At 72.2% G+C, this 54643-nt stretch carries 59 protein-coding genes, 1 pseudogene and 1 riboswitch (1 of these 61 cut by a window edge); of the genes and pseudogenes, 30 read left to right on the plus strand and 30 right to left on the minus strand.

What is annotated here, in order from left to right; translation table 11 throughout:
- Window positions 1–59 precede the first annotated feature (59 nt).
- Both ACLQ26_RS16150 and ACLQ26_RS16155 read right to left on the minus strand, forming a co-directional pair.
- Window positions 60–338, minus strand: coding sequence for a hypothetical protein (locus ACLQ26_RS16150; protein ID WP_425745192.1), 279 nt, complete (start codon window positions 336–338; stop codon window positions 60–62).
- A gap of 316 nt (window positions 339–654) precedes the next feature.
- Complete coding sequence (locus tag ACLQ26_RS16155) at window positions 655–918, minus strand: flavin reductase (RefSeq protein WP_425745193.1); 264 nt, start codon at window positions 916–918, stop codon at window positions 655–657.
- A 198-nt stretch (window positions 919–1116) separates the two neighbouring features.
- Here ACLQ26_RS16155 and ACLQ26_RS16160 point away from each other — a divergent pair, with 198 nt between their 5' ends.
- Both ACLQ26_RS16160 and ACLQ26_RS16165 read left to right on the plus strand, forming a co-directional pair.
- Window positions 1117–1887: a Scr1 family TA system antitoxin-like transcriptional regulator gene (locus tag ACLQ26_RS16160; protein WP_425745194.1), complete on the plus strand. Its 771-nt coding sequence runs from the start codon at window positions 1117–1119 to the stop codon at window positions 1885–1887.
- Entirely contained in the window at window positions 1878–2069 is a 192-nt protein-coding gene (locus tag ACLQ26_RS16165) for a DUF397 domain-containing protein (RefSeq protein ID WP_425745195.1), read from the plus strand. Before ACLQ26_RS16160 ends, ACLQ26_RS16165 begins: the two co-directional genes overlap by 10 nt.
- A 41-nt stretch (window positions 2070–2110) precedes the next feature.
- Here ACLQ26_RS16165 and ACLQ26_RS16170 read toward each other — a convergent pair whose 3' ends face one another.
- Window positions 2111–3343, minus strand: a complete 1233-nt coding sequence (locus ACLQ26_RS16170; protein WP_425745196.1) for an MFS transporter — start codon at window positions 3341–3343, stop codon at window positions 2111–2113.
- A 70-nt stretch (window positions 3344–3413) separates the two neighbouring features.
- Here ACLQ26_RS16170 and ACLQ26_RS16175 point away from each other — a divergent pair, with 70 nt between their 5' ends.
- From ACLQ26_RS16175 to ACLQ26_RS16190, 4 genes are all read left to right on the plus strand, one after another.
- Entirely contained in the window at window positions 3414–3920 is a 507-nt protein-coding gene (locus ACLQ26_RS16175; protein WP_393292478.1) for a MarR family winged helix-turn-helix transcriptional regulator, read from the plus strand.
- A 149-nt stretch (window positions 3921–4069) separates the two neighbouring features.
- Entirely contained in the window at window positions 4070–5242 is a 1173-nt protein-coding gene (locus tag ACLQ26_RS16180) for an epoxide hydrolase family protein (RefSeq protein WP_425745197.1), read from the plus strand.
- Window positions 5243–5301: 59 nt separating this feature from the next.
- Window positions 5302–5844: a DUF2087 domain-containing protein gene (locus ACLQ26_RS16185; protein WP_425745198.1), complete on the plus strand. Its 543-nt coding sequence runs from the start codon at window positions 5302–5304 to the stop codon at window positions 5842–5844.
- 10 nt (window positions 5845–5854) lie between these two features.
- Window positions 5855–6349 carry a GNAT family N-acetyltransferase gene (locus ACLQ26_RS16190; RefSeq protein WP_425745199.1) on the plus strand — a complete coding sequence of 165 codons (495 nt, stop codon included), beginning with the start codon at window positions 5855–5857 and terminating at the stop codon, window positions 6347–6349.
- Window positions 6350–6396: 47 nt separating this feature from the next.
- On the opposite strand, the pseudogene ACLQ26_RS16195 reads toward ACLQ26_RS16190, so the two are convergent.
- Window positions 6397–7396 (minus strand): annotated as a pseudogene (locus ACLQ26_RS16195) (helix-turn-helix transcriptional regulator).
- Window positions 7397–7491: 95 nt separating this feature from the next.
- Here ACLQ26_RS16195 and ACLQ26_RS16200 point away from each other — a divergent pair.
- Both ACLQ26_RS16200 and ACLQ26_RS16205 read left to right on the plus strand, forming a co-directional pair.
- Window positions 7492–8490 carry a tyrosine-type recombinase/integrase gene (locus ACLQ26_RS16200; protein WP_363685895.1) on the plus strand — a complete coding sequence of 333 codons (999 nt, stop codon included), beginning with the start codon at window positions 7492–7494 and terminating at the stop codon, window positions 8488–8490.
- A gap of 29 nt (window positions 8491–8519) precedes the next feature.
- The gene (locus ACLQ26_RS16205) at window positions 8520–9365 is read left to right on the plus strand and encodes an LLM class flavin-dependent oxidoreductase (protein WP_425745200.1); all 846 of its coding nucleotides are present in this window, start codon (window positions 8520–8522) and stop codon (window positions 9363–9365) included.
- 15 nt (window positions 9366–9380) lie between these two features.
- Here ACLQ26_RS16205 and ACLQ26_RS16210 read toward each other — a convergent pair whose 3' ends face one another.
- The gene (locus tag ACLQ26_RS16210) at window positions 9381–9752 is read right to left on the minus strand and encodes a VOC family protein (RefSeq protein ID WP_425745201.1); all 372 of its coding nucleotides are present in this window, start codon (window positions 9750–9752) and stop codon (window positions 9381–9383) included.
- 77 nt (window positions 9753–9829) lie between these two features.
- Entirely contained in the window at window positions 9830–11533 is a 1704-nt protein-coding gene (locus tag ACLQ26_RS16215; protein WP_425745202.1) for an acyl-CoA dehydrogenase family protein, read from the minus strand.
- Window positions 11534–11658: 125 nt separating this feature from the next.
- Here ACLQ26_RS16215 and ACLQ26_RS16220 point away from each other — a divergent pair, with 125 nt between their 5' ends.
- The 3 genes from ACLQ26_RS16220 to ACLQ26_RS16230 are packed head-to-tail and all read left to right on the plus strand — an operon-like array spanning window position 11659 to window position 14508.
- Window positions 11659–12117, plus strand: a complete 459-nt coding sequence (locus ACLQ26_RS16220; RefSeq protein ID WP_425745203.1) for a hypothetical protein — start codon at window positions 11659–11661, stop codon at window positions 12115–12117.
- Window positions 12104–13297, plus strand: coding sequence for a low temperature requirement protein A (locus ACLQ26_RS16225; protein WP_425745204.1), 1194 nt, complete (start codon window positions 12104–12106; stop codon window positions 13295–13297). Before ACLQ26_RS16220 ends, ACLQ26_RS16225 begins: the two co-directional genes overlap by 14 nt.
- Window positions 13294–14508 (plus strand): low temperature requirement protein A, encoded by a 1215-nt coding sequence (locus ACLQ26_RS16230; protein WP_425745205.1) that lies wholly within the window; start codon window positions 13294–13296, stop codon window positions 14506–14508. The genes ACLQ26_RS16225 and ACLQ26_RS16230 overlap by 4 nt, the downstream gene beginning before the upstream one ends.
- On the opposite strand, the gene ACLQ26_RS16235 is transcribed toward ACLQ26_RS16230, so the two are convergent.
- From ACLQ26_RS16235 to ACLQ26_RS16250, 4 genes are all read right to left on the minus strand, one after another.
- On the minus strand, window positions 14475–15191 hold the full coding sequence (locus ACLQ26_RS16235) for a thymidine kinase (RefSeq protein ID WP_425745206.1): 717 nt from the start codon (window positions 15189–15191) through the stop codon (window positions 14475–14477). The genes ACLQ26_RS16230 and ACLQ26_RS16235 overlap by 34 nt on opposite strands.
- A gap of 56 nt (window positions 15192–15247) precedes the next feature.
- Window positions 15248–16639, minus strand: a complete 1392-nt coding sequence (locus ACLQ26_RS16240) for an MFS transporter (protein WP_425745207.1) — start codon at window positions 16637–16639, stop codon at window positions 15248–15250.
- Window positions 16640–16659: 20 nt separating this feature from the next.
- On the minus strand, window positions 16660–17427 hold the full coding sequence (locus ACLQ26_RS16245) for a glycerophosphodiester phosphodiesterase (RefSeq protein ID WP_425745208.1): 768 nt from the start codon (window positions 17425–17427) through the stop codon (window positions 16660–16662).
- Window positions 17428–17507: 80 nt separating this feature from the next.
- Window positions 17508–18005 (minus strand): MarR family winged helix-turn-helix transcriptional regulator, encoded by a 498-nt coding sequence (locus ACLQ26_RS16250; RefSeq protein WP_425745209.1) that lies wholly within the window; start codon window positions 18003–18005, stop codon window positions 17508–17510.
- Between the two features lie 35 nt (window positions 18006–18040).
- Here ACLQ26_RS16250 and ACLQ26_RS16255 point away from each other — a divergent pair, with 35 nt between their 5' ends.
- On the plus strand, window positions 18041–18940 hold the full coding sequence (locus ACLQ26_RS16255) for an alpha/beta hydrolase (RefSeq protein ID WP_425745210.1): 900 nt from the start codon (window positions 18041–18043) through the stop codon (window positions 18938–18940).
- 36 nt (window positions 18941–18976) lie between these two features.
- Here ACLQ26_RS16255 and ACLQ26_RS16260 read toward each other — a convergent pair whose 3' ends face one another.
- The 4 genes from ACLQ26_RS16260 to ACLQ26_RS16275 form a co-directional block, all read right to left on the minus strand.
- Window positions 18977–20179, minus strand: a complete 1203-nt coding sequence (locus ACLQ26_RS16260; protein WP_425745211.1) for a serine hydrolase domain-containing protein — start codon at window positions 20177–20179, stop codon at window positions 18977–18979.
- A 133-nt stretch (window positions 20180–20312) separates the two neighbouring features.
- A complete protein-coding gene (locus ACLQ26_RS16265; RefSeq protein ID WP_393293201.1) occupies window positions 20313–20957 on the minus strand; it encodes a response regulator transcription factor in 645 nt (214 codons plus the stop codon).
- 2 nt (window positions 20958–20959) lie between these two features.
- Window positions 20960–22381, minus strand: coding sequence for a sensor domain-containing protein (locus ACLQ26_RS16270; RefSeq protein WP_425745212.1), 1422 nt, complete (start codon window positions 22379–22381; stop codon window positions 20960–20962).
- Between the two features lie 171 nt (window positions 22382–22552).
- A complete protein-coding gene (locus ACLQ26_RS16275; protein ID WP_425745213.1) occupies window positions 22553–23395 on the minus strand; it encodes an SDR family NAD(P)-dependent oxidoreductase in 843 nt (280 codons plus the stop codon).
- 348 nt (window positions 23396–23743) lie between these two features.
- On the opposite strand from ACLQ26_RS16275, the gene ACLQ26_RS16280 reads away from it, so the two are divergent.
- Window positions 23744–24580 (plus strand): nitroreductase/quinone reductase family protein, encoded by an 837-nt coding sequence (locus ACLQ26_RS16280; protein ID WP_425745214.1) that lies wholly within the window; start codon window positions 23744–23746, stop codon window positions 24578–24580.
- 28 nt (window positions 24581–24608) lie between these two features.
- Here ACLQ26_RS16280 and ACLQ26_RS16285 read toward each other — a convergent pair whose 3' ends face one another.
- The gene (locus ACLQ26_RS16285; protein ID WP_425745215.1) at window positions 24609–25382 is read right to left on the minus strand and encodes a lysophospholipid acyltransferase family protein; all 774 of its coding nucleotides are present in this window, start codon (window positions 25380–25382) and stop codon (window positions 24609–24611) included.
- Window positions 25383–25534: 152 nt separating this feature from the next.
- Here ACLQ26_RS16285 and ACLQ26_RS16290 point away from each other — a divergent pair, with 152 nt between their 5' ends.
- The 4 genes from ACLQ26_RS16290 to ACLQ26_RS16305 all read left to right on the plus strand — a co-directional run bounded on the left by ACLQ26_RS16290 (window position 25535) and on the right by ACLQ26_RS16305 (window position 30146).
- Window positions 25535–26950, plus strand: a complete 1416-nt coding sequence (locus tag ACLQ26_RS16290; protein ID WP_425745216.1) for a cytochrome ubiquinol oxidase subunit I — start codon at window positions 25535–25537, stop codon at window positions 26948–26950.
- Between the two features lie 14 nt (window positions 26951–26964).
- Window positions 26965–27963 carry a cytochrome d ubiquinol oxidase subunit II gene (cydB, locus tag ACLQ26_RS16295; protein WP_425745217.1) on the plus strand — a complete coding sequence of 333 codons (999 nt, stop codon included), beginning with the start codon at window positions 26965–26967 and terminating at the stop codon, window positions 27961–27963.
- Window positions 27964–28007: 44 nt separating this feature from the next.
- Entirely contained in the window at window positions 28008–28838 is an 831-nt protein-coding gene (locus ACLQ26_RS16300) for an arginase family protein (RefSeq protein ID WP_425745218.1), read from the plus strand.
- A 117-nt stretch (window positions 28839–28955) separates the two neighbouring features.
- Window positions 28956–30146: a GNAT family N-acetyltransferase gene (locus ACLQ26_RS16305; protein ID WP_425745219.1), complete on the plus strand. Its 1191-nt coding sequence runs from the start codon at window positions 28956–28958 to the stop codon at window positions 30144–30146.
- 33 nt (window positions 30147–30179) lie between these two features.
- Here the strand turns inward: ACLQ26_RS16305 and ACLQ26_RS16310 are convergent, their stop codons facing one another.
- Window positions 30180–30614, minus strand: coding sequence for a hypothetical protein (locus tag ACLQ26_RS16310; protein WP_425745220.1), 435 nt, complete (start codon window positions 30612–30614; stop codon window positions 30180–30182).
- A 96-nt stretch (window positions 30615–30710) separates the two neighbouring features.
- On the opposite strand from ACLQ26_RS16310, the gene ACLQ26_RS16315 reads away from it, so the two are divergent.
- Complete coding sequence (locus ACLQ26_RS16315) at window positions 30711–31163, plus strand: MarR family winged helix-turn-helix transcriptional regulator (protein ID WP_425745221.1); 453 nt, start codon at window positions 30711–30713, stop codon at window positions 31161–31163.
- Between the two features lie 7 nt (window positions 31164–31170).
- Here the strand turns inward: ACLQ26_RS16315 and ACLQ26_RS16320 are convergent, their stop codons facing one another.
- Together ACLQ26_RS16320 and ACLQ26_RS16325 are read right to left on the minus strand one after the other, a co-directional pair.
- Window positions 31171–31860 carry a hypothetical protein gene (locus ACLQ26_RS16320; protein ID WP_425745222.1) on the minus strand — a complete coding sequence of 230 codons (690 nt, stop codon included), beginning with the start codon at window positions 31858–31860 and terminating at the stop codon, window positions 31171–31173.
- Between the two features lie 80 nt (window positions 31861–31940).
- Window positions 31941–32402 (minus strand): peroxiredoxin, encoded by a 462-nt coding sequence (locus tag ACLQ26_RS16325; protein WP_425745223.1) that lies wholly within the window; start codon window positions 32400–32402, stop codon window positions 31941–31943.
- Window positions 32403–32564: 162 nt separating this feature from the next.
- Between ACLQ26_RS16325 and ACLQ26_RS16330 the strand changes: the two genes are divergently transcribed.
- Window positions 32565–33293 (plus strand): SDR family oxidoreductase, encoded by a 729-nt coding sequence (locus tag ACLQ26_RS16330; RefSeq protein WP_425745224.1) that lies wholly within the window; start codon window positions 32565–32567, stop codon window positions 33291–33293.
- A 33-nt stretch (window positions 33294–33326) separates the two neighbouring features.
- Here the strand turns inward: ACLQ26_RS16330 and ACLQ26_RS16335 are convergent, their stop codons facing one another.
- The 3 genes from ACLQ26_RS16335 to zwf form a co-directional block, all read right to left on the minus strand.
- A complete protein-coding gene (locus ACLQ26_RS16335; protein ID WP_363685853.1) occupies window positions 33327–33452 on the minus strand; it encodes an MFS transporter small subunit in 126 nt (41 codons plus the stop codon).
- Window positions 33449–34861 carry an OFA family MFS transporter gene (locus ACLQ26_RS16340; protein WP_425745225.1) on the minus strand — a complete coding sequence of 471 codons (1413 nt, stop codon included), beginning with the start codon at window positions 34859–34861 and terminating at the stop codon, window positions 33449–33451. Before ACLQ26_RS16340 ends, ACLQ26_RS16335 begins: the two co-directional genes overlap by 4 nt.
- Before the next feature lie 112 nt (window positions 34862–34973).
- Entirely contained in the window at window positions 34974–36353 is a 1380-nt protein-coding gene (gene zwf / locus ACLQ26_RS16345; protein ID WP_425745226.1) for a glucose-6-phosphate dehydrogenase, read from the minus strand.
- Window positions 36354–36634: 281 nt separating this feature from the next.
- On the opposite strand from zwf, the gene ACLQ26_RS16350 reads away from it, so the two are divergent.
- The 4 genes from ACLQ26_RS16350 (at window position 36635) to ACLQ26_RS16365 (ending at window position 39663) form a co-directional block, all read left to right on the plus strand.
- A complete protein-coding gene (locus ACLQ26_RS16350; protein ID WP_425745227.1) occupies window positions 36635–37414 on the plus strand; it encodes an alpha/beta fold hydrolase in 780 nt (259 codons plus the stop codon).
- Between the two features lie 54 nt (window positions 37415–37468).
- On the plus strand, window positions 37469–38059 hold the full coding sequence (locus ACLQ26_RS16355) for a DinB family protein (RefSeq protein ID WP_425745228.1): 591 nt from the start codon (window positions 37469–37471) through the stop codon (window positions 38057–38059).
- Between the two features lie 111 nt (window positions 38060–38170).
- Complete coding sequence (locus ACLQ26_RS16360; RefSeq protein WP_425745229.1) at window positions 38171–39061, plus strand: helix-turn-helix transcriptional regulator; 891 nt, start codon at window positions 38171–38173, stop codon at window positions 39059–39061.
- A complete protein-coding gene (locus ACLQ26_RS16365) occupies window positions 39058–39663 on the plus strand; it encodes a short chain dehydrogenase (protein ID WP_425745230.1) in 606 nt (201 codons plus the stop codon). Before ACLQ26_RS16360 ends, ACLQ26_RS16365 begins: the two co-directional genes overlap by 4 nt.
- Here ACLQ26_RS16365 and ACLQ26_RS16370 read toward each other — a convergent pair.
- The 3 genes from ACLQ26_RS16370 to ACLQ26_RS16380 all read right to left on the minus strand — a co-directional run bounded on the left by ACLQ26_RS16370 (window position 39644) and on the right by ACLQ26_RS16380 (window position 42651).
- Window positions 39644–40915, minus strand: coding sequence for an MFS transporter (locus ACLQ26_RS16370; RefSeq protein WP_425745231.1), 1272 nt, complete (start codon window positions 40913–40915; stop codon window positions 39644–39646). The genes ACLQ26_RS16365 and ACLQ26_RS16370 overlap by 20 nt on opposite strands.
- Window positions 40916–41356: 441 nt before the next feature.
- Complete coding sequence (locus tag ACLQ26_RS16375) at window positions 41357–42103, minus strand: hypothetical protein (protein ID WP_425745232.1); 747 nt, start codon at window positions 42101–42103, stop codon at window positions 41357–41359.
- Window positions 42100–42651 carry an AAA family ATPase gene (locus ACLQ26_RS16380; protein ID WP_425745233.1) on the minus strand — a complete coding sequence of 184 codons (552 nt, stop codon included), beginning with the start codon at window positions 42649–42651 and terminating at the stop codon, window positions 42100–42102. The genes ACLQ26_RS16375 and ACLQ26_RS16380 overlap by 4 nt, the downstream gene beginning before the upstream one ends.
- A gap of 57 nt (window positions 42652–42708) precedes the next feature.
- Between ACLQ26_RS16380 and ACLQ26_RS16385 the strand changes: the two genes are divergently transcribed.
- Window positions 42709–43716: a tyrosine-type recombinase/integrase gene (locus tag ACLQ26_RS16385; protein ID WP_425745234.1), complete on the plus strand. Its 1008-nt coding sequence runs from the start codon at window positions 42709–42711 to the stop codon at window positions 43714–43716.
- Window positions 43717–43723: 7 nt separating this feature from the next.
- On the opposite strand, the gene ACLQ26_RS16390 is transcribed toward ACLQ26_RS16385, so the two are convergent.
- Window positions 43724–44503: an endonuclease/exonuclease/phosphatase family protein gene (locus ACLQ26_RS16390; RefSeq protein WP_425745235.1), complete on the minus strand. Its 780-nt coding sequence runs from the start codon at window positions 44501–44503 to the stop codon at window positions 43724–43726.
- A gap of 181 nt (window positions 44504–44684) precedes the next feature.
- Here ACLQ26_RS16390 and ACLQ26_RS16395 point away from each other — a divergent pair, with 181 nt between their 5' ends.
- Entirely contained in the window at window positions 44685–45458 is a 774-nt protein-coding gene (locus ACLQ26_RS16395; RefSeq protein ID WP_425745236.1) for a sulfite exporter TauE/SafE family protein, read from the plus strand.
- 34 nt (window positions 45459–45492) lie between these two features.
- Here the strand turns inward: ACLQ26_RS16395 and def are convergent, their stop codons facing one another.
- Both def and ACLQ26_RS16405 read right to left on the minus strand, forming a co-directional pair.
- Window positions 45493–46002: a peptide deformylase gene (gene def, locus ACLQ26_RS16400; RefSeq protein WP_425745237.1), complete on the minus strand. Its 510-nt coding sequence runs from the start codon at window positions 46000–46002 to the stop codon at window positions 45493–45495.
- A 31-nt stretch (window positions 46003–46033) separates the two neighbouring features.
- A complete protein-coding gene (locus tag ACLQ26_RS16405) occupies window positions 46034–47254 on the minus strand; it encodes a chorismate-binding protein (RefSeq protein ID WP_425745498.1) in 1221 nt (406 codons plus the stop codon).
- A gap of 96 nt (window positions 47255–47350) precedes the next feature.
- Between ACLQ26_RS16405 and ACLQ26_RS16410 the strand changes: the two genes are divergently transcribed.
- Window positions 47351–47551: a DUF5999 family protein gene (locus ACLQ26_RS16410; RefSeq protein WP_007460326.1), complete on the plus strand. Its 201-nt coding sequence runs from the start codon at window positions 47351–47353 to the stop codon at window positions 47549–47551.
- 123 nt (window positions 47552–47674) lie between these two features.
- On the opposite strand, the gene gcvP is transcribed toward ACLQ26_RS16410, so the two are convergent.
- The 3 genes from gcvP to ACLQ26_RS16425 all read right to left on the minus strand — a co-directional run bounded on the left by gcvP (window position 47675) and on the right by ACLQ26_RS16425 (window position 52721).
- Window positions 47675–50497: an aminomethyl-transferring glycine dehydrogenase gene (gene gcvP / locus ACLQ26_RS16415; RefSeq protein WP_425745238.1), complete on the minus strand. Its 2823-nt coding sequence runs from the start codon at window positions 50495–50497 to the stop codon at window positions 47675–47677.
- A 71-nt stretch (window positions 50498–50568) separates the two neighbouring features.
- A riboswitch (glycine riboswitch) is annotated at window positions 50569–50667 on the minus strand.
- 60 nt (window positions 50668–50727) lie between these two features.
- Window positions 50728–51588, minus strand: a complete 861-nt coding sequence (locus ACLQ26_RS16420; RefSeq protein WP_425745239.1) for an NAD-dependent protein deacetylase — start codon at window positions 51586–51588, stop codon at window positions 50728–50730.
- A gap of 65 nt (window positions 51589–51653) precedes the next feature.
- On the minus strand, window positions 51654–52721 hold the full coding sequence (locus tag ACLQ26_RS16425; RefSeq protein ID WP_425745499.1) for a MerR family transcriptional regulator: 1068 nt from the start codon (window positions 52719–52721) through the stop codon (window positions 51654–51656).
- A 101-nt stretch (window positions 52722–52822) separates the two neighbouring features.
- Between ACLQ26_RS16425 and ACLQ26_RS16430 the strand changes: the two genes are divergently transcribed.
- The 4 genes from ACLQ26_RS16430 to ACLQ26_RS16445 all read left to right on the plus strand — a co-directional run.
- A complete protein-coding gene (locus ACLQ26_RS16430) occupies window positions 52823–53479 on the plus strand; it encodes an NAD(P)H-binding protein (protein ID WP_425745240.1) in 657 nt (218 codons plus the stop codon).
- 178 nt (window positions 53480–53657) lie between these two features.
- Window positions 53658–53993 (plus strand): ArsR/SmtB family transcription factor, encoded by a 336-nt coding sequence (locus ACLQ26_RS16435; protein ID WP_425745241.1) that lies wholly within the window; start codon window positions 53658–53660, stop codon window positions 53991–53993.
- 27 nt (window positions 53994–54020) lie between these two features.
- Window positions 54021–54272: a hypothetical protein gene (locus tag ACLQ26_RS16440; protein ID WP_425745242.1), complete on the plus strand. Its 252-nt coding sequence runs from the start codon at window positions 54021–54023 to the stop codon at window positions 54270–54272.
- A 27-nt stretch (window positions 54273–54299) separates the two neighbouring features.
- On the plus strand, window positions 54300–54643 hold the 5' portion of the coding sequence (locus ACLQ26_RS16445; protein ID WP_425745243.1) for a serine hydrolase domain-containing protein. 1240 nt of this gene lie beyond the right edge of the window; 344 of the gene's 1584 nt are visible here — the first part of the coding sequence; the start codon lies at window positions 54300–54302; its stop codon lies off the right edge, out of view.

A 54643-nucleotide genomic window follows, 5' to 3' on the forward strand; every position in this document is an offset into this window, starting at 1 on the left:
GGAGACCTCTTCAGTTATCGATCATCGCCACGCCGTGACCTCACCAGGCCCACGCCCACTTACGAAACACGGGCTAGTCGCCGGAGGTTGAGCCGGTCGGCGAGGGCGCCGCTGAAGGGGCCCAGCAGCGACGGCGCGAGATCTCCGACGAGCAGCAGGAGGGAGACCGCCAGTGCCTTCCCCGTCGTCTCGGCGACGTGGAACATGAGCGCGACAAGGCTGAGTGAATCGCCTGCGTACGAGACGAGCCGGGCCGAGAACAGAGCGCGAAAGGGTCGACTGCGGCGAAGCAGTTGCGTGGGGCGCAGCGAGTCACCGCCTGCCGCTGCGCCGGACATCGTGAGTTCCCCCGATTCGTGGAGGTGAGCAGGGGCACGAAACGTGTTGCCGTTGCCGCACCGATGCGGGGCGCGGATGCGCCACGAACAGCGCCGTTCACCGACCAGCCTTCCGGATGAAGATAGCCATTGCGGCGTCGCAGAGCGTGTGATTAACGCCGGCGCCGGTCAGCGGACGCCGGCGGGTTCGGCCGGTTGCGGGTTGCGGGGTCGGCGGCCAGGTGAGCCGGCGTACGCCGGGCACCAGCGACGTGCCGGCGCAGGAGGCCAGGACCAACAGGCCGGCGACCGCCAGGGGTACGGGCGCCGAATCCACTCAGCGGGCCTGCGCCCAGCCGACGAAACGCGGGGTCAGGTCGGGTAGCGCCACACCGGGGTTGAGCACGGTGAGGTCGGCTTCGGCCTGCTTCTGGACTGTCGCCAGGTGCGTCAACAGACCTGGGCGATCCTCGCGGTACTCGCCGAGCAGACGCAGCTTCGCGGTCGAGCACGGCCAGAGGATGCCGCAGGCCGGGCAGCGCCACGACGGGCGCAAGGGGGAGTGCGTCGACCTCCTGGCCCTTCCTTCGGTGTGTGGCACGGGTTCTCCTCCTGGGTCGGCTGCTGGAAGCGGGGCCGCCTCTGGTCGCGGAAGCGGCCCCGCCACGAACGCGTCCGCCGGGTTCGGATCCCTGCCGGCCGCGCCGTCTATACCGCACTTTCCCGTGAGTCTCTGGACAAGCACACAGCGTTACGTAATCTCCTTGGCGCAGCCCTTTTGCTCCCAGGAAGGAACGGCATGAACCATGCCTTTGTCGCAGCGCTCGCCGAGGCGGGTCATACGGCCGAGAGCCTCGCCGATCGGATCGGCGTGCACCCGAAGACCGTTGCCCGGTGGGCGAACCCGGGCCACGTGCCCCAGAGCCGGCACCGCGCGAGCGTCGCCGAGCTGCTGGCGCGCGACGCCGAGGCACTGTGGCCGGATGCCCTTCGTCGTCGCGAACCGGTGTGGTTCCGGCCCTGGGTCGACATCGAACGTGAGGCGGTGACGCTGCGGTCGTTCCAGTTGGCGTGGGTGCCGGGGCTGCTCCAGACCGAGGCGTACGCCCGGGCGACCCTGGCCGGCGGCGTGCTGACGCCGGACGCGGTCGACGAGTTCACCGCGGCGCGGATCGGCCGGCAGTCGATTCTCGACCGGGACGCCGACGGGCCGCTGCTCATCGCCCTGCTCGACGAGGGGGTGCTGCGCCGGCGCGTCGGCGGCGACCGCGCGCTGATGGCGGCGCAGCTCACGCGCCTGCTCGACTACGTGGAGACGGACACCGTGCAGCTCCAGATCGTGCCGTCGGACGCGCCCAGCTACCCCGGGCTCGACGGGCCGTTCAGCATCGCGGACCTGCCGGACGGCTCGCGGGTCGCGCACGTCGACAGCGCCGCACAGGCGCAGATCCTCGACCAGACATCGGAGCTTGTTAGCCTGGAACGGCGGTGGGAGCGCATTCGCGGCGAGGCGCTGCCCCGAGGGCGTTCCTTGGACCTTCTCAGAGAAGCGGCGGCATCATGGACCTGACCGGGGCGCGGTGGCGCAAGAGCACGAAGAGCGGCGGCAACGGTGGTGACTGCGTCGAGGTCGCCGACAACCTCCCGGGCGTGGTCCTCGTCCGGGACACGAAAGATCGCGACGGCGCGAGGCTCACGTTCAGTCCGCAGGCGTGGCGGAGCTTCGTCGCCAGGGCACGCGACGCCCGCTGACCGTCCACATCGCGCGCACCGCACGGGCCGACCCGATGTGATCACCGCACGCCGGCCGGTTCGGCCGCCTGCGGTGGCACGCCCGTCGGCCAGGTGAGCCGACGTACGCCGGGCACCAGCGACGTGCCGGCGCAGGAGGCCAGGACCAGCAGGCCGGCGACCGCCAGGGGTACGGGCGCGCCGAACGCCTCGGCGGCCAGGGGCGCCAGCGCGTAGCCCAGCGGCATCGCGCCCATCGAGACCAGCCAGTCGTATGAGGTGACCCGGGCCAGGACCTCGGGGGGAAACTGGTGCTGCACGACTGTCTCCCAGACCGGGTTGAGGTAGCCGAGGGCGGTAAGCGCCACGGCGTACGCGACGATCACGGCCGGGGCGGGCGCGGCGACGGCGAGCAGGAACAGCGGCACGGCATAGCTGGCGAGCCCGAGGTTGGCCAGCAGCACCGGCCGGCGGAGCCGGACCCGCCCGGCCAGCAGCGAGCCGGTGAGCATGCCGATCGCGCCGGCCTGTAACAGCAGCACCCAGGTCGCCTCCCCGCCGAGACGGTCGATGGCGATGGCCGGCCCGAGGGTCATCAGCACAGCGGCAGCACCGTTCCACACACCGTGCCCGAGCAGGCTGGTCCAGAACCAGTCGCGGGCGCGAACCTCGCCGAAGCCGTGGCGCAGGTCGGTGAGGATCGAGCGGCGCGGCACCGGAACGTGGCTGACCCGCACGAGTGCGAGCAGGGCGGCGCTGAGCGCGAACGACCCGCTGTCGATGACGAACGCCCAGCCGGGCCCGGCGGCCCAGATCAGCACACCTGCCAACGCGGGCCCGAGCAGCCGGCTGGCGTTGGCGGTGACCCCCATCAGGGCGTTGGCCCGCTGCCGGTCGGCCGGGTCGACGGTGCCGGCGACCAGGGGCGATGCGGTCGGAATGGCGAACGCCGACGCGGTGCCGCCGAGCGCGGAGGCCACCACGACTGTGGTCAGCGACGGGTCACCGTCGAGCAGCTGCACGCCGACCGCCAGTTGGGTCACGCAGCGGACCAGGTCGGCCAGCAGGGCGACGCGGCGAGCGGCGAACCGGTCGGCGACGACGCCGCCGAGCGGCAGGAGGAGCAGCCGGGGCACCATCGCCGCGGCGAGGACGACTGCCAACGCCCCGGTCGAGCCGGTCGCGCGCAGCACGGCCAGGGCGAGCGCCGCGGGCACCACCGCGTCCCCGACGGCCGAGACGGTACGGCCGAGGAACAGCAGCCGGAAGGGGCGGGTGCGCAGGGGGTGAGCCATACCGAGCAACATACTTCGACGCCAAACCTTTCGGCAATGAATATTTCGTCGGTGAGCTAAGCTGGCGCCCGTGACCGACACCCCGGACGCCGTCGACCGGCACGTCGAGCGCTGGCTACCCGTGGTGCCCGACCTCGACGTGGACGTCGAGGGCGCGGTGACCCGGATGATCCACCTGACCCGGCACCTGCGCGCCGTGAAGGAGCGGGTCCTGGCCGACCTCGACCTGCCGCCACACGAGTACGACACCCTGCACGCCCTGGCCGGCCGGCGCGGCCGGGCAGCTCCCTCGGACCTCGCCGCGGACCTGGCGGTGGCCCCCGCCTCAATCACCGCCCGCGTCGACACCCTGCTGCGGCGGGGCTTCGTGCGCCGCATTCCGTCCACAGTCGACCGTCGTCGGGTGGACGTGGAGCTCACCGACGCGGGCGAGGCCGCATGGCGCGGGGCGATCAAGGTCCAGGGCGCCGAGGAACACCGACTGCTCGGCGCGCTGACGCCGACCGAGCGGCGGTTGCTGTCCGACCTGCTGCGTCGCGTGCTGCTCGTCAGCGAGCAACCGGTCGACGCGCCGTAGACCGGCCATCGAGCGGGCGCACCGCGCCGGCCGTCTACGACACCGACGACCCCACAGTCACGCCGGCACACCCGCGTCGCGGCACCGTCCGGCTGGCACCCCAGCAGGCCCTCCTGCTGGCCGACCTCTGAGCAACGAAGGGAGTTTCGATGTCCCTCCACATCCAACCCTTCCAGGTGCGGGTACCGGAATCCGACCTGCACGAGTTGCGCACCCGGCTGGCGCGCACCCGCTGGCCCGAGCCAGCGCCGACCCCCGACTGGTCACACGGGATGCCGCTGGAAGTGGTGCAGGACCTGTGCCGGTACTGGACCGAGGACTACCAGTGGCGCGCCACCGAGGCGCGGCTCAACGCTGTCCCGCAGTACCTGGTCGACGTCAACGGGACGCGGGTGCACGTGCTGCACGCCCGCTCCCCACACCCCGGCGCGCTGCCGCTCGTGCTTACCCACGGCTGGCCCGGCTCGGTGCTCGAACTGCTCGACCTCGTTGCGCCACTGACCGACCCGGTCAGCCACGGCGGTGCCGCCGTCGACGCCTTCGACGTGGTGATCCCCTCCGTGCCGGGGTACGGCTTCAGCACCAGACCGACAACAAGTGGTTGGGGCGTCCAGCGCATCGCCGCCACCTGGGCACAGCTGATGGCCGGCCTTGGCTACACCCGCTACGGCGCGACCGGAAGCGACTGGGGCACCAGCATCTCCAGCATGCTCGGTGCGCTGGACGCCGAACATGTGGCCGGCATCCATCTCGTTCCGCCCCTCGCCGGCCCGGACTCGGAAACGGACGACGACTTCACCGACGCCGAACGGGAAGCGCTGGACCGGATGCGGGAACGCGGACGAACCTCGTCGGCGTACTCGGAGATCCATCGCACCGCTCCACAGACCGTCGGCTACGCCCTGCTGGACTCCCCGGCCGGGCTGTGCGCCTGGATGGGCGAGAAACTGATCGCCTGGAGCGATCACAGCCTCCGACGGGCCGACGACCTACCGGGCGCGCTGTCGCGGGACCAGATCCTCGACCAGGTCACGCTGTACTGGCTGACCGGCACCGCCGCGTCCTCGGCACGGCTCTACGCGGAGAGCATCGACACGGTGTCAGGCTGGATCAGCGGCGCGTCCACCGACACGATCCACGTGCCCGTCGGTGCGTCCATCTTCCCCGCCGAGGTGCCGCGACCCTCCCGCCGCTGGGCCACCCGGCGCTACCCGGACATCCGCTACTGGATGGAACACGACCGCGGCGGTCACTTCCCGGCCCTTGAGGTGCCCGACCTACTGGTGCAGGACCTGCGTACCTTCTTCCGCCCGCTGCGGTAGCGCGTACACCGGAAAAATCGCGTGGCGGTCCGCGTACCCCTGATGCGAGGGTGACCGGCATGACTGCCCATGCTCTGGCCGGGGCCCTGGCCGACGACGCACGGCGACGGATCTTCGCGGCGATCGTGCTGGGGTCGACAAGCGCGGCCGAGGTCGCCCAGCGGTCCGGCCTACCGACGCGGGCCGTGCTCACCGGGCTGCGCCGGCTGGCCGACGCGGGCCTCGTCGCCGGCGCGGACGGCGCGCTCACTGTCGACGAGGCGTCGCTGCGGGCGGCTGCGCGCGACGGTCGCCCGGCCGACGACGCCGAGCCGGCCGACGATCCGGTGCTGCGCACGTTCCTACGCGCGGGCGTCCTGGTGGGACTGCCGGCGCAGCGCGGCCGGCGGCGGGTGCTGCTCGCGCACATCGCGCAACACTCGTTCGAGCCGGGGACGCGCTATCCCGAGCGGGCCGTCGACGACGCGCTCAAGCCGTGGTGCGCCGCCGGCGGATCGGACCACGCCACCCTGCGCCGCTACCTCGTCGAGGAACGGCTGCTCACCCGCGAGCACGGCATCTACCAGCGGGTCGCGGAGGAAAAGCCGTTGACCGGGCACTGATGATCGACAGGTGACCATTACCATTCGGCCCGCCTGGGTGACCGCCACCGTCCGTCCCGACCATCCGGACGCGACAGACCTGCTGCGCGAGTACATGACGGAGATGGTGGTGCGCTACCACGGCCGCCCGGCCCGACCGGGCGAGGTCGACGAGGCGCTGACCGAGATGCCCAGCGACGATCTGGCGTACCCCGGGGGTCTGCTCCTGCTCGCTTACCGCGACGGGGTCCTGGCCGGCTGCGCCGGGCTGCGGTGGCATCCCGACTGGGCCGAGCTGACCCGCGTGTTCGTTCGGCAGGCGCATCGGGGCGCGGGTGGGGGCGCCGCCCTGCTGGCCGCCGTCGAGCAGTCGGCGCGGGCGGCCGGCGCGGACCGGATCCGCCTCGACACCCGCTCCGACCTGGTCGAGGCCCGCGCCCTGTACGCCCGGCACGGCTACGCCGAGATCCCCGCGTACTCGCAGGGCCCGTACGCCGAGCACTGGTTCGAGAAGCGCCTGAGCTGACCGCTTGACGGCCGCGCGAACTCATCACCTTCACGCGCGCCGGCAGATCAACGCCTGAGAGCCTCAACGGCGGGCGGGGGGTAGAGCGCGGCGAGGGCGTGGGCGGTGCTGGCGAGCCGCTCCCGCAACTCGGGCGGGGCGAGCACCTCCGCCTGCGCGCCGAGCTTGAGCATCTCCACGCAGCCGTGTCGGATCGACTCGATCGGCACGGTCGTCGTGACCCAGCCGTCCGCGTCCGGCGCGTCGGCCCGGTCCTGCGCCGCCCGGCTCATCACGGGCGGAAACAGGTAGGTCGTCTGCGCCAGCGCCGCCACGGTCATCCGCACCCGGGCCTCGGCGCGGTACACGCCCTGCTCGTAGCGCGCGGCGTGCTCCTGCCAGGCGCCCGCCAGGTCGAACCCGGCCGGCCGCTCGGCGGGTTCGTCGAGGACCGTCAGGTCCAGGATCGCGCTCACCCGGTAGGTGCGCACCTGCCCGGACGCGGCGGCGACCAGGTACCAGCGGCCGGCCTTGAGCACCACGCCGAGGGGGTCGAGGGTCCGGGTCACCTCCCGGGGGCGCCTGCCACCGCTGGTAGCGCACGGTGACGCGACGGTCCTCCCACACGGCCGTCGCCAGCGCGGCCAGGTGCGGTGTCGGCTCGGGTTCGCGAAACCAGCTCGGCGCGTCCAGGTGGAACCGCTGCCGGATTCGGGCGCCCCCGTCGGCGAGGTCGGTCGGTAGCGCGGCGCGCAGTTTCAGCTCCGCCGTGGCCAGCACCGAGCCCAGGCCCAGCTCGGCGGCCGGGCCGGGCATGCCGGCCAGGAACAACGCCTCGGCCTCACCTGCGGTCAGGCCGGTGAGCCGGGTGCGGTAGCCGTCGAGGAGGCGGTAACCGCCGGTCGGGCCACGCTCGGCGTACACCGGCACGCCGGCGGCCCCCAGCGACTCCACGTCGCGGTACACCGTGCGAACCGACACCTCCAGGGCGTCGGCCAGTTCGGTGGCGGTCATCCGCCCCCGGGCCTGCAGGAGCAGCAGCAGGGAGACCAGCCGGCTGGCACGCACCGTGCGACGGTAGCCGACACCGTCCGCGCCGCCGCACGCGCCGGCCTCGGCGCGCCTGCGTGGCAATCCCATCCGCTGCTGAGAACCTTTTTCACATGGTGTCCTCCGACGCTCCCGTGCTCTCCCGCCCCTCCGCCCGACCGGCCCTGTCCGGCGGGCCGGTCGACGTCACCGAGGCGTGGCTGCGCAACCGTCGGTTGTCCGAGCACACCCGCGACGCCTACCGGCGCGACGTCACCGGGTGGCTCGGCTGGTGCGCCGGCCGGGATCTGGATCCGCTGCGGGCCACCTTCCTGCACGTCAACGAGTACGCCCGCGCGCTGGAGTCCACTCTCGTGGCCCGCAGCGGCCGACCCTTGACCCCGGCGACAGTGGCCCGCCGACTGTCGGCGCTGTCCAGCTGGTACGACTTCCTCGTCAAGCTCGGCGGTGTGCCGGCCAACCCGGTCTCCGGCGCGGACCGGCCCCGCGTCGACCGGGACCACTCCGCCACCGTCGGGCTCACCCCGGAGGAGGTGGACGCGCTGCTCACCGCCGCCGACGCGGAGACCGGCCCGACGGCGGCCCGCAATCGGGCGGCGATCGCGCTCCTGGCCGATCTCGGCCTGCGGGTCGGGGAGCTGGTCTCGCTGGACCTGACCGACCTCGGCACCGAACGCGGGCACCGCAGCGTGCGCTTCGTCGGCAAGGGCGGCAAGCAGCGTCGCCGCGCCCTCACCCCGGGCACCGCCTACGCGGTGGACGCGTACCTGGCCCAGCGGGCCGCCACGACCGGCGTACCGGTGACACACCTGACCGGGCCCCTGCTGGTCACCGCCAGCGGCGCCCGGCTCGACAGGCACTCGGTGTTCCGGATGGTCCGCCGGCTCGCCCGGGCCGCCGGCATCCCGGCGTGGGCGCGGCTGTCCCCGCACTCGCTGCGCCACGCGTTCGCCACCACCGCCCGCTCCGAGGGTGTTCCCCTCGAAGACGTGCAGGACGCCATGGGCCACGCCGATCCACGCACCACCCGCCGCTACGACCGGGACCGGCACAACCTCGACCGCGACCCGGCGTACGCGGTGTGGGCCGCCCGGTCGCGCCGCCGCGGCTGACTGTCTGACCCCCGGCCTACGGTCGGCGGATGAGACACGGACTGGAGATTCCCTGCGGCGGCGGCGACGTCGCGGTGTCCACCCTGGTCGAGCTGGGTGAGCTGGCCGAGAGCGCCGGGTGGGACGGGGTGTTCCTGGAGGATTACGTGATCCACTACTCCGGCGACGACCCGTCCACCTACGACCCGTGGCTGGTGCTCACCGCGATCGCCGGGCGCACCGACCGGGTGCGGCTGGGCACCACTGTCACCGCGCTGCCCCGCCGCCGCCCCGCGAAGCTGGCCCGCGAGGTGCTGACCCTCGACCACCTGAGCGCGGGCCGGGCCACCGTGGCCGTCGGTGTCGGCGACCCCGGCGACCGGGGCCTTGCCGCGTTCGGCGAGCCGACCGAGCTGGCCGTGCGCGCCGCGATGCTCGACGAGGGTCTCGACCTGCTGACCGGCCTGCTCGGTGGTGAGCGGGTCGACCATCGGGGCACCCACTACCGCGCCGAGCAGGTGGCGCTGCGGCCACCGCCCGTGCAGTCGCCCCGCGTGCCGGTCTGGGTCGGCGGCAGCACGCAGGCCGGGGCGGTGCGCCGCCGGGCGGCCCGCGCCGACGGCATCGTGCCGTACAAGCTCACCGACACCGACGGCTGGGCCGACTTCACCCCCGACGAGGTCCGCGACCTCGTCGCGGCCCTGCCCTCGACCCGGGCCGACGGCCAGCCGTTCGACGTGGCGATCGGCGGGCGACGCCGCCGCCCGGACGAGCGCGCCGAGCGGGCCTACCACCGTGAGTTGGCCGCCGCCGGGGCCACCTGGTGGCTGGAGTACGTCCCGGTGGGTGACCCGGCGGCGATGCGGGCCGCGGTGGCCCGCGGCCCGCTGCGCTGAGCGCCCTGCCTCAGGTCAGCCCTGCGGGCGGGGGCAGATGCAGAACGGCTGCCCGATCGGGTCCAGCAGCACCACCCAGCGGTCGCCGCCGGGTTGGAACTCCGGCTTCGACGCGCCGGCGGCGACGAACTCCTTCTCGGCCACCGCCAGGTCGTCGACGTAGAGGTCGAGGTGGTAGCGCTTCTGTGCGGCCGGGTCCGGCCAGGCCGGCGGCTGGTAGCCCTCCACCAGGCCGAAGCCGATGGACGCGCCACCACCGCTGATCATGGCGTACTCGGCTTGGCTGTGGGTGATCTCCCAGCCCAGCGCCCGGTGGTAGAAGGCGGCGTGCGCGGCCGGGTCGGAGCTGTCCAGGTTGACCATCGCGAGGTCGGCGGTTGTTGTCATGCGGGCAGTCTGCCCCGACGTACCTGCCAACCAGTGTCAGGTACGTCGGCGGTTCCTCGACCGGCCCGCAGCGACGCTCAGCAGAGCAGGTCCAGGTGGTGGTGGGCGTCCTCGGCGATGTCGTCGTGGCGCAGCCACCGTCGCGCCCACAGCCGGGCGGCCAGTTCCGCCTGCTCGTCGCCCCACGCGGCGTGCTCCACGAGCAGGGCGGCGGTCAGCGCGTACGCCAGGCGCAACGCCAGGCCGCGCGCGCCCGCGAGCACCCCCGCCGAGCCCGGGTCGGCCGTCACCGCCGCGATGGTGTCGTCCAACTGCGCGGCGGCGGTGGCCAGGGTGTCGGCCAGGGCGGGCGACAGCGGCCGGGCCAGGTCGACGGCGGCGGCCAGTCGGCTCAGCAGTGGCGCGCCGGCGTCCTCCCGGGTCAGCGCGCGCAGCACGTCCAGGGCCAGCACGTTCGTGGTGCCCTCCCAGATCGGCAGCACCTGCGCGTCGCGCAGCAGCCGGGGTACGCCGGTGTCCTCCACGTAGCCGGCGCCGCCGAAGCTCTCCACGTACTCGCTCGCGGAGCTGACGGCGAGCCGCCCGGTGGCCAGCTTCGCCAGCGGCGCCACGATGCGCAGTTCCGCCGCGGCCTCCGGGTCGGCGCCGACCTCGACCCGCCCGAGCAGCGCGAACGCGTGTCCCGCGAGGGCGAACGCGCCCGCCGCGTCGACCGCGAGGGTGCCCAGCGTGGCCCGGTGCAGCGGCGAGGACGCCAACGCGCCACCCGCCACGTGCCGCGCGTCGGCGTAGGCGCGGGCGTAGGCGAGGCCCCGTCGCATCCCGCCGGCCGCGGCGGCGGCGTTGTGCACCCGGGTCACCACGACAAGGGTCATCGCCCGGACCAGGCCGGGCACCGTCGGGTCGCCCAGCGGCACCGCGTACGCGTCGCGCAGGCCGATCTCGGCGGTCGGCAGCGCTCGGGTGCCGAGCTTGTCCTTGAGCCGGTGCACGATGACACCGGGGGCGGGCCCGTCCGGTGCACCGCCACCGATCAGCGGCGAGTCGACCGCGTAGCGGGGTACGAGGAACGGGGCGAGCACCCGGCTGCCGCGCCCGGCGCCCTCGGGACGGGCCAGCGCCACCGCCATCGCGGCGTCGGCGGCCGAGCAGAACCACTTCTCCCCGGTCAGCCGCCACGAACCGTCGGCGGCGGGTCGGCCGATCGTGGCGGAGCGGCCCAGGTCGGAGCCGCCCTGCGCCTCGGTCATCCACTGCCCACTGGTGATCGCCGTGGCCGGGTCGGTGGAGATCAGCCGGGGCAGCCACGCGTCGCGGACACCGTCGTCGACGTCGGGGAGGCTGAGCAGCGCCGCCGCACCGTCGGCCATCGCCACCGGGCAGGAGAACGTCGCCGACTCCGGCCCGTACAGGTGCAGCAGCGCGTGTTGCACGACCCGTGCGGCGGCGCCCCAGGTGCCGCGCGCGTCGGGAAGGTAGGGCAGCGCCACCACGGCGTGGCGGGCGGCGGCGGCGCGCTGCGCCTGCCAGCCGGCGGACACCTCGATCCGGTCGACGCGGGCGCCCCAGGGGTCGTAGCGGACCAGCGTCGGCGAGTGTGCCTCGGCGTCGGCGTGCGCCGCGCGCAGCGGCCCGGTGACGTCGGCGGCCAGGTCGGCGAGGCGGCCCTTCGCGGCCGCGTGTCCGTCCGGGCCGAGGTGACGTTCCAGCCAGGACCGCAGCAGGGCGTCACCGGCGTACGGGTCGGCGGGGGGTGGTACCGGCTGCACGAAGCGGCTCATCGATCGGCTCCCTGGCGCTGCGGGGGTGTGCGCCGACGGTAGACGATGGGTGACCGCGTCGAATAGGGGCCCAGTTTCCGGCATGTCACGCCTGTTTGCGATGACCTTCTCTACGGTCGGTAGTCGTGGGTGCCGGTCAGTCGTGGAGCCGATCGGCCCGGCGACGCCGCCCGATGCACGTCGGGCTGGCCTTCGCCGGGTTCGGCATGGCGCTGTGCTGCGTCGGGGTGGCCGGGCTGGGGGCGTGGAACCTGCAGACGGTGCGGCAGGCCGCCGGTCCGATCCGGGAGACCGCCGACGGTTTCCTCAGCGAGGTGACTCTCGGCGACAGCGACCAGGCGTACGACCGGCTCTGCGCGGACGCGCGTACCCGCTGGAGCGCGATCGGCTTCACCAGTTGGGTGCGGACGCCACCGATGGTGACCGACTACGAGATCACCGACGTGTCGGTGTCCACCAAGGGTGGGCGTCCGCGCGGCACGGTGACCGTGAAGGTGACCCGCGACGGCGGCATCAGCGAGGAACGCCGCCTGCCGGTGGTCCGCGAAGGCGGCGACTGGAAGGTGTGCGGTGACCCGTTCTGAGTCGCCGAACGGCGAACCGGCGCATCCCCGGTGGCTGCGGAAGCGGCAGGGGGTCGAGCCGACCACCTCGACCGAACTCTTCTTCGACCTGGTCTTCATCTTCACGATCACCCAGCTGTCGCACTACCTGATCGAGCACCCGAACTGGCGTGGCGCCGAACGGACCGCGTTGCTGCTGGCGCTGGTCTGGTTCGTGTGGATCTACACCACCTGGCTGACCAACTGGCTGCACCCGGACCGGGGTCCGGTGCGGGCGATGCTGATCGGGGTGGCGCTGGGCAGCCTGCTGTTGTCGGCGGCGATCCCGCAGGCGTTCGCCGGGACCGGCCTGCTGTTCGCGGTGGTCTACGTGAGCGTGCAGGTGGGCCGCACCGTGTTCGCGCTGTGGGCGGTGCAGGGCACCCCATGGCTGGTCGACGGCTTCCAGAAGTCGCTGCCGTGGATAGCCGGGACGTCGGCGCTCGTGGTGGTCGGTGGCCTCGTCGGCGGGGCCGTCCGGGAGGTGGTGTGGGCGGCGGCGGTCGTGCTGGACGTGGTGGGCCTGTTGATCGGCTACCCGCTGCCCGGGCGCGGGCGGAGCCGCCCCGAGCGGTGGATGGTGGAGGGTGGGCACCTGGCCGAGCGGTGCGGGGCGTTCGTGCTGATCGCGTTGGGCGAGTCGATCCTGGTCACCGGCACGACCCTCACGTCGCACGTCAACCGGGTGACGTCCGGGGCGTTCCTGCTGGCGTTCGCCGGGTCGGTGGCCCTCTGGTGGGTGTACTTCGCCAGGTCGGCTCCCGCCGCGACGGAGGTCATCGCCCGCGCCGGCGTACGCACCGGCGCGTTGAGCAGGGTGGGGTTCAACTACCTGCACCCGGTGATCGTCGCGGGCGTCATCGTGACCTCGGCGGGCGACGAGCAGCTCCTGCGCGAGCCGGGCGCCCCCGCCACCATGACCGCCGCGCTGTTCACCCTGGTCGGTCCGGCGCTGTTCCTCGCCGGGCACGCCGCCTACATGGCGGTGCTGTGGCGGACCCTACCGACCAGCCGGATCGTGGCGGTGCTGGTCCTGCTGGCGTTGGCGCCGGTCGGTGTGTGGCTGGGGGCGACCGTCGCGGCGTGCGCCACCGGGGCGTTGGTGGTGACCGTCGGGGTCATCGTCGCCGACCGGGTTCAGGTCCGGCGGGGCACGCGGTGACCGGGCCAGGACCGGACGGTGGGCCGGTCCACCCGCAGTTGCTGCGTCCGCGCCGCGGTGTGGAGCGGACCACCTCCACCGAACTCTTCTTCGACCTGGTGTTCGTCTTCACGATCACCCAGTTGTCGCACTACCTGAGCGAGGATCTCAGTTGGCGGGGCGCCGGGCGGACCGCGGTGTTGCTGGGCCTGATCTGGCTGGTCTGGATCTACACGGTGTGGGCGGGCAACTGGCTGCACCCGGATCGGGCGCCGGTGCGGGCCACGCTCCTGCTGGTGACGCTGGGCAGCCTGCTGCTGGCCGCGGCGCTGCCTACCGCGTTCGGTGTCAACGGTCTGCTCTTCGCCGTGGCGTACGCGGCGGTGCAGGTGGGGCGGACGGTCTTCTCCCTGTGGGCGATCCGTGGGCAGCCGTGGCTCGGCGACAGTTTCCGTCAGTGCGTGGTCTGGATCGCCGGCACCGGCACGCTCGCGGTCGTCGGTGGGCTGGTGGACAGCCCTGCCCGGGAGGTGATCTGGATCGCGGTGATCGCCGTCGACGCGACCGGGCTGGCGACCGGGTTTCCGGTGCCCGGGTTGGGACGCAGCACCCCGGAGCACTGGGAGGTGGAGGGTGGGCACCTGGCCGAACGTTGCCAGGCGTTCATCCTCATCGCGCTGGGCGAGTCGATCCTCATCACCGGAAGTACGCTCACGCAGCGGCTGGACCGGGTGACGATCGCCGCGTTCCTGCTCGCCTTCGCGGGTTCGGTGGCCCTGTGGTGGGTGTATTTCGACCGGGCGCAGGCGGTCATGGCGGCGCTGGCCGCGGCGGGTGATCGGGCCGGGCGGCTCTCGCGGCTGGTGTTCAACTATCTGCACCCGGTGATGGTGGCCGGCATCGTCGTCACGGCGGTGGGGGACGAGCGGCTGCTGCACGCTCCCGGTGAGCCGGTCGGGTGGGCGGGCGCGCTGGTCGTGTTGGGCGGTCCGGCGCTGTTCCTGGCCGGGCACGGCGCGTACCAGCTGGTGCTTCGTCACCCGGGGGTGGCCGCCCGGGCCGCGGCGGCGCTGCTGCTGGTGGCGCTGATACCGGTGGCGGTCGCTCTGCGGGTGCCTGTCGCGCTGGCCGTCGGGGCGGCGCTGCTGGTCACGGCAACGGTGATCGGGGCGGACTGGATGTCGGGGCGGGGAACGCCTCAGTCGCGGGGGCCGAGGTCGCCGCTGCGGTAGTGCCGGCGGCAGAGCACCTGGTAGCGCACGTCTGCGGTGTCGACGGTGTCGCCGATGACGACCTGCGCGCCCTCGCGGACCACCCGACCGTCGACGACCCGCGCGTTGAGCAGGCCCTCGCGGCCGCACCAGCAGAGCACCTCGACCTGGATGCGGGCCACCTCGTCGGCCAACTCGAACAGGCGTTGCGCGGCGGGGAACAGGCAGGACCGGAAGTCGGTGGCGAGGCCGAACGCGAACACGTCCACGTCGTAGCTGTCGACCAGCTCGGCCATCTGCTCGACGTGCTCGACGGTGTAGAAGCACGCCTCGTCGCAGATCAGGTAGTCGACGCGGACCCCGTCGGCCCAGCGGCCGCGTACGAGCGCCCTCAGGTCCAGGTCGTCGGTGACCTCGATGGCCTCGTGGGCCAGGCCGATGCGGGTGGTGACCTGCGGGCCCAGCGACCTGTCGATGCGGGTGGTGACCAACCCTCTCCGGCCCTGCCGGGCGTGGTTGTAGTTCATCTGCAACGCCATCGTGGACTTACCGCAGTCCATCGGGCCCCAGAAGAACTTCAACGCCGCGGCGTGCACCGGACGCCCGTCGAGCCCTCGCGCGGCCGCGCAGCCGGCCGGTGCGTGCGGCTGGCCGGGGAAGGGGTGGGCCAGGCAGGTTGGGGCGGCAGCGGCTTCGTCGGTCACGGTCGGGCAGCCTAGCCGATCGACAGGCCCGGATCTGTCGGGTGCGGGATGCGTGCTCAGAGCACCCGGGGCGGGGTGTTGCCGGCGGCGACGATGGCCCGGCGGATCGGCACGGCGGCCAGCAGCAGGAACCCGACCACGAAGAAGATCAGCAGTGAGACCAGGCCCACGCGGTAGGAGGCGGTGAGTTGGAACACGAGCCCGAACGCGAGCGGACCGAGCCAACTCGTGCCCTTGTCGCTGATCTCGTAGAAGCCGTAGTACTCGCCCTCCTTGCCGGTGGGGATGAGCTGGCTGAACAGTGACCTGCTCAGCGCCTGGCTGCCGCCGAGGACCAGGCCGATGGCCGCGCCGAGGACCATGAACGGCACCGGCGCCTCGGCGGGCAGCCGGAACGCGCCGAGGATCACACCGGTCCACAGCACCAGGCTGAGCAGCACCGTCTTCCACGCGCCGATGCGCCGGGCCAGGGCGCCGAGGCTCAGCGCGCCCCCGAAGGCCAGGAACTGCACCAGCAGAATGGTGACGATCAGGGTGCTCTGCTCCAGCCGTAACTCCTCGGTGCCGTACTGGCTGGCGAGGGTGATGACGGTCTGGATGCCGTCGTTGTAGACGAGGAACGCGAGCAGGAAGAACAACGTCAGCGGGTACGCCTTGACCTCGCGCAGGGTGTGGCCGAGCTGCCGGAACCCGTCGGTGAGCACGTTGCCGCGCGCCACCAGGGCCGCCGCGGCGGGGCGTTCGCGCAGCCAGCGCAGCGGCACCAGCGTGAACGCGGCCCACCACACGCCGGCGGAGACGATCGACCAGCGGGCCAGGTCCAGGGTGCGTTGCGGGTTGTCGTCCTCGCTGAGCACTGTGACCGCGACCAGGTTCAGGGCCAGCAGCACGCCACCGCCGAGATAGCCCAGGGCCCAGCCGCGGCTGGAGATGCCGTCGCGCTCGTCGGGGCCGCCGAGCTGCGGAAGGAACGAGTTGTAGACCACGACCGCGGCGCCGAAGGAGATGTTGGCGATCAGGAACAGCGCCCCGCCCACGAGGTAACGGTCGCCGGTGACGAAGGCCATCGCGATGGTCGCGGCCGCGCCGGTGAACGCGGCCCCGCCGAGCAGCCGCTTCTTGTGCGCCGACCGGTCGGCGATCGCCCCGATGACCGGCAGCACGAACACGGTGAGGAACACCGACAGCGAGATGAGGTACGGGTAGTACGAGCCGGCCGCGACGCGGATGCCCAGCGGGTGCACGTACCCGTCGCAGGTGTCGGCGCCCAACTCGCAGCCGGCGGCCAGCTCGGCGACGGTGGTCAGGAACGGGCCGAGGAACACGGTGATCACGGTGGTCTGGAACGCCGAGTTCGCCCAGTCGTAGATGTACCAGCCGCTGCGCTCGCGGCGGGTGCTCGCCGGGGGCGGGGTGTCGTCCACCGTGGGGGTCACGGTCTCGGCCATCGGGGGTCCTTCGATGATGGTCAGGCGGCCCAGTGGCCGCGGCTGCGGTAGACGTCGCGCAGCACGCCGACGTGATCGGTCATGATGCCATCCACGCCTCGATCCAGTAAGTCGTGCATCTGGGCGGGTTCGTCGATCGTCCAGACGTGCACCTGCAGTCCGAGGCGGTGGCAGTAGTCGAGGAACCGGCGGTCCACCACCGGCACCCGTCCGTAGCGCGGCGGCACCTGTGCGGCGACCACCGACGGCGGAAGTCGCAGCGGGCGTCCGTGCAGGGAGGCGAGCCGCAGCCGGGCGACGCCTCGCATGCCGAGGCTGGTGGCGACGCGCCCCTGCGTGAGCGCCCGCAGCCGGGTCAGTCGGGCGTCGCTGAACGAGGCGAGCAGCACCCGGTCGCCGGCGCCGGTCCGGGTGACTGTCGCGACCGTCGGCGCGACGCCGCCGTCGGCCTTCACGTCGATGTTGAAGCGGACCTGCGGCCAGGCGCCCAGGACCTCGTCGAGCCGGGGTACGACGGCGGCGCCGCCGACGCGTACCGATGCGAGGTCGGCCCAGCGCAGGTCGACGATGCGTCCCGCCTCGCCGGTGACCCGCGCGAGCGTCGGGTCGTGGAAGATCACCGCCACCCCGTCGGCGGTGGCGTGCACGTCGGTCTCCACGTACCGGTAGCCCATCCCGATGGCCCGGGCGAACGCCTCGGTGGTGTTCTCGTCGCCGTCGGCGGCGCCGCCGCGATGGGCGAACGCCAGCGGCGCGGGCGCGTCCAGATAGCCGAATCGGGTCAGCACGCGACGCAGTATGCCCCCGGTTGGTGGCCTGCGGGTGGCCGGCCGGCGTCTGTCGCCCTCTCGCGCGGACCTGGCGGCTTTCAGCCCACGGGGGTGCCGACACCGCCGTACTCCAGGGTGGCGCGCAGCCGTGCCAGCGTGTGACCGAGTTCCGCGACCTGGGCCGGGGCGATCGACCGACCGATGTGCGTGGCCAGGTGCTCCTGGAAGGTCTCTTCGGCGTCGCCGACGAGTTGGGTGCCCTGCGGGGTCAACTCCAGCAGCAGTGACCGGCCGTCGGCGGGGTTCGGCACGCGCCGCACCCAGGCCCGGGCCTCGAGCCGGCCCACGCCCTTGCTGGTCGCCCCGACCCCGATTGCGAAAAACTCGGCGAGGTCGGCGACCCGCGAACCAGGATGGTCCCGTAGGTAGGCCAGAAACTCGAACTGCGACGCCACGATGCCGTGCTTGCGGCGCAACGCGTCGTTCAACGCGTTGTAGAGCCGCGTCTCGCAGCGGACCAGGTCACTGAAGACCTGGGCGAGTGTGGCGGGCCCAACGCCGGAGAAAGATGCCGTGGCAGGTATATTAGCTTCCACGGCAGCTATTTTATCGCCTGTGGGAGGCGTCGGACATGAGCAGGGAACAGCGCGCGGCAATCGGCGCCATGCTGGGCGGCGGGCCCAAGGGCTTCGCGCCGGAGCCGGTCGAGACGATGCGGGAGAGCTTCGCCGCGCTCATGGCGCCGTTCCCGGTGCCTGCTGCGCGGACCTCGGAGCTGACCCTGGGCGGCCGTCCGGCGGTGCTCGTCGAACCGGAGGGCGAAGCGCGCCCCGGCACGATCCTGTACTTCCACGGCGGCTCGTTCGCGCTCGGATCTCCGCAGACCGCGATGGGCCTGACCGCGAGTCTGGTCACGCGGACAGGAGTGCGGGCCTTCTCCCTCGACTACCGGCTGGCCCCGGAGAACCCGTTCCCGGCCGCCATCGAGGACTGCCTCGCGGCGTACCGGTCCCTGCTCGACAGCGGCGTCGCCGCCGAGTCGATCGCGTTCGCGGGCGATTCCGCCGGTGGTGGTCTCACGGTGACCACCACCCTCGCCGCCCGAAACGCCGGGCTGCCTCTGCCGGGCGCGCTCGTCGCGTTCTCGCCGGGCCTGGACCACACCCGCACGGGCGAGTCGATGGACACCAAGGAGGGCATCGACCCGTTCTTCACCCGGCAGGGCATGGCCCACACGGCAGGTTTCTACCTCGCCGGCCAGGACCCGAACCAGGAGCTTGCCGCGCCCGCCGTGCTCGCCGACCTGACCGGCTTCCCGCCGATCCTGCTGCAGGTCGGCACGAACGAACTGCTGCTCGACGACTCGGTCCGGCTGGCGAAACGCGCCCGCGACGCCGAGGTCGACGTCATCCTCGACATCACCGCCGGCGTTCCGCACGTCTTCCAGTCCTTCATCGGTCAGCTCGACGAAGCCGACCACGCCCTGGACCGCGCCGCGATGTTCATCACGCAGCGACTACAGACCCCCTGAGCGTCCCGAGCGCGCGTACAGCGGCCGCGCTGGGCATCAGCCGCAGAGCAGGTCGTCCAGCAGGGTCATCTGCCGCTGGATGACCGCCACCGCCGGACCCGGGTCAGCCAGCTCGGTGGCCAGGTACAGGACCGTCGAGCGGCGCCCGTCCGGGCTGACCGCGGCGAGGGTGCTCATCCTGGGCATGGAGCCGACGTGCGCCCAGGAACCGCCGCACCGGTTGGGTATCCACATGACGCCCAGCCCGTACCGGATGCCCGGCCGGATGCCCTGGAACCCGGCGGCCAGCACGGTCCGGCGCAGTTCGGCCAGTTGCGCGGGCCGCAGTAGCTGACCGTGGCCGACCGCCTGCCAGAAGCGGGACAGGTCGGTGGGGGTGCTGACCAGGCCGCCCGCCGACGCCGTGACCGTCGGGTTGAACACGGTCGTGTCGACCAGCGGCCCGCCGGGCTCGAACTGCCGGTACCCGTTGGCGTGTGGCTGGGGAAGCGTCGGCCGGTCACCCGGATAGAACGTGTGGGTCAGGCGCAGCGGCAGCAGGATCCGGGACCGTACCTCGGTGTCCCACCGGTGCCCGGTGACCCGTTCGACGAGCATCCCGGCCAGCAGGTAGTTGGTGTTCGAGTAGCTCCAGCCGGTGCCGGCGACGAACAGCGGCGCGTGCCGCATCGCGGTCGCCACCTGCTGCGCCTCGGTGTAGTGGTCGAAGCGGTGCGCCTCGAACTCGTCGGCCGACCGCAGGGCGGCGAGGTCGCCGGTGGCGTCGTAGAGGCCGCTGGTGTGCTGCAGGAGCTGGCGAACGCTGACGTGCCGACCGTCGTTGCCGGTGCCGGTGACGACGCCGGGCAGCCAGCGTTCGACCGGGTCGTCCAGCCGGATCCGGCCCTCGCCGACGAGTTGCAGCACCACTACCGACACGAACGTCTTCGTGGTGCTGCCGATCCGAAAGTACCCGTCGACAGGCATCGGCGCGCCGGTGGCCAGGTCGGCCACACCGCTGCCCGCGAGGGTCACCTGGCCCTCGTCGCGGACCAGGCCCTGCGTCCCGGACACGCCCAGACCGTGCAAGTCGTCCAGGCCCTCCCGGAGCACCGTGGCCGTCAACAGGTGATCCGAGGTGCGCGGTGCGGCCGACCCGGCCGTGGGGCCGACAGTGGTGGCCAGCACCACCGCCACGGTCGCGGCCGCCACGACGCCACGCCACCGCACTGCCTTCCGTACTGCGAAAACCACGCTCATCTCACGGCTCCCTTCGGGAAAACACTGTGCCCAAACGGTATGAAGAGCCTCGATGTCCGCACCAACCGGAAAACCCCAGCCTCGACGTGGGGGTTAGCCCCCAGTCTCGGCGCCAGCGCGCGTTGGTGCCGACCTACGAACTGAGGTGGCGCAGGACCGCGAGGACACGGCGGTTGTCGGCCTCGTCCGGGGGCAGCCCCAGCTTGTCGAAGATGCTCGCAACGTGCTTCTCCACCGTTCCGCCGGTCACCGTGAGCGCGTCGGCGACGCCGGCGTTCGAGCGCCCCTCCGCCATCAACGCGAGCACGTGACGCTCGCGTGGGGTCAGCGCCGCCACGCCGCCGGCTCGGCGGCTGACGCGCAGCAGTTGACCGACGACCTCCGGATCGAGCGCCGTGCCGCCCGTCGCGACCCGCCGTAACGCGTCGGCGAACTCCGCGACGTCGGCCACCCGTTCCTTCAGCAGGTACCCGACGCCCGCCGCGTTGCCCTCCAGCAGCCGGGCCGTGTACGTGGTCTCGATGTACTGCGACAGCACCATCACCCCCGTGCGGGGGTGCTGGCGGCGGATCTCGAGTGCGGCGCGCAGCCCTTCGTCGGTGTGGGTGGGCGGCATCCGGATGTCGGCGACCACGACGTCGGGCTGATGCTCGGCCACCGCGGCAAGCAGCGTCTCGCCGTCGCCCACGGCGGCGCACACCTGGTGGCCGTGGTCCTCGATCAGGCGGGTGAGCCCGGCCCGGAACAGGGCGGCGTCCTCGGCGATCACCACGCGCACCCTCATGCGCGCAGCGGAAGCTCGACGGTCATCGTCGTCGGGCCACCGGGTGGGCTCGCGATGCTCAGCGTGCCGTCGACCACGGCGACCCGTTGCGCCAGCCCGGACAGGCCGGTGCCCCGGGTGGGCTCGGCGCCGCCGATGCCGTCGTCGGCGACGCTGAGCCGCATCGCCCCCCGCCCGCCTGTCACCCGGAGGGCGATGGTGTTCGCGAAGCTGTGCTTGGCGGCGTTGGCCAGTAGTTCGGCGGCGCAGAAGTAAGCGATGCTCTCGATCGCGGGGGTGGGCCGGACCGGGATGCCGATCTCCAGCTCGACCGGGATCGCACTGTCGGCGGCCAGCGAGGCGAGGGCGTCGGGCAGCCCGGTGTCGAGCACCGGCGGGTGGATCCCGCGAGTCAGAGCGCGCAGTTCGCCGAGGGCGTCCTTGGCGCTGCGCAGCGCGGCGTCGACCAACTCGCGGACGGCGGCGGCGTCCGCGACCTCGTCGCCGTCGCCGAGCTTCCGGCGGGCCATGCCGAGGTTCATGGCCAGCGTGGCCAGCCGGATCTGCGCGCCGTCGTGCAGGTCGCGTTCGAGCCGGCGCAGCAGGGCGGCGGAGTCGTCCACCGCGGATGCCCGGCTCAGCTCCAGCTCGTGGACCCGTTGCGCCAGCGGCCCCGGCCCGAGCAGACCTCGGATCAGCCAGGCGTCGGCGGACGTGGCGGCTCTGGTCACCCACGGCGCGGCCACCAGCATCGCCGCTCCCGCCGCGGCGGCGGCGAACGTGCCGCCCAGGGTCGCGACGCGGAACGTGCCGTCGCCGAACAACCCGAACGGCGTGAACACCGGCACCGGGTCCAGCCGGACCCCCGGCGGGTGGTTGCGGAAGGCTCCCCACAGGAGCGGGTAGCTCAGGTTGACCAGCCCGCCGATCCAGAAGAACACGGCGTACAGCTCGATCAGGCTGGCCGGCAGCTTGGCCAGCAGGTACCCGACGACCCGCCAACCGGCCCCGTCGCGGGAGCCGGGCCAGGCCCGACCGGCGGGGCTCGCGCGCACTGGCGGCGCCGCCGCGACCCGGACTCCGAGCAGCCGGGTCGCGAGCATGCGGTGCAGTGCGCCAAGCCTGCGGGCCGCCGTCGTCGAGACCAGCAGCACGGCCAGCAGTCCCACGCTGACAACGGCGATGCCCAGGTCGGTCGGGGTGGGGTTGTCCCGCCCACCGTTGCTGACGAACCAGCTCAGGTCCACCGCGACAACGAAGAGTGCCACCGGGTTGAGCACGATGAACGGCAGCCCGGCGACGCAGAACACCAGCTCGCAACCCGCACGCTTCTGGAACGGGACCACGGCCGCCGCGCGGTAGCCCCGCCACGAACGCCTGCCCTGCCTCCGGTCGTCCGGCGGCGGGGCCGCGGTCGACGTGCGTACCGGAGGGCCCATGCCCGTCATCCTCCTCCCCGCCCGCCCGGCCTCCTGCTCAAGCGTCCCGCCTGGCCGGCGGCACGAGAGATGACGCTAGGCGCGCGATGGTCCGGGCAGAAGCCGGCTGGCAGCCGTTCCGCACTGGGGGATTTCCCCCAGGCGGGCCGACGCGCGCGGACGTGTGCGGCGTCAGGCCAGCCAGCCGCCGGTCAGCCGGGCGACCGCGGAGCCGTCGAGGTCGGCGAGTTTGACTCCGACGAACTGCCGGGCGCCGTCGGAGGTCTGCGCCCGTACCGGCGGCGTCGGGTCGGTCAGCGCGGCGAGCACCACCGCCGCGGCGTCGGCGGGGGACTGCGCGGCGGCGAACGCCTGCCCGGTGCGAGCCAGGTAGGCGCGTAGCGCCGGCCCGTACGCCCCGGCGGCGGCGATGGCGGCGTCGGCGTCGATGCCGATGTTGGTGACGAACTCGCTGGCCACCGCGCCCGGCTCGACGACTGTGACCCGTACGCCTGTGGTCGCGGCGAGCGGGGCGAGGGACTCCATGTACCCCTCGACGGCGAACTTCGCCGCGCAGTACGCCTCGTTGAACGGCTGCCCGACGATCCCGCCGACGCTGGAGACGGTGACCAGCCGGCCCCGGCTGGCTCGCAGGTGCGGCAGGGCGGCGCGGCTGACGTGCAGGACGCCGAAGAAGTTGACCTCCATGACGGCTCGTACGTCGTCGATGGTGTCCTGTTCCAGGGTGCCCACGTGCCCGGCGCCGGCGTTGTTGACCACCGCGTCGAGTCGGCCGTACGTGCCGATTACCTCCTCGACGCAGGCGGTCACCGAGTCGGGGTTGGTGACGTCGAGGCGGCGTACGTCGATCAGGTCGGCGACCCCGGCGGCGCTGGCGGCCTCGCGTAGCCGGTCGGCGCGGGCCACGTCGCGCATGGTGGCAACGGTGCGCCAGCCGGCGTTGGCACAGCCGAGTGCGATCTCCAGGCCGATGCCTGTGGACGTGCCGGTGACCAGCACCGTCTGCTCGCTCATGATCTTCTGCTTTCCTCGTTGACGCCTGGGGGCAGGGTTTCACCCTCGCAGGGTGCTCGGCGGCAAGTCCGGGCGGGTTGCCGCCGTCCGGGGGGTGCTACTAGGTTCGGTGCCGTGACTGCCGGGTCGGCCATGGGCCACGAGCGGACAGGGCACCCGGCGGGCGAGTGAGCCCCGGGCGGGCCCGAGGCCCGCCGTCGATGAATCCGATTCCTTGCGCGCCCCGTTCGTGGGTTCGCGCCCACGCGGCGGTGTCGTCGCCCGCCGCGTGGCTTCGCCATCGATGCCCTGTCGCCTTCCTCGCCGTGCCCTGCCTGGCGCGGCGACCCACTCTTTTTCGGGAGTCACATGCCACACAGCTTCAATCACGACGTCATCACGGAGTTCCGCGCGAACGGCGGCCGGGTCGGCGGCTGGTTCGAGGGAGCCCGGTTGCTCCTGCTGACCACCACCGGGTCCCGCACCGGCGCGCCGCACACCACCCCGCTGGGCTACCTGCCCGACGGCGGCGAGCGGGTCCTGGTCGTCGCCTCCGCCGGGGGCGCGCCGCGGGATCCGCAGTGGTTCCGCAACCTGCTGGCCGATCCGCTGGTCACGGTGGAGGACGGGGTGTTCACCTACCGGGCCCGCGCCGAGGTGCTGGCCGGGGCCGAACGCGACGCCGTCTTCGCCCGGGCCGTGGCGGCGGACCCGGGCTGGGGCGAGTACCAGGACCGGGCGGGACGTGTGCTGCCCGTGGTGGCGCTCGAGCCGCTGCCGGGTCCGCCGACGCCGCCGCCGGGTCCGCCGGGCGCGGCTCTGGTCGCCGTGCATGACGCGTTCCGGCGGGAGCTCGCCCTGATCCGCCGGGAGGTGGACGGTGCGGGGCCGGCAGTCGGCGCGCAGCTGCGGGTGAACTGCCTGACCCTGTGTCAGGGGCTGCGCGGGCACCACCAGCGCGAGGACCAGGGCCTCTTCGCCTGGCTGGCCTACCAGCGGCCCGAGCTGGCCCCGGTGCTGGCCCTCCTCGACGCCGAGCACCGGTCGATGACGGCGGTGCTGGACGAGTTGAGCACCGCACTGGGCACCCCGCACCCGGACCGGGAGGTGCTGCGCCGCGAGGTGGCCCGGCTCACCGACCAGGTGCTGGCGCACCTGGCGTACGAGGAGGAGCAGCTCGTGCCGCTGTTGGACGCGGCGGGCTGAACCCCGCCGCCGGTCGGGTTGGCCCGGGTCAGCCCGACCGGCGGCGGTGCGCCCGGCTGGTGTCGGCGGGGCGGCCTGGGTCGACGTGGCGGGGCATGTCGGGTTCGTCGGGGCGCAGCGGGGCGAGGGTGTCGGTGAGCGCGTCGACGATCCGGTCGGTGGCCCGGCGGGCGGCGCCGGGGTTCGCGGCCGCCGTCTCGCCCAGGTCGACGGGCGCGCCGAAGTGCACCCGGATCACCGGGCGGCGCCACAGCGCGCGGGCGACGCCGCGCAGCATCCCCTTCGGCGCCCGGTAGGGCAGCACCTCGTGCGCGCCCCACTGGGCGACCGGGATGACGGGGGCGCCGCAGGCCAGCGCGAGTCGGGCGGCGCCGGTCTTGCCCCGTTCGGGCCACATGCCGGGGTCCAGGCCGATGCGCCCCTCGGGGTAGATGAGGATCACCGAGCCGGCCGCGACGGCGGTGGCGGCGTCGTCGAGGGCCCGGTGCACGGCGCTGGTGCCCCGGTCGACCCGGATGTGCCCGGCGTGGCGCATGGCGGCCCCGAGCACCGGGGCGCGGAACAGCCCGGCGGTCGCCATGATCCGCGGGGCGATGCCGCGGGTCTGGCAGGCGGCGACCATCACCACCGGGTCGAACGGGCTGATGTGGTTGGCGGCCAGCACCAGGGGACCGCGACGCAGGTGCGCGGGGACGTCGCCGGTGACCTCGAGGCGGGCGAGCAGACCGACCAGGGCGCGGGCCAGCAGGAGGGCGCCTCGCCAGATCAGCGGCGGCTGCCAGGGGGAGTGTGCGGTGTCCATCAGCGCGCCATCGTCGCACGCGGCGGGGTGATCGCGAGGTCGGGTCGGGGTGATCAGGGTCATGGCTCCGGGCGGTGTCGGGCCACCCGAGCGTCTACGACGAGCAGTAGTATTTACTACGTCTGGTAGTACGAATGGCAGGGGGTTCTCAGGTGGACGCGTTGGACGTTGCCCGCTGGCAGTTCGGTGTCACCACCGTCTACCACTTTCTCTTCGTGCCGTTGACCATCGGCCTCTCGGTGCTGGTGGCCATCCTGCAGACGATGTGGCACCGCACCGGCAACGAGCGCTACCTCAAGCTCACCAAGTTCTACGGCAAGCTCTTCCTGATCAACTTCGCCATGGGTGTGGTCACCGGCATCGTGCAGGAGTTCCAGTTCGGCATGAACTGGAGCGACTACTCCCGCTTCGTCGGCGACATCTTCGGCGCGCCCCTGGCCATCGAGGCGCTCGTCGCGTTCTTCCTCGAATCCACCTTCATCGGCCTGTGGATCTTCGGCTGGGACCGGTTGCCCAAGCGGGCGCACCTGGCCAGCATCTGGGCCGCCGCGATCGGCACCAACCTGTCCGCGTACTTCATCCTCGCGGCCAACTCGTTCATGCAGAACCCGGTCGGCTTCCGGATCAACCCGGACAGCGGACGCGCCGAGCTGACCGACTTCCCGGCGGTGCTGACCAACAAGGTCGCCCTGATCACCTTCCCGCACACCCTGGCCGGCTCCTTCCTGGTCGCCGGGTCGCTGATCGTCGCGGTCGGCCTCTATCACGTCATCCGCAACCGCGACTCCGCCGACGCCGGCGCGTACCGCTTCGCCACCAAGTTCGGCTCCTGGGTGGTCCTGGTCGCCTCCGCGGCCGTGCTGTTCACCGGCGACATCCAGGGCAAGATCATGACGGACGTGCAGCCGATGAAGATGGCCGCCGCCGAGGGCCTCTACACCACCGAGAGCCCCGCCTCGTTCTCCGTGCTCACCATCGGCAGCCTCGACGGCAGCCGCGAGGTGTTCGCCCTCAAGATCCCCTACCTGCTGTCGTACCTGGGCACCGGCGACCCGCACGGCACCGTGCACGGCATCAACGACCTGCAGGCCCAGTACGCCACCCAGTACGGCGCGGGCAGCTACACCCCGATCATCCCGGTCACCTACTGGAGTTTCCGCTTCATGGTCGCCTTCGGGCTGGCCGCCGGCGCGATCGCCCTGCTGGTGCTGTGGAGCCAGCGCAAGGGCCGCACTCCCCGCAGCACATGGCTGCTGCGCGCCGGGCTGGCCATGCCGGTGCTGCCGCTGCTGGCCAACTCCTTCGGCTGGATCTTCACCGAGATGGGCCGCCAGCCGTGGATCGTCTTCGGCGAGATGCTCACCCGCAACGGCGTGTCCCGCAGCGTCTCGCTGGCCGAGGTGCTCACCTCGTTCACCGCCTTCACGCTCATCTACGCCACCCTCGCCGTGATCGAGGTCAAGTTGCTGCTGCGCTACGCCAGGGCCGGCGTGCCCGACGTCAGCGAGGAGCACCCCATCGACGACACCCACGACGACGCCGAGCGCCCGCTCGCCTTCGCCTACTGATCCCGGAGCCCATCGTGGACCTGACCACCATCTGGTTTCTCCTCGTCGCCGTGCTGTTCACCGGGTACTTCATCCTGGAGGGCTTCGACTTCGGCGTCGGCATGCTGCTGCCCGTCCTCGGCCGCGACGACCGGGAACGCCGCGTCCTGATCAACACCATCGGCCCGGTCTGGGACGGCAACGAGGTGTGGCTGATCACCGCCGGCGGCGCCATGTTCGCCGCGTTCCCCGAGTGGTACGCCACCCTGTTCTCCGGCTTCTACCTGCCGCTGCTGCTGATCCTGCTGGCCCTCATCGCCCGGGGCGTGGCCTTCGAGTACCGGCACAAGCGTCCCGAGGCGTCCTGGAAGCGCCGCTGGGACGCGGCGATCGTGGTCGGCTCGGTGGTGCCGGCGATCCTGTGGGGCGTCGCCTTCGCCAACATCCTGCGCGGTGTGCCGCTGGACGCCGACCACGAGTACGTCGGCGGCCTGCTGGACCTGCTCAACCCGTACGCCCTGCTGGGTGGCGCGACCACCCTCGCGCTGTTCGCCACCCACGGCGCGGTGTTCCTGGCCCTGAAGACCACAGGCGACGTCCGCGAGCGCGCGGGCGCCCTCGCGGTGCGCCTGGGCGTCGGCGCCGCCGTGCTCGCGGTCGGGTTCCTCACCTGGACCTTGAGCATCCGCTCCAGCGCGGCCGCCGTCGTGCTCGCCGTCGGCGCGGCCCTCGCCCTGCTCGGCGCGCTGGCCGCCGCCCGGGTACGCCGGGAGGGCTGGGCGTTCACCGGCACCGCCGTGGCGATCGGCCTGGCCGTGGCGACCCTGTTCGCGGCGCTGTTCCCGAACGTGCTGCCGTCCACCCTGGACGCCGCGGGCACGCTGACGGCCACCAACGCGGCGTCCACCCCGTACACCCTGAAGATCATGACCTGGGTGGCGGTGATCTTCACCCCGGTCGTGCTGGGCTACCAGGCCTGGACGTACTGGGTGTTCCGCAAGCGCATCGGCGTGGCCAACATCCCCCAGCACTGAGCGACGGGTCGGCGGGAAGTCGCGGCGCTGGCAGGATCGTCCTCATGTGGAGCCGGGATCTCGACGTGCTGGTACCGATGTGGCAGGGCGCGGACGACCTCCGGGTGCGCGAGGGGCCGGCCGCGCTGGCGGCCCTCACCGCTCCGGGGGCGCGGCGGGTCACGGTGCCGGTCCCGGCCGGCGCAGCGCAGCGCGCGGGCGGCGTCCGGAACCGGGCCGCGGTCGTCGACGCCTACCGCGCACACCGAGACGTGCTCGCACGGCACCGTCCACGGCGGCTGCTGACCCTCGGCGGGGACTGCGCGGTGGAGGTCGCGTCGGTGGCCCACCTCGCGGGCCGGTACGCGCGACGGCTGTTCGTGCTGTGGATCGACGCGCACGCCGACCTCAACACACCCGCGAGCTCGCCGAGCGCGACGGCGCACGGCATGCCCCTGCGGCTGCTGCTCGACGACGACGCGCAGGACGCGCTGCCGACGCCCGCGTGTCTCTCGCCGAGGCAGGTGGCCCTGGTGGGGGTCCGGGATCTCGACCCGGCCGAGGTCGAGTACGTCCGCCGGCACGAGCTGACGGTGCTGGATGCCCCGACGCTGGACGCGCAGCCGACCCGGCTGGCCGCGCTGCCCCCGCCCGACGCCGCGGTGTACGTGCACCTCGACCTGGACGTGCTGGATCCGTCCGTGTTGCCGGCCGTGGCCGTTCCCGCCCCCGGCGGCCTGACCGCCGCCGCGCTGGCGCGGTCGCTGACCGCGCTGCGTGCCCGCCACGACGTGGTCGGCGTGGGGATCACCGAGTACGTTCCACAGCTCGCGCACGACCAGCAGGCGCTCATCGAGGTGCTGACCGCGTTCGGGCTCACCGACGCGCCTGCCTGAGCGCGCGCACCCGGACCCACGCGTGCCCATCCCGCTCCGCCGATCATGGACCTGTGGTGCCCGACATGCAACGCCGCCCCTCGCCACCCACCACTGCGTTCTCGCTAGGGTGTGCCGATGCCCGCCCCCGTGCACGTTCGTGAACTCGCCCTCGCCGACCTCGACGCCGCCTGGGAGTTGGGCCGCTTCGCGTTCGGCTCGACCGCGGAGCGCCCGGCGTCGACGAGCGTCGAGGTGCCCGGCATGACCCGCTACGGCGCGTTCGACGACAGCGGTCGGCTCGTCGGCAAGGCCGTCGACCTGAGCCACGACCAGTGGTGGTCGGGTCGGGCGGTGCCGGCCGCCGACGTCGGCGGGGTGGCGGTCGCCCCCGAGGCCCGGGGTCGGGGCGTGGCCCGCGCCCTGCTCACCGCCCTGCTGCGCGGCGCCCGGGAGCGCGGCGCGGCGGTCAGCGCCCTGTACCCGACCGTCGCCGCCCCGTACCGGGCCTGCGGGTGGGAGACCGCCGGTGTGCTGCGCACCGTCGACCTGACCACCGCCGCGCTGCCCCGGCACCGGCCCGCCGCGCACCTGACGGTCCGCGCCGGCACACTCGCCGACCTGCCCGCCGTCGCCGACCTCTACGAGCGCGTCACCCGGCACCGCAACGGCATGCTGACGCGCCGGGGTGAGCTGTTCGACCACTTCGCCGCCGACCGGGGTCTGCCCGGCGACGGGCTCACCCTCGTCGAGGCCGACGGCGACCTGGTCGGTTACGCCACCTGGCAGCGGGGCCGCGGCTACGGCGCGGACTCGGTGCTCACCGTCGACGAGGCCCTGGCCACCACCGCCGAGGCGGCCCGGGAACTCGTCGGGGTGCTCGCCAGTTGGGCCAGCGTCGCGCCGACGCTGCGACTGTGCCCCCTCGACGGTGACGCCGTGAGCACCGTCCTGCCGCTGGAGGCGGCACGTGACCACGAGCGGAGCCTGTGGATGCACCGGCCGGTGGACGTCGTCGCGGCGGTGGCCGCGCGCGGGTGGCCCGACCACGCCCGGGGTGTCGTCGACTTCACCCTCACCGACGCGCTCGCCGAATGGAACACCGGCACGTGGCGGCTGACAGTCGCCGACGGAGCCGCCGAGCTGACCCGGATCGACTCCGCCGCCGGCCTGCGGTTGGACGTACGCGGTTTCGCCATGCTGTACGCCGGGGCCGCCCGCGCCCGGTCGGTCGCCCAGGCGGGTCTGCTGCACACCACAGGTGTCGAGCCGGACGCCCTGGACCTGCTGGGCTGCGGCGGCCCGGCGCAGTTGCTCGACTACTTCTGACCGGCCGCCGCGCGGTCCGGCGGTGGCGTGCGGTCAGACCGGTGTCGCCGCCAGTTCGGCGTTCGCCCGCTGGGTGATCAGGGTGAGCACCCGGGCGGCGGCGCTGGCCTCGTCGGCCGGGATGTCCCCGTACAGCCGGGCGGTGATGCCCGCGACGGCGTCGGCGATGCGGGCCTGCGTGGCCCGACCGGAGTCGGTGAGCCGTACCGACGCCTCGTCGAGGTGCGCGAGGTCGGCGTCGACGAGGCTGGCGATCACCTCGCGCACGGCTGGTTCGTCGACCTTGAGGGTGCTGGTGATCCGGCGCACGAGGTGAGCCGGCTCGACGGGACCGGAGGCGAGGACGTTGAGGGCGAGGACCTGGCCGAAGCTGACGCCCAGGGGCGCGACGGCCCGTTCGAGCAGTGCCCGGGTGGCGTAGTGGGCCTGGCCGATGGCCTGGCCGGTGAGGGTGGGAGTGGTGGACATGACGCCTCCTGGAAACCATTGGCTGAACCAACGTTGGTGAGGCCAACGTAGCACGCTTCGTGGGTCGCGCCAACGATTCCTGTTAGGCTGCCGCCCATGGACGCCACCGCCCCGCAGTCACCCGCCGGGCTGCGCACCACACCGAGCTGGCTGCTCAACCAGACCGCCAGCCACGCCGGCCGGCTGCTCGCCGAGGGATTCGCCGCCCACCACCTGCGCGGCTACCACTACCGGCTGCTCGCCTCACTGGCCGAGGACGGCCCCGCCAGCCAGGCCGACCTCGGCCGCCGCTGCGGCATCGACCGCAGCGACGTCGTGGCCGCCGTCAACGACCTGGCCGGTCGGGGACTCGTCGTGCGCGCCCCCGACCCGGCCGACCGCCGCCGCAACGTCATCAGCCTCACCGACACCGGCACCGACGAGGCCCACCGGATGACCGACACCGTCACCCGCGTACAGGACGACCTGCTCGCCCCCCTGTCCACCGCCGAACGCGACCAGCTGACCCGACTGCTCACCCGGCTGCTGGACCACCACACCCGGCGCTGAACACCGCTCAGCGGGCCTCGCGCAGCTCCGCCAACCGGGCCTCGATCTCGGCCAGCTCCGCGCGCAGCTTCTCGGCCTGCTGCTCCGCCTCGGCCCGCTCGGTGCCGAGGATCTGCTCCACCGCCTCCTGCACACCGGGCACGTCGACAAGCGCCACCATCTTCAACGCCTCCGCCGGCTTCACCACGTACGGCTTGGCGAGGGCCTTACTGCCCTGCTGCGCGGCGACCGTCCACTCGCCGTCGGCGTACGCCAGCGTCACCGTGAGACCCGCGGGCCCCTTCGGCTTGACGGCCTTGACCGCCCGCCGCGCCGGCGTCGCCTTCTCCGCCTGCTCCACCTTCGGCTCCTCCTGTCGCTGCGCCGGCACCCGCGGCGTGTCCAACACGAACTCCGGCTCGGCCACCACCGGCGCCGCCGCCGGCTCCGGCTCCGCCTTCGGCTCCGCCACCCGACGACCCGCGCCCTTGGGCGCCACCGCCAGATCGGCGGGGGAGAACGGCAACTCGTCGCGGCCGAAACGCACCACCACGAACTCGTCGGACACCTGCGGGTCGGTCAGCTCGACGACCTGACCGACCTGACCGGCGATCTGCCCCGCCGACGCGGTGAACACCACCCGCGGCTTACGACCGGCCGCCAACGCCTCCCGGATGCTCTGCACCTCGTCAGTGGACAAACCCTGGCCGGCATCCATCACAACCCTCTTCCGTACACCTGTTTGATTGCTGTCTTGATACCAGCCGCCTGCGACACCCACCGCAAGGGGGTCAGGGCCTAGCCGCCCAACGCCCGCAGCGCCCGGTCCGCGTGGTCGTTCATGCTGACCTCACTATGGATCACCTCGATGACCCGCCGGTCCGCGCCGATGACGAACGTCATCCGCTTCGTGCTCAACGGCCCCAACGGCACCCGCCGCTTGACCCCGAACGCCTGCGCCACCGTCCCGTCGGGATCCGACAACAACGGATAGTCGAAACCGTGCAACGCCGAGAACTCCGCCTGCTTCGCCACCGGATCACGGCTGATGCCCACCCTTGAGGCGCCCAACGCCGTGAACTCCGCGCCCAGATCCCGGAAGTGACAGCTCTCCGCCGTGCACCCCCGGGTCATCGCCGCCGGATAGAAGAACAGCACCACCGGACCGGTCGCCAGGTACTCCGACAGCCGCCGCGGCGTGCCCGTCTCATCCGGCAGCTCGAAGTCCTCCACGACATCGCCGACACCCACACCCGCCACCGCGCACCTCCGTTGTCCGATCGAACGCGCGGTGAGCGTAAGCGATCACCCGAAGCGCCAACACCTCGTCGGCCCGCGCCGCATGTGACCCGCCTCTCGACGACCGACCCACGCCGGGCACGGTAACGTCGGCCCACCCCACCCGACAGTCCGGAGGCATTCGTGGCACCCGTCACCGTCATCACCGGAGGCGGTCGCGGCATCGGCGCGGCCACCGCCCGCCGACTCGCCACCGCCGGGCACCACCTCGCCCTGTGCTACCGCCGCGACGACACCGCCGCCCACACCGTCCTGGCCGACCTGCACGCGGCCGGCGCACAGGCCATCGCCGTGCGCGCCGACACGACCGACCCCGACCAGGTCGCCGCCCTGTTCGACGCCGCCGCGCAGCTCGGCCCCCTCACCGGGCTGGTCAACAACGCCGGCGTCACCAGCCCCATCGGCCCGTTCACCGAGCTGCGCGTCGACGACCTGCGCCGCGTCGTCGACGTCAACCTCATCGGGTACGTCCTCTGCGCCCAGCAGGCCGCCCGCCGCCTCACCGACGGCGGCGCCATCGTCAACGTGTCCTCGGCCGCCGCGACCCTCGGCAGCCCGGGGGAGTACGTCCACTACGCCGCCGTCAAGGCCGCCACCGACACCCTCACCGTCGGCCTGGCCAAGGAACTCGCCCCGCGCGGCATCCGCGTCAACGCCGTCGCCCCCGGCATCGTGCGCACCGACATCCACGCCGACTCCGGCGTACCCGACCGCGCCGACAGCGCCGCCGGCCGCATCCCGCTGGGTCGCGCCGGCGAGCCCGACGAGATCGCCGCCGCCATCGCCTGGCTGCTCGGCCCGGACGCCTCCTACGCCACCGGCACCGTCATGCGCGTCTCCGGCGGCCTGTGAGCCGGGGCGCGCACGACGCCCCGGCTCACACCCTCAGTGCGTGAACAGCTTCGCCGCCGTGATCACCGTCTGCACGACCCCGTAGCCGAGCAGCACCGCCACCACCAGCCAGGAAATCCACAACCGCGCCTGCTGCCCCTGCCGACCGTCGTCACTCATCGCGTACCACCCCTTACTGCCGCCTCGTCCTCGTCCACGCCCTGCTGCGCCGCCGGCTCGTGGTAACGCTCGGGCACCGGCCGCACCAGCAGGTTCGCCACGAAGCCCACCGCGAGGACGCCCACCATCGTGAACAGCGCCGGCCGGTACGCCGCCGCCGTCAACGTGCCCGGCTTGCCCTGCGCGTCGAGGAACCCGTTGACGATCAGCGGCCCGGCGATCCCCGCCGCCGACCACGCGGTCAGCAGCCGCCCGTGGATCGCACCCACCTGATACGTGCCGAACAGGTCCCGCAGATACGCCGGCACCGTGGCGAACCCACCGCCGTAGAACGACAGGATCACGCAGGCGAACAACACGAACAGCGCCGTCGCCGTCTGCCCGAACACGGCCAGCAACGCGTACATCACCATGCCCACACCCAGGTACACCAGGTAGATCGGCTTGCGGCCGATGACGTCCGACGTCGACGACCACACGAACCGGCCCGCCATGTTGAACAGCGACAGCAGACCCACGAACCCGCCGGCCGCCGCCACCGACACCGCCGACGTGCCGTTGTCCCGGAAGAAGTCCTGAATCATCGGGCTGGCCTGCTCCAGGATGCCGATACCGGCAGTCACGTTGCAGAACAGCACCACCCACAGCAGCCAGAACGAGCGGGTCTTCACCGCGTTGGCCGCCGACACGTTCGCCGTGGTGACCAGCGGCTTCGCCGCCACCGCCGCCGGGTCGAAGCCCGCCGGACGCCAGTCGTCGGCCGGCACCCGCACGTTCGCCACCCCGAACATCATGATCACGAAGTAGCCCAGGCCGAGCGTCACGAACAGCCACACCAACGCGCTGCCCGACGCCGTCGACCCCGCGTTCGACGGGTCGTAGGCGGGGTCGTAGAACGACAGCAGCTGCCGCGACAGGGGAGAGGCCACCATCGCGCCACCACCGAACCCCATGATCGCCAAACCGGTGGCCAGACCCGGCCGGTCCGGGAACCACTTGATCAGCGTCGAGACGGGGGAGATGTACCCGATGCCCAGACCGATGCCACCGAGCAGGCCATAGCCCAGATACAGCAGCCACAGCTGCTTCGTGGCGATGCCCAGCGACCCCACCAGGAAACCCGCCGCCCAGAAACAGGCCGACACGAACATGGCCTTACGCGGCCCGTTCGCCTCCACCCACGTCCCCGCCACCGCGGCGGACAACCCCAGCATCACGATCGCGATGCTGAAGATCACCCCGATCGCCGTCTGACCGGTGTCGAAGTGCGCGATCAACGAGTTCTTGTAGACGCTTGTGGCGTAGACCTGACCGATACAGAGATGGATGGCCAACGCCGCCGGGGGAATGAGCCACCGGCTGTAGCCGGGCGGCGCGACGGTGTGCCGACGATCGAGTGCGGAAAGCATGCGCTGCTTCCTCTCCGACGAGGACGTGAGACACCCTCCACATGCCCACACCCCACGCACGGGGCAAACCTCACCGTCGCCGGACGGTCCCTCCGGTGAGCTGAGCGGTCACTCAGCCCAGGTCCGGGGTGTGCCAGCCGCCCGCCAACGCGTCGGCGTCCGCCGGACCCCAACTGCCCCTGTCGTACGCCTGCACCGGCGACGACAGATCCAGGATCGGCTCGACGATCCGCCACTCCTGCCGAATCGTCTCCGCCCGCGCGAAACGCAGATGCTGCCCGTCCATCGCATCGTCGAGCAACCGCTCGTACGCCTCCTGACGGCGACCCAACGCCGCCCCGAAATCCACCGACAGGTCAACCGGACGGCTCGCCACCTCCGCACCCGGGCTCTTCGCCTGGATCGACATCGTGATGCCGTCCCCACGACCCAACCGGAACCGCAGCAGATTCGCCGACCCCGCCACCCCACCCGCGGCAGGGATCAACGGACGCTGCGGCTGCTTGAACTCGACCACCACCTCCGTCGCCGTCCCCGGCAACGACTTACCCGTCCGCAGATAGAACGGCACACCCGCCCACCGCGCAGAATCGACAGTCAACCGCGTCGCCACGAACGTCTCCGTGTTCGAATCCGGCGCGACACCCGGCTCGTCGCGGTAGCCCGCGTACTGCCCCCGCACCGTGAACTCCGGCGACAACGGCTCGATCTGCCGCAACACCGCCGCCTCCGCCTTCCGAAACGCGTCCGTGTCGTCACCCTCCGGCGCGTCCATCGCGATCAACGCGACCACCTGAAGAATGTGGTTCTGCAACACGTCACGAATCGCGCCCACCGTGTCGTAGAACCCGGCACGACCCTGCGTGCCGAACCCCTCGGCGAGAGTCACCTGCACGTTGTCGATGTGCTCGCTGTTCCACAACGGCTCGAACAACCGATTCGCGAACCGGAACGCGTACAGACCCTCCACCGCCTCCTTGCCCAGGTAGTGGTCGATCCGGAACACCCGCGTCGGATCGAAGGCCCCCCGCAACGTCGCATCCAACTCCGCGGACGACGCCAGGTCCCGCCCGAACGGCTTCTCCACGATCACCCGACCACGATCGGCCAGCCCGACCGCCGCCAACCCCCGCACCACCGAATCGAACACCATCGGCGGAATCGCCAGATAGAACACCGGCCGCTCCGCGTCGCGCAGACGCTCCGCCAGCCGCTGATACGTCACCGGGTCCGCGTAGTCTCCCGAGATCATCGACAGGTTGCCCGCCAGCGCGTCGAACGCCTCGTCATCCACCTCGTCACTCGCCTCGGCCACCGACTTACGGGCCGTCGCGACCAACTGCTGATCATCCCAGGGGGAGCGGGCCACCCCGATCACCGGAACATCGAGACGGCCACGGCGGGTCAACTCGTACAGCGCCGGAAAGAGCTTCTTCGAGACGAGATCGCCTGTCACGCCGAACAGCACTACCGCGTCTGAGCGCACGGCCATGGCACTTCCATCCGATCATGTGGAAACCTGATCTTCCGAACGGACAACCGCACGGCCCACTGGAAGAATTCCCCGGCAACGACGCACGTGAGGTCGGCGACAGCGACGGCGCACACCCTGAAAAGGCCCGCCGATCAGGCGTGACGCGGGCAACACCCAACCCGATCGACCATTCTCGATCATCCTATGGCTCGCAAACCCCGACGCTCCACCCCGTCCCGCCGATACGCCACGACCGAAGACGCCCAGCGACACTCCACGCGACAGGGGAGGACCCCGCAGTGAACCTGGCAGCCGACCGATCCACCACAGCCGGCCCCGAGGTGGTGTGCCTACCGATGTTCAGCATGACCCGCACCGCCACTGCCACCGCCTTCGGCCCCGCCCTCGCCGGCGCCGACCTGCGCGAGACGTACCTGGACCTACCCGGCCACGGCGACAGCCCGCCCGCCTGCCCACCCACCTCCCAGGCCCTGCTGGACACCGTCTGCGCCTGGCTCGACCACCACACCGACGCACCCGTCCTGCTGGCCGGCGCCTCCTACGGCGCCTACCTCGCCGCCGGCATCGCCCGCCAACGACCCGACCTCGTCCGCGGCCTCCTCCTCGTCTGCCCCGGCATCACCATCGCACCGGCCAGCCGCACCCTGCCCGACCACCGCCCACCCCCCGGACCCGCCGGCTGGCTCGACGACGCCCCCACCCCACTGCGCACCCACCTCGACACCGCGCTCGGCCACCGCACCCCGACAGTCGTCGCCACAGTCCTCGCCGCCCTGCGCTCCGGCGGCCCCGGCGACGACACCTTCCAACAAACCCTGCGCACAAGCCCCGGATACGCGCTCCCCGACGAAACCACCGACACCCCCTACGACGGCCCCGTCAGCGTGCTCACCGGCCGACAGGACCACATCGTCGGCTACACCGACCAGTTCCACGCCATGCGCCGCTACCCCCACGGCACCTACACCGTCCTCGACGAGGCCGGGCACTACCTGCCCTACGAACAACCGGCACTGCTACGCGCGCTCACCCAGAACTGGCTGCGCCGGGCGCGCTGACCCCACCCTCGCCACGGCACACCACGACGCAGTCCGTACGCCACAATGGCGAGCATGGCTGACCTCGACGACACGAAGGCCCCACTGCACTACTACCTGCGCAGAAACCGCGACGACCTCCTCTGGAAGCTCGACGGGCTGAGCGAACGCGAGGCCAGAACACCCCGCACCGCGACCGGCAACAACCTGCTCGGAATCGTCAAACACTGCCTCAACGTCGAAGCCGCCTACTTCGGGCCCACCTTCGGGCGCCACTTCCCGACGCCCGAGGAACTCGTCCCCGTGGAAGCGTTCGACGACGACCCGCAGGTCGACTGGTACGCCCGCGAGGACGAGACGAAGGACGGCCTGACCGACCTGTACCGCCGCGTCGCGGTGTTCGCCGACGAGACGATCGACCAGCTGCCGCTCGACGCGCCCGGACAGGTTCCCTGGTGGCGGCCCGGCCACCAGGACGTGACGCTGCACCGGGTCATCGCGCACGTGACCTGCGACATCGCCCGGCACGCCGGTCACGCCGACATCATGCGTGAGCAGCACGACGGCGCAATCGGTTGGCAGCGGGGGAGCGCCAGCGTCCCCGACAGCTACGACTGGTCGGCGTACGTCAGCAAACTGCGAAAGCTGGCCGACCACTTCGAATGACCACCTGCGATACGCCGCTCCGAGCTGGGGGAGCACGTAAGACACGGAGGCCCGCGACGGTATCCCTGTCTGGGGCAGGCAGAAATCCGCGATCGGCACGACGATGGGCTGGTGGTCACCAAAGGCGCGAACGATCTCGGCGGCTTCCTGCGTAGCCGACGCGAACGCCTGACGCCAGACGCCGCGGGTATCGAACCCGGCGCCACTCGCCGGCGAGTCCCGGGACTACGCAGGGAAGAACTGTCCGAACTCGCCGGGGTCAGCATCGGCTACTACACACGCCTGGAGCAGGGGGTCAGCGCCAGCGCGTCGGGCGCCGTCATCGACGCGCTGGCCGCGGCGTTGCAGCTCTCTCCGGCTGAGCACGAACATCTGCGGATCCTTGCTGCTCCGCGACGACCGACTCGTCCTCGTGCCCGCAGAAGCAAGCTCAGACACTCGATACGTGAACTGCTCGCCGCCATGCCCGGAACACCGGCGATCGTGATCGACCACCGCGCCGACGTCCTCGCGTGGAACCGCCTCGGACACGCCCTGCTGGCCGGCCATGTCGACGCCGACGCCCCGGACACGCGGATTCGACCGAACATCGCCCGAATGCTGTTCCTCGACCCGCACCACCGCGCGTTGTATTGCGACTGGCACGCCAAGGCACAGATCACCGTCGCGGCCCTGCACCAGGCGGTCGCGCGCCACCCAGCCGACCCGGAACTCGAACAACTCGTCGGCCAACTCACCGTCGACAGCCCGGAGTTCGCGCGAATGTGGGTACGGCGCCCCGTCCGAACATGCTCGTACCACCTACGAGAACTCGACCATCCTGTCATCGGGCGAGTGACCCTGGCCAACGAGACGGTCACCCTGCCCGACGATGACCAGCAGATCGGCCTGTTCTACGCGCGTCCCGGCACCTCCGACGCCGACGCGCTCACCCTGCTGGCGCAGAGCCTCGAACGACGCCTCGCACCAGAAACCCCGTCCCGGAAGGAGAGAACACGATGAGGATCGTCGCCGTCGGCGGCGCCGGCACCATCGGACGACGTGTGGTGCCCGCGCTGCGCTCGCGCGGCCACGACGTTGTCGTGGCCGGACGCACCTCAGGCGACGTCCACGTCGACCTGACCTCACACTCGACAATCGAGGCCATGTACCGCGAGGTCGGGCCGGTCGACAGCGTCGTGAGCATCGCAGCGCACGGCGCGCTCGACGAGTTCACGACGCTGACAACCGACGCGCTGCTGGAGAACATGCGAGCCAAGTTCTTCGGGCAGGCAGATCTGGTTCTCACCGGCCAGCACCACTGCGCCGACGGCGCCTCCTTCACCCTGACCTCCGGCATCTTCGCCGACCAGGCATGGCCGCACGTCACCGGCGGCGGCGTCATCAGCGGCGCCCTGCACAGCTTCGGCTTGTCAGCCGCGATCGAGCTACCGCGGGGAATGCGGATCAACGTGGTCAGCCCCACGATGATCGGCGACTCCCTCGACACCTTCGCCGAACAATTCCCCGGCATGCGTCCGGTGCCGATGGACGAACTCGTCGGCCACTACCTGCGCTGCGTCGAAGGTGACGACACCGGCCGCATCATCCGGGCGTACGGATGACCACGCGGGCGGCCGGTCGGGGAGTGTATGCGTGCACCGACCAGGCGAGCGGAAGTGCGACCAGGACCACTGCCTGGATCGCGAGCAACGCCGCGACGATGCCCCAACGGTCTGCCACCAGGCCGGCTCCCACGGCGACCAGCGCATACAGCACGCTTCCGAGCAGCGACCCGAGCGAACCCATCGTCGCGCGTTCCCGATCGGTGAACTCGCGCTGCAGCAACGTCTGCTGAGCGATTGTCGACATGCCGTAGGCCGGTGACCCCAGCAGCACGGGCGAGAACACCGTCGGCTTGACCAGCGCCGCGAAGTTCGCCACGTTGTCGAACAGCTCACCGAACAGCAGAGTGCGGGCCGCACCGACCCGGCCGATCACCCAACCACTGACCCGAAAGCCGACGAAGGCCACGCCATGGCCGAAGGTACGCCACAGGCCCAGAGCCCAGAGCGGCCACAGACCTGCCACGAAAACAGGCGACAACTGAGCCGCGCTTTCGCCGCTGTAGCGAAGCGCCGACACCAGAGTCATCCGGCGGAGCACCGGATTACGACGGATGCCGCGCAGGGCCGATCGGAGATGCACCAGCAGGTTCGATGCCAGCGGGCCGCGTACCCACGGTTCCCGGACCCGCAGGGCGACGAGCACGCACAGCACCTGTGGCACGACCGACAGCACGACCACCGCACGCAGCGACCACGCGCCGGCGACCACGCCACCGATGGCCGCCGCCAGCGCGAGCGCGAGCTGGAACATCGAGTTCACACGGCCCGAGTGCCGGGGGAACTCCTCCTCCCGGTTGGCTCCGAGCAGAGTGTCGTACAGGAGCGCGTCGTTGTTGCCGCTCCACAGCGAGGCCGCCAGTCCCTCCAGGACAACAGCTGCGACGAGCAGGCCGTAGCCGGAAGCGCCGGCGTACCCGAGGTGGGCGGCCACCATGACGACGGCACCGGCGATCATCGTGCCGCGACGCCCGAGCCGGTCGGAGAGCACGCCGGTGGGGACTTCGAACGCCGCGGAGGACAGCTTCTTCAGCGCCATCAGGCTTGCGGCGGTCGCGTACGAGCCGGTGACCTGCGCGAAGTAGATGATGATGATTGGCCCGTACAGGCGGAAGTCGCCGAGGAAGTTGAACCAGCCCAGCAGGCGAACGTTACGGCTGACGGTCTCGTCAGCATGGTTCGGAGCAGCCGGAGCTGACCCGAGCCGTCGAGTTCTTGTCCCGAACGGGGAAGTGATCAGGCGTCGGAGCATGAGAAGGACGCGGTGGGTGGAGGAACGACGAGCGGACACAGCAGGGCTCCCGAAAGGGCGGACGGAGACGCCGAAAGGCGCCAAGGGCCGGTGACACGTGTCACCTCGCCCCGGCGACCGGGATGTGGGCTGGGTCCGCTACACGTGCGGCGTCACGAGCCTGCGACTGTGGTCACCGAGGGGCGAATGGAAGCTCCAGCCGATGACTCAGACATCAGTGCTCCTCGACTCCCAGGTGGACGGTTCCGCAACAGCTCGAACTCTAGCGACCGAAGATCTACGTGTCCGCCCATTTATTGACGAGCGTCAGCCTGGACGAACGTTCTCCCCAGCGGAGCAACGTACCTTCGATAATGCACATTATGTAAAGTCGACCGGACTGGGGGTTCCCAGCACGCACGGCAAGCCACTCCCCATCCGCAGACGACACCGCCTGCCGTACTAGTGGCGCGTCAGACCAGGCGGGCAGGCGTCCTCGTCCGGTCGGACGAGGCGCGCGTTGACCAGCGGGTTGCGGCGCAGGCCCGCGAGCACGAGCGCGCTGCCGCCGACGTCGGTCCAGGCGTCGTCCCAGAGGGCAGAGACAAGCCACGAGTGATCCGCCGGAAAGAAGAGGTCGGGCAGCGCCCCGTCGCCGCGCAGGTGACCGGTCCGCCAGGTGAGCGCCTGCTCGGGGCCGGCTTCGACAAGCACGTAGGACCAGCCCTCGTAGAGGGACACCCTCGCCGCGCGTGGAAAGACGACGTCGTGGGCGCCGGTGTCGAGATAACCCAGCCACCAGGGCTGCTCGGGAGTGGCCGCGGCGAGGTCGCGGACCACGGCGTGTTCGTGGGCCTCCAGGCTGGCGCCGCCGGGCGGATGGAACGTGGCGTACGCGTCGAAGACCGGCGGGACCGCCGCGGTAACCGAGAGGCCTGGCGTGGTGTGCCCGGCGATCCAGCCGATGTCGCTGGCCGTGCCGATCCGCCAGCTGCGCCCGTCGCTGGTGCGTACGGGTTGCGCGCTGGTGGCCGGGCCGCGTTCGTCGTGACCGTCGGGGACGACGGCTGGCACCGCCGTTGGCTCGCCACGAGCCGGCTCCTCATGCCGCTCCGGGCAGGCCCGCTCGGGCTGGTCGCCGTGCTCGGTGTAGATGATCGGCAGGCGGGGCCGACCGCAGGTGGAGCAGTTCGCGGCAGGCGACGTCACGTCGGCCACGATACGTGCCTCTCGATCACCGCGACCCGCTTCCAGAGCGGTCCGGCCGGTACGTCCACCAGATGGTGTCCGTACTCGTCGTACACCTGCCTGTGCACCAGCGCGAAGGCCAGCGATTCGGCGTAGCTGATCCGGCGTGCGGGTGTGTGTCGGATGAAGCCCAGCGGACTGATCATGAACACCAGCCGCTGGTAGGTCCGCAGCCGCATGATCCGGTCGAGTTCGGCCCGCAGCGCCGGGCCTATCGACCTGCGCTGGTAGCGAGCCAACGCCAGGGTGCACAGCGGTGATCGATCGTGCAGTTGCACCGGCCCACGCCTGTCGGCCGCGACCTGACGGCGGTACTGGAGGGCGGCCACCGCGTCGAGGAACCCGGGCTCGCGCCACGGCTCGGCGCACCCCTGCGCCTGGCGCGCGGCGATGATGTCGGTGGCGGCCTCCCGCACGGTGACGTGGCCCCGATGGCGCAGCGCCTCGACGAGGGTCGTCTTGCCGGCGCCGGGCGCTCCGGTCAGGACGTACCGCCGGGGTTCTGGCATCTTCTCCCCCTCTTGCGCCCCTTTCGGGTAACGCGAAAATGCTGCATAATATCCCTTATGCATGACAAAAAGGACGAATCGCTCGGAGTGCTGATCGAGGAGTTCCTGACCGCCCGGGCGACCCGCAAGCCCTCCCCGCACACCCTGGCGGCCTACCGGCGGGATCTGCACGCGGTGGCCGCGCTGGTCGCCGAGGATGACACCGCTCCCCTCCCCCTCGACGCGCTGTCGATCACCGACCTCTCCCCCCGCGTGCTGCGGGCGGCCTTCGCCCGGTTCGCCGCGCCCCGGGCACCCGCGTCGGTGCACCGCGCCTGGTCCACCTGGAACAGCTTCTTCACGTTCCTGGTCGCCGATCAGGTGGTGGCGGGCAATCCGATGCCTGCGGTCGGGCGACCTCGGGCGCTACTCCCCCAGCCCAAGCCGTTGCGCGGTGCGGACACCCCCGAGGTGCTGCTCGCGTCGGTCGCCCGTGACGACGGCCGGCAGCGTGATCCGTGGCCGGAACGGGACGTGGCGGTGGTGGCGGTGGCGCTGTGCGCGGGGCTGCGTCTGTCGGAGTTGTTGGCGCTGCGGGTCGGCTCGGTGGCGGGTCGGCCGGGTGAGCGGCGCATCGAGGTGGCGGGCAAGGGCGGGCGTCCGCGGGTGGTGCCGATCGAGGCCGATCTGGACCGGGTGGTGGCGGACTACCTGGACAGTCGGCGTCGGCGTTTCGGGTCGCGGTCGGTACGCCCCGACTCGGCGTTGCTTGTGGACCGGCACGGTGAGCCGCTACGCCGTGGTGGTCTGCAGTATCTGGTGGAGTCGTGTTATCGGCGGGCGGGGATCGGTGACCGGGTGCCGCGTGGGGCGCGGTTGCACGCGTTGCGGCACACGTTCGCTACCCGGTTGGCCGAGGACGGGGCGAGCGCGGCGGAGATCATGCGGTTGTTGGGGCACGCGTCGTTGGCGTCGTCGCAGACGTACATCGAGGTGACGGCCGGGCAGCAGCGTGAGGCGGTGCGGGCCAACCGCACCAACCGGGCGTTGGCGGCTCTGACCCCGGGGCGGGAGGCCACCGGTTGACCGGGAGTCAGCCGAGGTCGACCAGCAGGGGGCGGTGGTCGGAGATGGTGGACGGTGGGGCGGTGACGGCTCGTACGGGTGGGAGCTGGGCGAGGGCGTTCCGGTCGGCGAGGATGTGGTCGAGTTGCACGCGGGGCTGCCCGGAGGGGTAGGTGGGTCGGCGGCCCAGGGGTCGCCAGCCGGAGATGAGGCGGGCCGGGCCGGCGGGCAGGTTGAGGTCGCCGAGCAGGACGCGGGGGCCGGGTAGCGCGCGCAGGGCGCGCACGGTCTGGCGGAGTTGGCGGGCGTTCCAGCCGGGCACGAACGACAGGTGGGTCGCGGCGGCGGTGAGGGGGCCGTGTGGGGTGTCGAGGACGGCGGCGAGGACGACGCGGGGTTCGTCGTGCAGCAGGATGAGGCCGCCGCCGGGGCCGGGGACGTAGACCGGTGAGCGGACGGGCGCGGGTGTGAGGCGGGTGATGTGCCAGCTGCGGACGGGGTGGCGGCTGATGAGGCCGATGCCGTAGCAGGGTTCGCCGTGGCCGTCGTCGTCGTGGCGTAGGGGGCGGAACTGTTCGCCGGGGGTGCCGACGACGGCGGCTGCGAAGCGGTGGTGTGGCGCGTCGAGGGCGTGGGCGGCGATGGCGGTGAGGTCGTGGTTGCCGCTGCGGTGTTGGTCGCGGTCGACTTCCTGAAGGGCGAGGACGTCGGCGTCGAGGTCGCGGATGGCGGCGGCGAGTCGGTCGGGGTTGACGAGTCCGTCGGTGAGGGATCGGCCGTGCAGCAGGTTGAAGGTGGCCAGGCGCACTCCTGCACCCTACGTCCCCGTGGCAGGGTTGCCGGGTGGTGAAGGTGCTGCTGTGTTCGATGCTGGTGTTCGTGGCGGTGGGCGGGTTGGGGGTGTGGTTGCGGCGTTCGCGGGGTCGTTGAGGTGAGGCTTGCCACTTGGGGGCGGGTCGGCCCTGGATCGGTGGGGAGAATTGCCGCCCGTGGACGCCGTTTCGTTGAGTACGTTGCTGGTCGCCGCCGCGGCGGCGGGGTGGGTGGACGCCGTGGTCGGCGGTGGTGGGTTGCTGTTGTTGCCGGCGTTGTTGGTGGCGGCGCCGGGGTTGCCGGTGGCCACGGCGCTGGGGACGAACAAGTTGGCGGCGATCTTCGGTACGTCGACGGCGGCGGTGACGTATGCGCGGCGGACGACTGTCGACTGGCGGGTGGTGGGGCCGGCGGCGGGGTTGGCGGTGGTCAGCGCGGGGGTGGGTGCGGCGTTGGCCGGGGCGGTGCCGGCGTCGGCGTACCGGCCTGTGGTGTTGGTGGTGTTGGTGTCGGTGGCGGTGTTCGTGCTGCTGCGGCCGCGTCTGGGGGTGGTGGCCCTACCGGGGCGGCGTACGCCGGTGCGGGTGGTGGTGGCGATCGCGGTGGCCGGGGTGGGCATCGCGCTGTATGACGGGTTGATCGGTCCGGGTACGGGGACGTTCCTGGTGTTGGCGTTCACGACGCTGGTGGGTGCGGATTTCGTGCACGGGTCGGCGATGGCGAAGGTGGTCAACGCGGGGACGAACCTGGGTGCGTTGGTGGTGTTCGCGGTGACCGGGCACGTGTGGTGGTTGCTGGGCGCGGGGATGGCGGTGTGCAACATCGCGGGCGCGGTGCTGGGGGCGCGGATGGCGTTGCGTCGTGGTGCGGGGTTCGTGCGGGTGGTGCTGCTGGTGGTGGTGCTGGCGTTGGTCGCGAAGTTGGGTCACGACCAGTGGGTGGCCCGCTGACGGAGGCGGGCCCGGGGCCTGTGTCAAAAGCCCGCTAGGCGCGGCGGCTGGGTGAGTCGAAGCGGCCGGCGCGGATTTCGCGCAGGGCCCGGCGGCGGGTGTCGCCGCGCAGGGTGTCGACGTAGAGGGTGCCGCGCAGGTGGTCGGTCTCGTGTTGCAGGGCGCGGGCGAGGAATCCGGTGCCGGTGATGGTGAGGGGTTCGCCGTGCTGGTCGACGCCGTGGGCGGTGGCGTGCAGGGCCCGTACGGTCGGGAAGTACAGCCCGGGGATGGACAGGCAGCCTTCCTCGTCGTCCTGGGTTTCGTCGGAGAGTTCCAGGGTGGGGTTGATGAGGTGGCCGCGGTGGCCGTCGGCGTCGTAGACGAACACCTGGGCGCTGACGCCGATCTGGGGTGCGGCGACGCCGGCTCGGCCGGGTTCGCCGAGCAGGGTGTCCATCAGGTCGGTGACCAGGGCGCGCAGGTCGGCGTCGAAGGTGGTGACCGTGTCGCATTCGCTGCGCAGGACGGGGTCGCCGATGATCCGGATGGGCCGCATGGTCATGGGGGTCAGCGTATCGCCGTTGGTGGTGGGGTCAGTGTCCGGCCAGGGTGGCGCGGATGGGTGTGGTTTTCGCCGCGGCTTCGGCGACTTCGGCGTCGGCGTCGCTGTCCCAGGTGATGCCGCCGCCGGCCCAGGTGTGCAGGTGTTGGCCGTCGGCGGCGGCGGTGCGGATGGTGAGGCCGAGGTCGATGTGGCCGTGGGTGACCCAGCCGAGGGCGCCCATGCTGGCGCCTCGGCCGACGGGTTCCGCGGCGGCGATGTGGGTCAGGGCGGCGAGTTTCGGTGCGCCGGTGACGGAGCCGCCGGGGCAGGTGGCGCGGAGCAGGTCGGCGAGGCCGAGGCCGTCGGCGGGGGTGGCGCGGATGGTGGATTCGGCCTGCCAGAGGTCGCACCAGCGGCGGACGGTGAACAGCTCGTCGACGGTGACGGTGCCGGTGCGGGCGATGCGGGCGAGGTCGTTGCGTTCCAGGTCGACGATCATGATGTGTTCGGCGCGTTCTTTGGCGCTGGTGAGGAGTTCGGTGCGGCCGGTGGGGGTGGCGGGGCGGGTGCCCTTGATGGGTCGGGTGATGAGGTGTCCGTCGGTGAGCTCGATGAGGGTTTCCGGGGAGGCGCAGCCGATGGCCCAGGTGTCGCCGGTGAGGACGCCGCCGTAGCGGGCGCCGGGTAGCGCGCCGAGGCGGCGTAGGGCGGGCAGCGGGTCGCCGGTGTAGGGGGCGCTGGCGTGGCCGACGAGGTTGGCCTGGTAGAGGTCGCCGCGGGCGATGGCGGCGCGGACGGCGTCGACGGCGGCGGCGTGTTGGCGGGGTGTCCAGCTTTCGGTCCAGTCGCCGAGCCACCAGGGTGTCGCCACACGGGCGGGGGCACGTCGGGTGGGGCCGTGGTCGTAGATGACGACGGCGAGGTCGGGCAGGGTCGGGGCGGGTTCGGGTGCGCCGGTGGGGGCGTCGGCGAGCAGCGCTCCGGCGGCGGCGGAGAGGTAGAGGGCGGCGCCGCAGGGCCCGGTGTGGTGGTGGCCGGTGGTGGGTCGGGTGAGGTCGCGCAGGTTCAGGCCGTGTGCGGCGAGGAAGTCCTCGGCGAGTGCGGCGGGGTCGCCGCCGTCGGTGCGGTGCCAGTGCAGGCGGGTGCGTTCGACGAGTGTGTCGCGGCATGCGGGGGGTGCGGCGGGCGCATTGACCAGCACCTGTGGGAGCGTTTCCACGACGTATGGTTCGACCTTCCTCATCCGTTCAGTGGATTTCCCGTGTGCCAGGCCGACTCCTGCTCGATGCTGGACACTTTCGCTTGGTACTGTGCGTCACTGGTCATGTGAACCATGACACAGTGCCCCCACAGTCCGGAGAACCCGATGTGCCAGCACCAACCGACCTGCCCCTCCGCTGAAGCTACTGACCGGGAAGCCGCGCGGGTCCTCGCCTGCTTCCGTGAGCAGGGCTGGAGCCTGCTCTGCAACGGTGTCATCGTCTTCGAGGACACCGGCGAGTTGCTCCCCGACGGCAGCAGCATCGCACCGCACCGCGGCCCCGCCCGCCACGCTCTCGTGGCCTGAACGACCACCCAGCGTCACCGTTTAGCCGCCGCCGACCCAGGCTAGTCCCCCGGTACGGGACGTCGCAGCCCAGGTCGCAGCGGCTGCCGGGGCGGCCATACCGCCCGCCCCGGCTCGCCGTTGTCAGTCCTCGAACGCCTCGGGCGACGGGCACGAGCAGACCAGGTTCCGGTCGCCGTACGCGCCGTCGATCCGCCGCACCGGCGGCCAGTACTTCCCGGCCCGGTCCACCCCGGCCGGGTACGCGCCCACCGACCGCGGGTACGGGTGCGGCCACTCGTCACCGCTGACCATCGCCGCGGTGTGCGGCGCGTTGGCCAGGGGGTTGTCCCCCGCCGGCCACTGCCCCGACGCGACCTGCTCGATCTCCGCCCGGATCGCGATCATGGCGTCGCAGAACCGGTCCAGCTCGGCCAGGTCCTCACTCTCGGTCGGTTCCACCATCAGCGTCCCGGCGACGGGGAACGACATCGTGGGCGCGTGGAAGCCGTAGTCGATGAGCCGCTTCGCCACGTCGTCGACGCTCACCCCTGTCGTCTTCGTCAACGGCCGCAGGTCGAGGATGCACTCGTGCGCGACCAGGCCCTTGTTGCCGGCGTACAGCACCGGGTAGTGCCCGCGCAGGCGCGCCGCCACGTAGTTCGCGGCGAGGACCGCCACGCCGGTCGCCCGGGTCAGGCCCTCGGTGCCCATCATCCGCAGGTACGCCCACGGGATCGGCAGGATGCCCGCCGACCCGTACTTCGCCGCCGAGATCGCCGGCGTCGCGTCGGCGTGCGCGCCGAGCGGGTCACCGGGCAGGAACGGCGCGAGGTGGGCGCGGACCGCCACCGGGCCGACGCCGGGGCCGCCGCCGCCGTGCGGGATGCAGAACGTCTTGTGCAGGTTCAGGTGTGACACGTCCGCGCCGAACTTGCCGGGCTTGGCGTACCCGACGAGGGCGTTGAGGTTCGCGCCGTCGACGTACACCTGACCGCCGGCGTCGTGGACCTTCGCGCACAGCGACGCGATGCCCGTCTCGTACACGCCGTGCGTCGACGGGTACGTCACCATGATCCCGGCGAGCGCGTCGCGGTGCTTGTCGATCTTCGCGTCCAGGTCGACGAGGTCGACGTTGCCGTTGTCGTCGCAGGCCACCACGACGACCCGCATGCCGGCCATCACCGCCGACGCGGCGTTCGTGCCGTGCGCCGACGACGGGATGAGGCACACGTCGCGGTGCGTCTCACCCCGCGACGCGTGGTAGGAGCGGATGGCCAGCAGGCCCGCCAGCTCACCCTGGGAGCCGGCGTTGGGTTGCACGCTCACCGCGTCGTAGCCGGTCACCTCGGCCAGCCACGACTCCAACTGCCCGATCATGTCCCGGTACCCGGCGGTCTGCGTGTCTGGCGCGAACGGGTGGATGTTCGCGAACTCCGCCCAGCTGACCGGCTCCATCTCCGTGGTGGCGTTCAGCTTCATCGTGCACGACCCGAGCGGGATCATGCCCCGGTCCAGGGCGTAGTCGAAGTCCGACAGCCGCCGCAGGTAGCGCAGCATGGCCGTCTCGGAGTGGTGGCTGCGGAACACCGGGTGGGTGAGGACGTCACTCGTGCGGGTCAGGTCGACGGGCAGGGCCGGGTCGCCGTCGCCGTCGAACGCCTGCACTCCGAACGCCTCCCACACCGCCGCCAGGTGCGCGTCGGTGGTGGTCTCGTCGCAGGACATCCCCACCCGGTCGGCGTCGACCAGCCGCAGGTTCACGCCCCGTTCGGCGGCGGCCTCCACGACCTGCGCCGCCCGGCCTGGCACGCGCGCGGTGACGGTGTCGAAGAACGCGACGTCCGCGACGTCGACGCCACCGGCGCGCAGCCCGGCCGCGAGCCGCGCCGCCATGGCGTGGGTACGCGTCGCGATCTCCCGCAGCCCGTCCGGGCCGTGGTAGACGGCGTACATGCCGGCCATCACCGCGAGGAGCACCTGCGCGGTGCAGATGTTGCTCGTCGCCTTCTCCCGGCGGATGTGCTGCTCGCGGGTCTGCAACGCCAGCCGGTACGCCGGGTTGCCGTCGGCGTCGCGGGACACCCCGACGAGGCGGCCGGGCAGCATCCGCTCCAGACCGGAGCGCACCGCCAGGTAGCCGGCGTGCGGCCCACCGAAGCCCATGGGTACGCCGAAACGTTGGGTGGTGCCGGCGGCGATGTCCGCGCCGATCTCCCCCGGCGCGCGCAGCAGCGTCAACGCCAGCAGGTCCGCCGCGACGGTGACGAGGGCACCGACGGCGTGCGCCGCCTCGACCGGGCGCGCGTGGTCACGGACCGCCCCGGACGCCCCCGGGTACTGCAGGTGCAGGCCGAAGAACTCCGCCGGCAGCTCGTCGCGCTGCACGTCGACGACCCGCACGTCGATGCCGAGCGGCTCGGCCCGGCTGGTGATCACCGCGATGGTCTGCGGCAGGGCGTCGGCGTCGACGACGTACACCCGGCTCTTGCTCTTGGACGCGCGGCGGGCGAGGGTCATCGCCTCCGCGGCGGCGGTGCCCTCGTCGAGCATCGACGCGTTCGCGGTGGCCAGGCCGGTCAGGTCGGTGACCATCGTCTGGAAGTTCAGCAGCGCCTCGAGGCGGCCCTGGCTGATCTCCGGCTGGTACGGGGTGTACGCCGTGTACCAGGCGGGGTCTTCGAGGACGTTGCGGCGGATCACCGCCGGGGTGTGCGTGCCGTGGTAGCCCAGACCGATCATCGACACGGCGACCGTGTTACGCGCCGCGAGGGCCCGCAGCTCGGCGATCGCCTCGGCCTCGGTGGCCGGATCGGGCAGGTCGAGGGTGCCGTGCCAGCGGATCACCTCGGGGATCGCGGCGTCCATCAGCTCGTCGATCGAGTCGTGCCCGACGGCCTCCAGCATGCGGCGCTCGTCGTCCGCTCCGGGACCGATGTGACGGGTGGCGAATTGCTCTACGGACATCAGGGGTGCTCCCGGGCGAGGTCGACGGATCGGCCTCCCCCTCTGTCGCGCCCGCACAGCGCTCCACAGTGCCTGCCCACGAGGTCCTTTTGCCTGAGAGGTTCCGGGGAGGATTTGCCCCTTCGGCGCCGCCCCTGCTGCTGTCGGGCGGTCTCTCCCACGTGGGTGCTACCGGCATGGTCAACGCTACCAGCGCCGGTGTTTCCGGCAGATGTCCTACCCCTGTGACGTCACACGCCGGCCGGCGCGGCCAGCGGCGCGGCCCCGCCGGCCACCCGGTCGGCGAGCACCGGCAGCACCGCCCCGAGCGGCGCGTCGACGCACACCGTGGCGTACCCGTCACCCCGGGTCGGCCCCTGGTTGACGATCGCCACCGCAATGCCCCGTTTCGCCGCGCGGATCACGAACCGGCGCCCCGACATGACAGTCAACGACGACCCGAGCACCACCACCGCGCGTGCCTGCTCCACAAGCGCGAAACACCGCGCCACCCGCTGCGGCGGCACCGTCTCGCCGAAGAACACCACGTCCGGTTTCAGCATGCCCGTCCCGCAGATCCCGCAGTCCACCGGCCGGAACCCGGCCACCTGCTCGTCAGGGAGATCCACATCACCGTCCGGGTTGACCGCGGCGGCGCGGGCCACGAAGTCCGGGTTGGCCTCGCGCAGCCGCCGGTCCACCTCCTCCCGGGAGGTCAGGTTCCCGCAGTCCAGGCACACCACCTCGTCGAGGCGGCCGTGCAACTCGACCACCCGGTCGCTGCCGGCGGCGCCGTGCAACCCGTCGACGTTCTGCGTGATCACCGCGTCGACCAGGCCGGCGCGTTGCAGCCGCGCCACCGCCCGGTGCCCGTCGTTCGGCGCCGCCCGCGCGATCAGCCGCCACCCCAGGTGGCTGCGCGCCCAGTACCGCCGCCGCGCCAGGGGATCGCGGGTGAACGCCTGGTAGGTCATCGGCGTGTGCCGGCGGGCCACACCGCTGGGCCCCCGATAGTCCGGGATGCCCGATTCGGTGGACAGGCCCGCCCCGCTGAGCACCACCACGCCACCACCGGCCACCAGCGAGGTCAACGCCTCCAGGCTGTTCGTCACCCCTCCATGCTGCCTCAGCGCACCCGCCGACGCCGAACACCCGGGCAGCGGTCACCCGCCGCCGTTCACACCGCGACGACGTCGGCGACGACGCACGCGATGTTGTCCGGCGCCCCCGCGGCCCGCGCCGCGGCGACAAGGTCCCGCACCGCGTCCCGCGGATCGGCCGCCGCGCTCATGGTCGCGGCCAGGGCGGCCCGGTCGACGACAGCCCACAGCCCGTCGGAGCACAGCAGGTACCGGTCACCGGGCAGCGCCGTGCGCAACGCCAGGTCGGCCTCGACCTGCTGACCGCCGCCGAGCGCGCGCACCAGCAGCGCCCGCTGCGGGTGTGCGCCCGCCTCGTCACGGTCGAGGCGCCCCTGATCCACCTGGGCCTGCACCCAGGTGTGGTCCTGCGTCAGCAGGGACAGCTCACCGTCGCGCAGCAGGTACGCCCGGGTGTCACCGACGTGCACCAACGCCAGTTGGGTGCCGCTGCGCAGCAGCGCGGTAAGTGTCGTCGCCGGCCGGTGCTCGCCGGTCGCCAGCCCCCGCACGATCGTGTCGGCGTCGGTCATCGCCCCGGCCACCATCGTCAACAGCTCGACGGCCGGCACGGCGGTGAGCTCCAACGGCCGCAGCGCGTCGATCGCGGCGGCGCTGGCGGCAGCGCCACCCGGCCCCCGCATGCCGTCGGCGACGGCGAGCAACCGCCCGCTGGCGTACGCGGCGTCCTCGTTGCTGTCGCGCACGGCCCCCGTCTCACAGGCGGCGGCGCAGCGGACGGCAACCGTGGGACTGGTCTGCGACATGGTGGTGCCCCCTTCGGACAGGTGATCCACGAGGATGGCGGCGAGCCGCGCCCGCGCCGACGTGTCGTCGGTGACCCGCCGCCAGTACGCGGCGACCGCCTCGGCCGCCGCCGCGGGCTCCAGGGCGCACACGACGCGGATCGTCGCCAGGGGCATGCCGATGCGACGCAGGTGGGCCACCAACCGGGCCAGCGGCACCTGCGCCGGGTCGTAGAGCCGGTAGCCGGACTCGGGATCGACAGCCGCCGGCAGCAGGAGCCCCACCTCGTCGTACAGGCGCAACGCCTTCGGCGTCAGCCTCGCCGCGTGCGCGAACGCCCCGATGGTCAACAGCTCCACGTCGGCATCCTCCTCGCGCCGGTCACCCCGACCGGCAGGCACCAGGCTGAGGGTTGCCCCACGGTCAAGGTCAAGGCCGCCGTTCCCGGTAGGTTGGGTGTATGCGCGTCGTCATCGCCGGAGGCCACGGCAAGATCGCCCTGCTGCTGGAGCGGCACCTCGCCGACCGCGGCGACACCGCCGTCGGGCTGATCCGCAACCCCGACCAGGCCGACGCCCTGCGCGCCGCCGGCGCCACACCCGTCGTCTGCGACCTGGAACACGTCGACGTCGACGAGGTCGCCGCCCATCTGCGCGACGCCGACGCGGTGATCTTCGCCGCCGGGGCCGGCCCCGGCAGCGGCGCCGCCCGCAAGGACACCGTCGACCGGGCCGCCGCCGCGCTGCTCGCCGACGCCGCCACCCGGGCCGGCGTCCACCGCTACCTGCTGGTCTCCTCCATGGGCGTGGACAACCCACCCGCCGCCGGCACCGACGACGTGTGGGCCGCCTACCTGCGCGCCAAACGCGCCGCCGAGGACGACCTACGCGCCCGCGACCTGACCTGGACGGTGCTGCGACCCGGCCGGCTCACCGACGACGAACCCACCGGGCAGGTCACTCTCACCCGACACGCCGGCCGCGGCGCCATCAGCCGCGCCGACGTCGCAGTGGTCCTCGCGGCCCTGCTCGACGAACCCGCCACCGCCGGCGCGACCCTGGAACTCGTGGGCGGACCGACACCCATCGCCGAGGCGATCCGCGCCGCCGCTCGCTGAGGCGTACCCCGCCGCCCTGCGGCCTTCCTCCCGCCCGGCGCTGGGGAGCGCCGGGCGGCTTCACGTGCGTGGGCGCGGTCGCCGCCCCGACGTTGACACCACGAACCCTCCCTGTCAGACTTTTCTGACACCGGGTGTCAGAGAAATCTGACACCCGCTCGGAGGAGGGACTTTCTGGATGAGCGGCACCCCGCCGACCGGCGACGAGTTGGTGCCGCTGCTGGCCGCGCTGGCCAACCCGCACCGGCTGCGGATCCTTGCCGCCCTGGTGCAGGGACGCACCTACGTCAGCGAACTGGCACGACGCCTGCACATGAACCGGCCGCTGCTCTACATGCACCTGCAGAAGTTGGAGGCAGCCGGTCTGGTGACAGGCGAACTGGTGACAGCACCCGACGGCAGCTCGGTGAAGTACGTCCAGGCCGTGCCGTTCACCGTGGCCCTGGACCTGGACGCGATCGCGCTTGCCGCGCAGACCCTGACCGGCCCGGTGCCGGCCGTAGAACGGGAGTGAGCAATGACCCCTCAGGTGGCCTCAGACATGGCGCAGACCTCCACCATCGCCTCGACCGTGGTCGTGGTGACGGTGATCGCCATCGCCGCCTTCGTCGCGATCGGCCTCTACCGCGCCCGGCACGGGGCGGCCCGTGAGACAGGCTATCGGGTGCTCGCCGAGCGCAGCGCCGACAGCGCCCACGCCGTGGCGGACGAACTCAAGGGCGTGCGCGACGAACTCGGCGAAGTCCGGCAACGGTTGGCCGCACTGGAAAAGCTCCTGAGTCAGATCGGTTGACGTGCCGAGCCGGGGAGGACCTGCGACATGACCACATGGGCTCGACTGCGGACACACACCCGGCGCCTGACCGGTGCCGCCGCCCTTCTAGCGGTGGCCACGGCGGCCACTCCGATCGCAGCCCCACCCGCGGTCCCCCGCGTCGCCACCGCCGACGAGTTGACCGCCGGCGAGAACTACCTGCACGCCTACATGGACAAGATCAAAGCGCCCGGCCTGGCGTACGCGGTCGTCCGCGGCGACGAGGTGCTCAGCCGGGGCGCATGGGGTCTCGACGGCGACGGCCGGCCGATCACGACACAGACGCCGTTCCTGCTCGGGTCGACGAGCAAGTCGTTCACCGCGCTGGCGGTGGCGCAACTGGCCGAGGC

Source organism: Micromonospora sp. DT43, assembly GCF_049841645.1.
GTDB lineage: Bacteria > Actinomycetota > Actinomycetes > Mycobacteriales > Micromonosporaceae > Micromonospora.

Bases quoted from the DNA above. Each gene is read 5' to 3' on its own strand.
- ACLQ26_RS16370 (WP_425745231.1), bottom strand. From the start codon at position 40,915: ATGCTCCGACGCCTGATCACTTCCCCGTTCGGGACAAGAACTCGACGG.
- ACLQ26_RS16205 (WP_425745200.1), top strand. From the start codon at position 8,520: ATGAGACACGGACTGGAGATTCCCTGCGGCGGCGGCGACGTCGCGGTG.
- ACLQ26_RS16340 (WP_425745225.1), bottom strand. From the start codon at position 34,861: ATGCTTTCCGCACTCGATCGTCGGCACACCGTCGCGCCGCCCGGCTAC.
- gcvP (WP_425745238.1), bottom strand. From the start codon at position 50,497: ATGTCCGTAGAGCAATTCGCCACCCGTCACATCGGTCCCGGAGCGGAC.
- ACLQ26_RS16315 (WP_425745221.1), top strand. From the start codon at position 30,711: ATGGACGCCACCGCCCCGCAGTCACCCGCCGGGCTGCGCACCACACCG.
- ACLQ26_RS16150 (WP_425745192.1), bottom strand. From the start codon at position 338: ATGTCCGGCGCAGCGGCAGGCGGTGACTCGCTGCGCCCCACGCAACTG.
- ACLQ26_RS16240 (WP_425745207.1), bottom strand. From the start codon at position 16,639: ATGGCCGAGACCGTGACCCCCACGGTGGACGACACCCCGCCCCCGGCG.
- ACLQ26_RS16280 (WP_425745214.1), top strand. From the start codon at position 23,744: ATGCCACACAGCTTCAATCACGACGTCATCACGGAGTTCCGCGCGAAC.
- ACLQ26_RS16165 (WP_425745195.1), top strand. From the start codon at position 1,878: ATGGACCTGACCGGGGCGCGGTGGCGCAAGAGCACGAAGAGCGGCGGC.
- ACLQ26_RS16180 (WP_425745197.1), top strand. From the start codon at position 4,070: ATGTCCCTCCACATCCAACCCTTCCAGGTGCGGGTACCGGAATCCGAC.
- ACLQ26_RS16365 (WP_425745230.1), top strand. From the start codon at position 39,058: ATGAGGATCGTCGCCGTCGGCGGCGCCGGCACCATCGGACGACGTGTG.
- ACLQ26_RS16215 (WP_425745202.1), bottom strand. From the start codon at position 11,533: ATGAGCCGCTTCGTGCAGCCGGTACCACCCCCCGCCGACCCGTACGCC.
- ACLQ26_RS16355 (WP_425745228.1), top strand. From the start codon at position 37,469: ATGGCTGACCTCGACGACACGAAGGCCCCACTGCACTACTACCTGCGC.
- ACLQ26_RS16260 (WP_425745211.1), bottom strand. From the start codon at position 20,179: ATGAGCGTGGTTTTCGCAGTACGGAAGGCAGTGCGGTGGCGTGGCGTC.
- ACLQ26_RS16285 (WP_425745215.1), bottom strand. From the start codon at position 25,382: ATGGACACCGCACACTCCCCCTGGCAGCCGCCGCTGATCTGGCGAGGC.
- ACLQ26_RS16380 (WP_425745233.1), bottom strand. From the start codon at position 42,651: ATGCCAGAACCCCGGCGGTACGTCCTGACCGGAGCGCCCGGCGCCGGC.
- ACLQ26_RS16200 (WP_363685895.1), top strand. From the start codon at position 7,492: ATGGTGTCCTCCGACGCTCCCGTGCTCTCCCGCCCCTCCGCCCGACCG.
- ACLQ26_RS16410 (WP_007460326.1), top strand. From the start codon at position 47,351: ATGTGCCAGCACCAACCGACCTGCCCCTCCGCTGAAGCTACTGACCGG.
- ACLQ26_RS16300 (WP_425745218.1), top strand. From the start codon at position 28,008: ATGTGGAGCCGGGATCTCGACGTGCTGGTACCGATGTGGCAGGGCGCG.
- ACLQ26_RS16170 (WP_425745196.1), bottom strand. From the start codon at position 3,343: ATGGCTCACCCCCTGCGCACCCGCCCCTTCCGGCTGCTGTTCCTCGGC.
- ACLQ26_RS16305 (WP_425745219.1), top strand. From the start codon at position 28,956: ATGCCCGCCCCCGTGCACGTTCGTGAACTCGCCCTCGCCGACCTCGAC.
- ACLQ26_RS16210 (WP_425745201.1), bottom strand. From the start codon at position 9,752: ATGACAACAACCGCCGACCTCGCGATGGTCAACCTGGACAGCTCCGAC.
- ACLQ26_RS16385 (WP_425745234.1), top strand. From the start codon at position 42,709: ATGCATGACAAAAAGGACGAATCGCTCGGAGTGCTGATCGAGGAGTTC.
- zwf (WP_425745226.1), bottom strand. From the start codon at position 36,353: ATGGCCGTGCGCTCAGACGCGGTAGTGCTGTTCGGCGTGACAGGCGAT.
- def (WP_425745237.1), bottom strand. From the start codon at position 46,002: ATGACCATGCGGCCCATCCGGATCATCGGCGACCCCGTCCTGCGCAGC.
- ACLQ26_RS16185 (WP_425745198.1), top strand. From the start codon at position 5,302: ATGACTGCCCATGCTCTGGCCGGGGCCCTGGCCGACGACGCACGGCGA.
- ACLQ26_RS16320 (WP_425745222.1), bottom strand. From the start codon at position 31,860: ATGGATGCCGGCCAGGGTTTGTCCACTGACGAGGTGCAGAGCATCCGG.
- ACLQ26_RS16435 (WP_425745241.1), top strand. From the start codon at position 53,658: ATGAGCGGCACCCCGCCGACCGGCGACGAGTTGGTGCCGCTGCTGGCC.
- ACLQ26_RS16310 (WP_425745220.1), bottom strand. From the start codon at position 30,614: ATGTCCACCACTCCCACCCTCACCGGCCAGGCCATCGGCCAGGCCCAC.
- ACLQ26_RS16255 (WP_425745210.1), top strand. From the start codon at position 18,041: ATGAGCAGGGAACAGCGCGCGGCAATCGGCGCCATGCTGGGCGGCGGG.
- ACLQ26_RS16440 (WP_425745242.1), top strand. From the start codon at position 54,021: ATGGCGCAGACCTCCACCATCGCCTCGACCGTGGTCGTGGTGACGGTG.
- ACLQ26_RS16430 (WP_425745240.1), top strand. From the start codon at position 52,823: ATGCGCGTCGTCATCGCCGGAGGCCACGGCAAGATCGCCCTGCTGCTG.
- ACLQ26_RS16270 (WP_425745212.1), bottom strand. From the start codon at position 22,381: ATGGGCCCTCCGGTACGCACGTCGACCGCGGCCCCGCCGCCGGACGAC.
- ACLQ26_RS16160 (WP_425745194.1), top strand. From the start codon at position 1,117: ATGAACCATGCCTTTGTCGCAGCGCTCGCCGAGGCGGGTCATACGGCC.
- ACLQ26_RS16335 (WP_363685853.1), bottom strand. From the start codon at position 33,452: ATGAGTGACGACGGTCGGCAGGGGCAGCAGGCGCGGTTGTGGATTTCC.
- ACLQ26_RS16275 (WP_425745213.1), bottom strand. From the start codon at position 23,395: ATGAGCGAGCAGACGGTGCTGGTCACCGGCACGTCCACAGGCATCGGC.